At 71.1% G+C, this 56,467-nt stretch carries 52 protein-coding genes (1 of these 52 cut by a window edge); 16 read left to right on the top strand and 36 right to left on the bottom strand.

The window, feature by feature from the left end; all coding sequences use genetic code 11:
- The 7 genes in view from ABIC61_RS03870 to ABIC61_RS03840 are tightly spaced (at most 38 nt apart) and all read left to right on the top strand, a layout consistent with a single transcriptional unit that may run on beyond the window.
- On the top strand, positions 1-57 hold the 3' end of the coding sequence (locus ABIC61_RS03870; protein ID WP_144753159.1) for a hypothetical protein. Its footprint begins 228 nt before the window's first position; only the last 57 of its 285 coding nucleotides appear in the window; its start codon lies off the left edge, out of view; the stop codon is at positions 55-57.
- A 38-nt stretch (positions 58-95) separates the two neighbouring features.
- Positions 96-503, top strand: a complete 408-nt coding sequence (locus tag ABIC61_RS03865) for a hypothetical protein (RefSeq protein ID WP_354028882.1) — start codon at positions 96-98, stop codon at positions 501-503.
- Positions 500-1,336, top strand: a complete 837-nt coding sequence (locus ABIC61_RS03860) for an oxygenase MpaB family protein (RefSeq protein WP_354028881.1) — start codon at positions 500-502, stop codon at positions 1,334-1,336. The genes ABIC61_RS03865 and ABIC61_RS03860 overlap by 4 nt, the downstream gene beginning before the upstream one ends.
- Before the next feature lie 24 nt (positions 1,337-1,360).
- Positions 1,361-2,191: a phosphoribosyltransferase family protein gene (locus tag ABIC61_RS03855; RefSeq protein ID WP_354028880.1), complete on the top strand. Its 831-nt coding sequence runs from the start codon at positions 1,361-1,363 to the stop codon at positions 2,189-2,191.
- Complete coding sequence (locus ABIC61_RS03850; RefSeq protein WP_354028879.1) at positions 2,188-3,762, top strand: nicotinate phosphoribosyltransferase; 1,575 nt, start codon at positions 2,188-2,190, stop codon at positions 3,760-3,762. Before ABIC61_RS03855 ends, ABIC61_RS03850 begins: the two co-directional genes overlap by 4 nt.
- Entirely contained in the window at positions 3,759-4,430 is a 672-nt protein-coding gene (locus ABIC61_RS03845; RefSeq protein WP_354028878.1) for an NUDIX hydrolase, read from the top strand. Before ABIC61_RS03850 ends, ABIC61_RS03845 begins: the two co-directional genes overlap by 4 nt.
- Before the next feature lie 18 nt (positions 4,431-4,448).
- Entirely contained in the window at positions 4,449-5,087 is a 639-nt protein-coding gene (locus tag ABIC61_RS03840) for a pyridoxal 5'-phosphate synthase (protein WP_354028877.1), read from the top strand.
- Positions 5,088-5,109: 22 nt separating this feature from the next.
- Here ABIC61_RS03840 and ABIC61_RS03835 read toward each other — a convergent pair whose 3' ends face one another.
- The 5 genes from ABIC61_RS03835 to ABIC61_RS03815 form a co-directional block, all read right to left on the bottom strand.
- Complete coding sequence (locus tag ABIC61_RS03835; protein ID WP_354028876.1) at positions 5,110-7,467, bottom strand: GNAT family N-acetyltransferase; 2,358 nt, start codon at positions 7,465-7,467, stop codon at positions 5,110-5,112.
- Positions 7,464-8,840: a lysine N(6)-hydroxylase/L-ornithine N(5)-oxygenase family protein gene (locus ABIC61_RS03830; RefSeq protein WP_354028875.1), complete on the bottom strand. Its 1,377-nt coding sequence runs from the start codon at positions 8,838-8,840 to the stop codon at positions 7,464-7,466. The genes ABIC61_RS03835 and ABIC61_RS03830 overlap by 4 nt, the downstream gene beginning before the upstream one ends.
- Positions 8,837-10,312 carry a pyridoxal phosphate-dependent decarboxylase family protein gene (locus tag ABIC61_RS03825; protein WP_354028874.1) on the bottom strand — a complete coding sequence of 492 codons (1,476 nt, stop codon included), beginning with the start codon at positions 10,310-10,312 and terminating at the stop codon, positions 8,837-8,839. The genes ABIC61_RS03830 and ABIC61_RS03825 overlap by 4 nt, the downstream gene beginning before the upstream one ends.
- Before the next feature lie 147 nt (positions 10,313-10,459).
- Complete coding sequence (locus ABIC61_RS03820) at positions 10,460-12,907, bottom strand: ATP-dependent helicase (protein WP_354028873.1); 2,448 nt, start codon at positions 12,905-12,907, stop codon at positions 10,460-10,462.
- Positions 12,908-12,919: 12 nt separating this feature from the next.
- Positions 12,920-13,930, bottom strand: coding sequence for a glycerophosphodiester phosphodiesterase family protein (locus ABIC61_RS03815; protein ID WP_354028872.1), 1,011 nt, complete (start codon positions 13,928-13,930; stop codon positions 12,920-12,922).
- A 106-nt stretch (positions 13,931-14,036) separates the two neighbouring features.
- On the opposite strand from ABIC61_RS03815, the gene ABIC61_RS03810 reads away from it, so the two are divergent.
- Together ABIC61_RS03810 and ABIC61_RS03805 are read left to right on the top strand one after the other, a co-directional pair.
- The gene (locus ABIC61_RS03810) at positions 14,037-15,059 is read left to right on the top strand and encodes a DUF817 domain-containing protein (protein WP_354028871.1); all 1,023 of its coding nucleotides are present in this window, start codon (positions 14,037-14,039) and stop codon (positions 15,057-15,059) included.
- 31 nt (positions 15,060-15,090) lie between these two features.
- Positions 15,091-15,963: a Bax inhibitor-1/YccA family protein gene (locus ABIC61_RS03805; protein ID WP_354028870.1), complete on the top strand. Its 873-nt coding sequence runs from the start codon at positions 15,091-15,093 to the stop codon at positions 15,961-15,963.
- A gap of 254 nt (positions 15,964-16,217) precedes the next feature.
- On the opposite strand, the gene guaA is transcribed toward ABIC61_RS03805, so the two are convergent.
- From guaA to hutH, 6 genes are read right to left on the bottom strand one after another with little or no spacing between them, the layout of a single operon-like run.
- Positions 16,218-17,798: a glutamine-hydrolyzing GMP synthase gene (gene guaA / locus ABIC61_RS03800; protein WP_354028869.1), complete on the bottom strand. Its 1,581-nt coding sequence runs from the start codon at positions 17,796-17,798 to the stop codon at positions 16,218-16,220.
- Positions 17,795-18,241 (bottom strand): DUF3817 domain-containing protein, encoded by a 447-nt coding sequence (locus tag ABIC61_RS03795; RefSeq protein ID WP_070417720.1) that lies wholly within the window; start codon positions 18,239-18,241, stop codon positions 17,795-17,797. The genes guaA and ABIC61_RS03795 overlap by 4 nt, the downstream gene beginning before the upstream one ends.
- A gap of 10 nt (positions 18,242-18,251) precedes the next feature.
- Positions 18,252-18,989, bottom strand: a complete 738-nt coding sequence (locus tag ABIC61_RS03790; RefSeq protein WP_354028868.1) for an SURF1 family cytochrome oxidase biogenesis protein — start codon at positions 18,987-18,989, stop codon at positions 18,252-18,254.
- A gap of 47 nt (positions 18,990-19,036) precedes the next feature.
- Positions 19,037-20,470 (bottom strand): cation:proton antiporter, encoded by a 1,434-nt coding sequence (locus tag ABIC61_RS03785; protein ID WP_354028867.1) that lies wholly within the window; start codon positions 20,468-20,470, stop codon positions 19,037-19,039.
- 3 nt (positions 20,471-20,473) lie between these two features.
- A complete protein-coding gene (locus tag ABIC61_RS03780) occupies positions 20,474-21,004 on the bottom strand; it encodes a cation:proton antiporter regulatory subunit (protein ID WP_017885470.1) in 531 nt (176 codons plus the stop codon).
- Positions 21,005-21,061: 57 nt separating this feature from the next.
- The gene (hutH, locus tag ABIC61_RS03775; RefSeq protein ID WP_354028866.1) at positions 21,062-22,609 is read right to left on the bottom strand and encodes a histidine ammonia-lyase; all 1,548 of its coding nucleotides are present in this window, start codon (positions 22,607-22,609) and stop codon (positions 21,062-21,064) included.
- A gap of 94 nt (positions 22,610-22,703) precedes the next feature.
- On the opposite strand from hutH, the gene ABIC61_RS03770 reads away from it, so the two are divergent.
- Positions 22,704-23,219 carry a hypothetical protein gene (locus tag ABIC61_RS03770; protein WP_144753208.1) on the top strand — a complete coding sequence of 172 codons (516 nt, stop codon included), beginning with the start codon at positions 22,704-22,706 and terminating at the stop codon, positions 23,217-23,219.
- A gap of 87 nt (positions 23,220-23,306) precedes the next feature.
- Here ABIC61_RS03770 and ABIC61_RS03765 read toward each other — a convergent pair whose 3' ends face one another.
- From ABIC61_RS03765 to ABIC61_RS03735, 7 genes are all read right to left on the bottom strand, one after another.
- Positions 23,307-25,163, bottom strand: coding sequence for a glycerol-3-phosphate dehydrogenase/oxidase (locus tag ABIC61_RS03765; RefSeq protein WP_144754246.1), 1,857 nt, complete (start codon positions 25,161-25,163; stop codon positions 23,307-23,309).
- Positions 25,164-25,257: 94 nt separating this feature from the next.
- The gene (locus tag ABIC61_RS03760; protein WP_144753211.1) at positions 25,258-26,379 is read right to left on the bottom strand and encodes a GuaB3 family IMP dehydrogenase-related protein; all 1,122 of its coding nucleotides are present in this window, start codon (positions 26,377-26,379) and stop codon (positions 25,258-25,260) included.
- Between the two features lie 67 nt (positions 26,380-26,446).
- The gene (locus ABIC61_RS03755) at positions 26,447-26,638 is read right to left on the bottom strand and encodes a hypothetical protein (RefSeq protein ID WP_354028865.1); all 192 of its coding nucleotides are present in this window, start codon (positions 26,636-26,638) and stop codon (positions 26,447-26,449) included.
- Positions 26,639-26,788: 150 nt separating this feature from the next.
- Positions 26,789-27,616: an ABC transporter ATP-binding protein gene (locus ABIC61_RS03750; RefSeq protein WP_354028864.1), complete on the bottom strand. Its 828-nt coding sequence runs from the start codon at positions 27,614-27,616 to the stop codon at positions 26,789-26,791.
- Positions 27,613-28,500 (bottom strand): ABC transporter ATP-binding protein, encoded by an 888-nt coding sequence (locus ABIC61_RS03745; RefSeq protein WP_144753220.1) that lies wholly within the window; start codon positions 28,498-28,500, stop codon positions 27,613-27,615. Before ABIC61_RS03745 ends, ABIC61_RS03750 begins: the two co-directional genes overlap by 4 nt.
- Positions 28,493-29,479, bottom strand: coding sequence for a branched-chain amino acid ABC transporter permease (locus ABIC61_RS03740; protein ID WP_144753222.1), 987 nt, complete (start codon positions 29,477-29,479; stop codon positions 28,493-28,495). The genes ABIC61_RS03745 and ABIC61_RS03740 overlap by 8 nt, the downstream gene beginning before the upstream one ends.
- Before the next feature lie 11 nt (positions 29,480-29,490).
- A complete protein-coding gene (locus tag ABIC61_RS03735; protein WP_354028863.1) occupies positions 29,491-30,768 on the bottom strand; it encodes a branched-chain amino acid ABC transporter permease in 1,278 nt (425 codons plus the stop codon).
- 407 nt (positions 30,769-31,175) lie between these two features.
- Here ABIC61_RS03735 and guaB point away from each other — a divergent pair, with 407 nt between their 5' ends.
- Together guaB and ABIC61_RS03725 are read left to right on the top strand one after the other, a co-directional pair.
- Entirely contained in the window at positions 31,176-32,678 is a 1,503-nt protein-coding gene (gene guaB / locus ABIC61_RS03730) for an IMP dehydrogenase (protein ID WP_144753225.1), read from the top strand.
- Between the two features lie 211 nt (positions 32,679-32,889).
- Positions 32,890-34,221 carry an ABC transporter substrate-binding protein gene (locus ABIC61_RS03725; protein WP_144753228.1) on the top strand — a complete coding sequence of 444 codons (1,332 nt, stop codon included), beginning with the start codon at positions 32,890-32,892 and terminating at the stop codon, positions 34,219-34,221.
- 106 nt (positions 34,222-34,327) lie between these two features.
- Here ABIC61_RS03725 and rarD read toward each other — a convergent pair whose 3' ends face one another.
- Positions 34,328-35,290, bottom strand: a complete 963-nt coding sequence (gene rarD, locus ABIC61_RS03720) for an EamA family transporter RarD (protein ID WP_354028862.1) — start codon at positions 35,288-35,290, stop codon at positions 34,328-34,330.
- Positions 35,291-35,511: 221 nt separating this feature from the next.
- A complete protein-coding gene (groES, locus tag ABIC61_RS03715; RefSeq protein WP_071292506.1) occupies positions 35,512-35,808 on the bottom strand; it encodes a co-chaperone GroES in 297 nt (98 codons plus the stop codon).
- A gap of 163 nt (positions 35,809-35,971) precedes the next feature.
- On the opposite strand from groES, the gene ABIC61_RS03710 reads away from it, so the two are divergent.
- Positions 35,972-37,195 (top strand): class I SAM-dependent methyltransferase, encoded by a 1,224-nt coding sequence (locus ABIC61_RS03710; protein ID WP_354028861.1) that lies wholly within the window; start codon positions 35,972-35,974, stop codon positions 37,193-37,195.
- Between the two features lie 123 nt (positions 37,196-37,318).
- Here the strand turns inward: ABIC61_RS03710 and ABIC61_RS03705 are convergent, their stop codons facing one another.
- From ABIC61_RS03705 to ABIC61_RS03670, 8 genes are all read right to left on the bottom strand, one after another.
- Positions 37,319-38,041, bottom strand: coding sequence for a DUF4190 domain-containing protein (locus ABIC61_RS03705; protein WP_354028860.1), 723 nt, complete (start codon positions 38,039-38,041; stop codon positions 37,319-37,321).
- Positions 38,042-38,152: 111 nt separating this feature from the next.
- Entirely contained in the window at positions 38,153-39,208 is a 1,056-nt protein-coding gene (gene tsaD, locus ABIC61_RS03700) for a tRNA (adenosine(37)-N6)-threonylcarbamoyltransferase complex transferase subunit TsaD (protein ID WP_354028859.1), read from the bottom strand.
- A complete protein-coding gene (rimI, locus tag ABIC61_RS03695) occupies positions 39,195-39,755 on the bottom strand; it encodes a ribosomal protein S18-alanine N-acetyltransferase (RefSeq protein WP_354028858.1) in 561 nt (186 codons plus the stop codon). The genes tsaD and rimI overlap by 14 nt, the downstream gene beginning before the upstream one ends.
- Positions 39,752-40,387 carry a tRNA (adenosine(37)-N6)-threonylcarbamoyltransferase complex dimerization subunit type 1 TsaB gene (gene tsaB, locus ABIC61_RS03690; RefSeq protein WP_354028857.1) on the bottom strand — a complete coding sequence of 212 codons (636 nt, stop codon included), beginning with the start codon at positions 40,385-40,387 and terminating at the stop codon, positions 39,752-39,754. Before tsaB ends, rimI begins: the two co-directional genes overlap by 4 nt.
- A gap of 76 nt (positions 40,388-40,463) precedes the next feature.
- Positions 40,464-41,156 carry a hypothetical protein gene (locus ABIC61_RS03685; protein ID WP_354028856.1) on the bottom strand — a complete coding sequence of 231 codons (693 nt, stop codon included), beginning with the start codon at positions 41,154-41,156 and terminating at the stop codon, positions 40,464-40,466.
- Positions 41,153-41,746, bottom strand: coding sequence for an RNA polymerase sigma factor (locus tag ABIC61_RS03680; protein ID WP_260852631.1), 594 nt, complete (start codon positions 41,744-41,746; stop codon positions 41,153-41,155). The genes ABIC61_RS03685 and ABIC61_RS03680 overlap by 4 nt, the downstream gene beginning before the upstream one ends.
- A gap of 80 nt (positions 41,747-41,826) precedes the next feature.
- Positions 41,827-44,472, bottom strand: a complete 2,646-nt coding sequence (locus ABIC61_RS03675) for a polynucleotide kinase-phosphatase (RefSeq protein ID WP_354028855.1) — start codon at positions 44,470-44,472, stop codon at positions 41,827-41,829.
- Positions 44,469-45,902 carry a 3' terminal RNA ribose 2'-O-methyltransferase Hen1 gene (locus tag ABIC61_RS03670; RefSeq protein WP_354028854.1) on the bottom strand — a complete coding sequence of 478 codons (1,434 nt, stop codon included), beginning with the start codon at positions 45,900-45,902 and terminating at the stop codon, positions 44,469-44,471. The genes ABIC61_RS03675 and ABIC61_RS03670 overlap by 4 nt, the downstream gene beginning before the upstream one ends.
- Before the next feature lie 142 nt (positions 45,903-46,044).
- Between ABIC61_RS03670 and ABIC61_RS03665 the strand changes: the two genes are divergently transcribed.
- Positions 46,045-46,782 carry an SDR family NAD(P)-dependent oxidoreductase gene (locus tag ABIC61_RS03665; RefSeq protein ID WP_354028853.1) on the top strand — a complete coding sequence of 246 codons (738 nt, stop codon included), beginning with the start codon at positions 46,045-46,047 and terminating at the stop codon, positions 46,780-46,782.
- A 3-nt stretch (positions 46,783-46,785) separates the two neighbouring features.
- Here the strand turns inward: ABIC61_RS03665 and tsaE are convergent, their stop codons facing one another.
- From tsaE to glmS, 5 genes are all read right to left on the bottom strand, one after another.
- Positions 46,786-47,295, bottom strand: coding sequence for a tRNA (adenosine(37)-N6)-threonylcarbamoyltransferase complex ATPase subunit type 1 TsaE (gene tsaE, locus ABIC61_RS03660; RefSeq protein ID WP_354028852.1), 510 nt, complete (start codon positions 47,293-47,295; stop codon positions 46,786-46,788).
- The gene (alr, locus tag ABIC61_RS03655) at positions 47,292-48,452 is read right to left on the bottom strand and encodes an alanine racemase (RefSeq protein WP_354028851.1); all 1,161 of its coding nucleotides are present in this window, start codon (positions 48,450-48,452) and stop codon (positions 47,292-47,294) included. The genes tsaE and alr (ABIC61_RS03655) overlap by 4 nt, the downstream gene beginning before the upstream one ends.
- A complete protein-coding gene (gene alr / locus ABIC61_RS03650) occupies positions 48,449-49,552 on the bottom strand; it encodes an alanine racemase (RefSeq protein WP_354028850.1) in 1,104 nt (367 codons plus the stop codon). Before alr (ABIC61_RS03650) ends, alr (ABIC61_RS03655) begins: the two co-directional genes overlap by 4 nt.
- A gap of 144 nt (positions 49,553-49,696) precedes the next feature.
- A complete protein-coding gene (locus tag ABIC61_RS03645) occupies positions 49,697-50,077 on the bottom strand; it encodes a holo-ACP synthase (protein WP_354028849.1) in 381 nt (126 codons plus the stop codon).
- A 7-nt stretch (positions 50,078-50,084) separates the two neighbouring features.
- Complete coding sequence (glmS, locus tag ABIC61_RS03640) at positions 50,085-51,932, bottom strand: glutamine--fructose-6-phosphate transaminase (isomerizing) (RefSeq protein ID WP_354028848.1); 1,848 nt, start codon at positions 51,930-51,932, stop codon at positions 50,085-50,087.
- A gap of 70 nt (positions 51,933-52,002) precedes the next feature.
- On the opposite strand from glmS, the gene ABIC61_RS03635 reads away from it, so the two are divergent.
- Positions 52,003-52,488 carry a glutathione peroxidase gene (locus ABIC61_RS03635; protein ID WP_354028847.1) on the top strand — a complete coding sequence of 162 codons (486 nt, stop codon included), beginning with the start codon at positions 52,003-52,005 and terminating at the stop codon, positions 52,486-52,488.
- 105 nt (positions 52,489-52,593) lie between these two features.
- The gene (gene coaA, locus ABIC61_RS03630) at positions 52,594-53,538 is read left to right on the top strand and encodes a type I pantothenate kinase (RefSeq protein ID WP_354028846.1); all 945 of its coding nucleotides are present in this window, start codon (positions 52,594-52,596) and stop codon (positions 53,536-53,538) included.
- 116 nt (positions 53,539-53,654) lie between these two features.
- Here coaA and glmM read toward each other — a convergent pair whose 3' ends face one another.
- Genes glmM through rplM form a run of 3 tightly spaced genes read right to left on the bottom strand, consistent with a single transcriptional unit; the run spans position 53,655 to position 56,021 of the window.
- On the bottom strand, positions 53,655-55,028 hold the full coding sequence (glmM, locus tag ABIC61_RS03625) for a phosphoglucosamine mutase (protein ID WP_144753280.1): 1,374 nt from the start codon (positions 55,026-55,028) through the stop codon (positions 53,655-53,657).
- Between the two features lie 22 nt (positions 55,029-55,050).
- On the bottom strand, positions 55,051-55,536 hold the full coding sequence (gene rpsI / locus ABIC61_RS03620) for a 30S ribosomal protein S9 (RefSeq protein ID WP_144753283.1): 486 nt from the start codon (positions 55,534-55,536) through the stop codon (positions 55,051-55,053).
- A 38-nt stretch (positions 55,537-55,574) separates the two neighbouring features.
- Entirely contained in the window at positions 55,575-56,021 is a 447-nt protein-coding gene (gene rplM / locus ABIC61_RS03615) for a 50S ribosomal protein L13 (RefSeq protein WP_022906970.1), read from the bottom strand.
- Positions 56,022-56,467 lie beyond the last annotated feature (446 nt).

Genomic DNA, 56,467 nt, shown 5'->3' with positions numbered 1-56,467 from the left:
CACGAGGACGAGGACCGCCCGGACCTCGGGAACGACCTCGGTACCAAGCCGCTCTGACCGAGGGCGCACCGAGCACGGCCCGGTACGATCGGGCCGTGCTCCGTCGTGTCCAGGACAGCGTCCGCCGCCTGCCCGCGCTCGCACGGCTGTCGGCGATCGCCGCGCTCCTGCTCATCGCGGCAGCCGCGCAGACCGGCGTCCGTTCCGGAGTCACCGCGTGCGGCCCCGGGACGTACGGGCCGCCGTGCGGCACGAACGTGGCCTGGCTCCCGCTGGTCGTCGCCGGCGTCCTGCTCGCCGTGGTCGCCGGGTCCCCCGGCCATCTCTGGCCGCTGCCGGCGATGTGGTTGGTCGTGTCGACGATCGCAGCCGCGACGGGACCCGTGGGCAGCACGGCGTTCCTGGTCCTCGCCCTGGTGGGTGGGACGATCGCGCTCGCCGTCGCGATCGTGGTCGACGTCGCCCCGCGCGTCCGCGCCGCGCGACGCAGGACCGATCGGTGAGTCGCCGCCGGACTGGAGGCGCGGTGCCGGACGCGCACCGCGCCTCCAGTCCGCCATCCGGTCGCGTCGCGGACCGCGACCTGCGTCGGTTCCTCGCCGACAGCACGCCGGTGGCGGCCGGCGGCCGCGCCATCCTGCTGCAGATCGCCGACCCCGTCGTCGCGGCGGGGGTCCGGAAGCACTCGGACTTCGCGCGCCGGCCGCAGCAGCGGCTCGCCCACACCCTGATGTTCGTCTACGCGGTCGTGATCGGCACCGACGAGGAGGCTGCCACCGCGGCGTCGTTCGTGCACCAGGCGCACCGACCGGTCGCCGGCGCCGACGAGGTCGACCGGCAGCTCTGGGTCGCCGCGACCCTGTACGACTCCGCGATGCGTGCGCACGAGTTGTTCGGCGACCCGGTGGACGACCGGCGCGCCCAGGCGGTCCTCGACGCGTACGCCCCGATCGGCACGGCACTGCGGGTCCCGGCAGACCGGTGGCCGACGACGGTCGCAGGGTTCGAGCAGTACTGGACCGCCGAGCTCGAGCACCTCGAGGTGACCGACGACGCCCGCGCGGTCGTCCGCGACCTGCTGCACCCGCGCTTCGCCCCGTTGTGGGTCCAGGCCGCGATGCCGCTCGTGCGGATCGTCACGGTCGGCATGCTCCCCGAGGCTCTCCGGACGCAGTACGCGTTCGCCTGGGGCCCGCGCGAGCGCTGGCGCTTCCGGCGTGCGGTGCGCCTGGTCCGGCTCGTGCGCGCGGTGGTCCCGAGGTGGCTCCTGCGATTGCCCGGCCCCCTGCTGCTGCGGTCGATGCGAGCAACGGCGAAGCAGTATTTGTCACACTGACAAATACAGTGGTACGGTCAGGTCATGGCAGTCGAACTGAACACCCGGACCACCCGGGGAGACCTCGCGACACCGACGTTCTCCACCATGCGGTTCCCCGCCGGTGAAGCCCACGTCAAGGTCGCGCACGACGCCGACGCGGGGGACCTCATCGAGATCGCGACCCTGCGCGGCACGAGCGGCGACGACCTCCTCATGCTCGGCATGTGGGCGGACGCCGTCCGGCAGCGCGGATCCCGGTCCGTCGCCCTCATCCCCTACCTGCCCGGCGCTCGGCAGGACCGCGGCCTCCCCTTCGGCGCGAAGGTCTACGCGGAGGTGATCAACGGCTTCGGCATCGACCAGGTCATCGCGTTCGACCCGCACTCGCCGGTGATCGTCGACCTCGTCGAGCGCCTGACCGTCGTCACCAGCGAAGCAGTCGTCCGCGACGCCGTGGTCGCCGGGTCCGACTACGTCGGGATCATCGCCCCCGACAAGGGCGCGGTCGCGCGGGCCTCCGCCGTCGCCGACGCCTGCGGGCTCCCGGTGTTCCGCGCCGAGAAGCACCGCAACCCGGACACCGGCAAGCTCGACGGCTTCACCTGCGAGCCGCTGCCGGACACCGGTCGCCTGCTCGTCGTCGACGACATCTGCGACGGCGGCGGCACGTTCATGGGCCTCGCGGCGGCGACGGGCCTGACGAAGGACCGCCTCGGCCTCTGGGTCTCGCACGGCGTCTTCTCCGGCCGGGCCCCGCAGCTCGCCGAGCACTTCGGGGAGATCGTCACGACGGACTCCTACCCCGCGCAGAACGCCATCGAGGGCCTGCGCACGATCGAACTCACCCCCTACCTGACGGAGCAGATCCGATGACGCAGACCGAGACCACCACGACCGGCACCACCGGCATCGAGCCCCGCCTGACCGGCCCGAGCCCGATCGCCCCGCTCCTCGCCGTCGACGGCTACAAGCACTCGCACCGGCAGGTCTACCCCGCCGGCACCACCCGGATCCTCATCAACTGGACGAACCGGTCGAACGCGCACATGCCCGAGTCGACGCACGCCGTGGTCTTCGGGCTGCAGGCGTTCATCCAGCGCCACCTCGTCGAGGCCTGGGCGCCGTTCTTCGCCGCCGACGAGGACCTGGTCGCCGACCTGTTCGAGCAGGCACTGCAGGGCTACTTCGGGCCGAACCACATCGGCACCGAGCACGTCCGGGCACTGCACCGCCTCGGGTACCTCCCGCTCGAGATCAAGGCACTGCCCGAGGGCACCCTCGCCCCGATCGGCGTCGCGACCCTGACCGTCGAGAACACGATCGACGAGTTCTTCTGGCTGCCGAACTACATCGAGACCGCCCTGTCGGCGTCGATCTGGCACCCGTCGACCGTCGCGACGAAGGCCCTGGAGTACCGCGACCTGATGGAGGACTGGGCCGCCCGCACCGGTGCCGACCCGGCGAGCATCGACTTCGCCGCGCACGACTTCTCGTTCCGCGGGCAGTCGAGCATCGAGTCGGCCGCGGCCGGCGGCGCCGGGCACCTGCTCTCGTTCCTCGGCACGGACTCGATGCCGTCGCTTGACTTCATCGACCGCTACTACCCCGGCGACAACGGATGGGTGGGCGCGAGCGTCCCCGCGACCGAGCACAGCGTGATGTGCGTCCGCGGCGCCGACGGCGAGCTCGCGACGTTCGAGCAGATCCTCGACGTGTACCCGACGGGCATCGTCTCGGCGGTCAGCGACGGCTTCGACCTGTTCAAGGTCGTCACCGAGACGCTCCCGGCGCTCAAGGACCGGATCACCGCCCGAGACGGCAAGCTCGTGATCCGCCCCGACTCGGGCGACCCGGTCGACATCGTCACCGGCACCGTCCACGGCGTCGACACCGCGGCACTGACCGACCCGGCACGCAGTCACGAGGAGAAGGGCGTCGTCGAGCTCCTCGACGAGATCTTCGGCCACACCGTGAACGAGCAGGGCTACAAGGTCCTCGACCAGCACATCGGCGTGATCTACGGCGACAGCATCACCCTCGACCGTGCCCGCCGCATCTACGAGCGCCTCGCCGCGAAGGGCTACGCGAGCGACAACATCGTGCTCGGCATCGGCTCGTACACGTACCAGTACATGACCCGCGACAACCTCGGCAGCGCCGTGAAGGCGACGTGGGCGCTGGTGGACGGCGAGCCCGTCGACATCCAGAAGGACCCGAAGACCGGCAGCGGCAAGAAGAGCGCGAAGGGCCGCATCGCCCTGCACCGGGACGCGACCGGCGAGATCCGCCAGACCGACCAGGCCTCGGCGGAGGACGAAGCCACCAGCCTCCTCCAGCCGGTGTGGGTGGACGGGCGCTTCATGGTCCTGCAGTCCTTCGCGGACGTCCGGGCGACACTCCGCCAGGAACGCACCGACCGTGCGGCGCGACGGGCATCGGCGTGACCGACGCCCCCTCGGCGGCCCGCGACCAGCCGCTCATCGCGATCGACGTCGTCCCGATGTCGTTCACGGCGAGCGACGGGCTGCGGGTCGCCACCGCGCGTCGGCCGTACGACCCGTACGCCGGCCTGGAGGCACTGCCCGGCGTGCTCCTGGACGGTGCGGAACTCCTGGCCGACGGTGCCCGACGCGCACTCGGGACCAAGACCGGGATCGACGCGGCGGCGGTCCGGCACCTCGCGCAGATCGGCGCGTTCGACGGACCCGACCGCGACCCGCGCAGCGCGGCGATCAGCGTCGCCTTCGTGGCGGTGGCTGCCCTGCCGACGGGTGGGGGGCCCGCGATCTGGCGGCGCACCGCGGTCGGGCGGCGACCCGACCAGGACGAGCCGCGCCTCCCGTTCGACCACGACGCGATCATCGCGGCCGCCCTCGACCACGTCCGCACCCGGATCTGGCGCGATCTGCCGCTGACGCGTGCGCTCCTCGGCGAGACGTTCACGACCTCGGACGCGGCCCTGCTGCAGGCAGAGCTGACGGGCGTGGCCCCGGACCCGGGCAACACCAACCGGGCGCTCCGGACGAACCCGGCGCTCGTCCGCTCCGACGCCGCCGCCGCGACGGCCACGCGCGGCGGCCGTCCCCCGGCGACCTGGACGTGGACGGACTGAGCGCGGTTGGCTGGGCGCATGCCCTCCGCCCCGCTGTCCGGTGACTCGTCCTTCGCGTTCCCGGAGTTCACCGACCCGCCCGCGTCGCCGCTCACCGTCGCCCGAGCGTGGATCGACGCCGCACAGGACGGCGACGTGTCCGAACCGCTGTCGATGACGCTCGCCACGGCCGGCGCCGACGGACGGGTCTCGGCGCGGACCGTCGACGTCAAGCGACTCGACGACGTCGGGCTCGTGTTCGGGTCCTCGTCCACGAGCCCGAAGGGCCGGCAGCTCGGCGAGAACCCGTTCGGCGCACTGCAGGTGTACTGGCGCGAGACCATGCAGCAGCTCCGGTTCGAGGGCTCCGTCGTGCCGCTGTCCGACGACGAGTCCGACGCGCTGTTCGCCGACCGGTCGCCGAAGTCGCGTGCCGCCACCGCCGTCGCCGACCAGTCCGACCCGTACGGCGACCGGTCGCTGCAGGACCTCATCGACGACGCGAACACCCTGCTGGACGAGCACGGTGACGACGTCCCGCGGCCGGGGTGCTGGCGGGCCTGGCGGCTCGAACCCGACGCGGTGGAGTTCTGGCACGGCAGCCGCGACCGCATGCACCGGCGCCTGCGCTACCGCCTCGGCCCGGACGGCTGGGCCGTCGAGCGCGTGCAACCGTAGGTCGCGATCCGAGGTCGGGTCGCTACCGGGCGATCGGGTTCGGCATCGCCCCCGCGCGGATGAGTGACGACGACTGGTCCGCCAGGTCCACCATCGACAGGGTGTTCCGCAACTGCAGCCGGTTCAGGCACGAGTGCTCGAACGTCGGCACCCGCAGGTCCAGGGGCCGCCGACGGTCCGGGTGGGCGGCGGCGTGCGCGTCGACGCACTCCCCCACGACCTCCCAGAAGCGGCGCTCCGGCAGGACCCCGTCGTCGTCGAGGATCGCCGCGACGAACCGCAGCACCCCGTCGAACACGTCGGTGAACACGGCGAGCGCCGCTTCGTCGTCGTCAACCGGGTGCACGATCCGCGCGATCTCCTCGGGCACCGGCCGGTCGTCGTGGGTCCCGAGCACCGCTGCCTCCTCGCCGATGTCCTTCATCACGGCACGCACCACGACGCCGTCCCGCACGACGAGCACGAGGTTCTCGCCGTGCGGCATGAACACCAGGTCGTGCACGGTCAGGCAGTGCACGACGGGCAGCAGGTAGGCGTCGAGCCAGCGCCGCACCCACCCGTCGGCGGGCAGCCCCGACGCGGCGATCAGCGCCGAGACCACAGCGTTCCCGGCCGCGTCGCGGTGCAGCAGCGATGCCATGGTCATCAGCCGTTCGTCGTCCGTCACCCTCGGCAGCGGACTCTCCCGCCAGAGCGCCGCGAGCATCTTCCGCTGCGGCGAGGACACGTCCACCCGGTGGTACGCATCGCCCGTGTACCCGATCGCGGCGTGCTCCCGCAGCACCTGGAACCCGGCGCCAGCCAGCGTCGGATCACCGGCGACCAGCGACGCCACCCAGTCGTTCACCGCCGGGGTGTTCCGCATGTACGCCGGGGACATCCCGCGCAGGAACCCCATGTTCTGCACGGCGAGCGCCGTCTTCACGTACGAGCGCTCCGGACGTGAGCGGTCGAACGCGGTCCGGATCGACTGCTGCGGCTGGTACTCGTCCGGGCCCTCCCCGAGGTCGACGAGGTCCTGCCGCCCGAGGTCCGGCGCGAACGTCACGGCGATCCGGTGCTGCCACTGCCACGGGTGCACGGGGATCCACACGTAGTCGTCGGGGTCGAGCCCCCGCCGCTGCAGCGTCGACCGGAACGCGGCGAGCGTCACGTCGTCGAGCTCCGCCGTCCAGTGGTCGACCTCGGTGCGGTCCGCGGCGAGCGCCAGGTGCGTGCAGCTGCGCCGCGCGGCGAGCCACCGGTACCGGAACCGGCCGCCCGTCTCGGGTGCGTAGGCGCGGAACTCGTCGAGCCCGAACCCGATCCGGCCGTTCGCGGCGATGAACGCGGGGTGCCCCTCGGTCATCGCCGACTCGACGTCCTGGAACGCGGCGACGACCTGGTCGGGCCCCTCGGTCCGTCCGCGGGCGAGCTGCGCGGCGGACGGGCCGCCCCGCCGGTGCTTCGCCGCGGCGCTCGCCAGGGTCGAGGCGATCTCCTCCAGGTAGGTCCCGAGCAGCTCGTCGGGGATGCCGAGCACATCCCGGAGTTCGAGCACGAGCTCCTGGGCGCTGAGGGGCGCGGCCTCGCCGTCGATCGTCCGCACCACCGAGGCCTCGTCGACCGACCAGTGCTCGAGCGCGTGCCGCCGGGCGCGGAACCGGTAGGTGGACTCCCCCGCGTCCAGTCGCCAGCCGTCCCCGTCCGGCACGGGTGCGACGAGCCGCTCGTGGGCGAACTCCGCGATGGACTTCGCGACGAGGTGCCGCTCGGCCGGCTCGAGGTGCTCGGGCCGCAGGTGCGCCGCGGGTCCGTCGTCGTCGGGAACGCCGATCCGGTCGGTGTCGAGCACCGACAGCAAGGCGCGTTTGCCGTCGACGTCGACCTCGCGGAGCACCCGGAACCCGACCTCGGCGTTCTTCGCGTGCACCGCGGTGTTCCGGACGTCCGGCTCGACGACGACCCGGCGTGCACCGAGGGCGTCACGGCAGTGCTCCACCACCGCCCGCATCACTGCGCCGGTGAGTCCGGGCACGCGTCCGTCGGCGGGCGGCGGGGCGACGAGCAGGTGCATGCCGACGTCGCCCGGCTCGGCGGCCCAGACGTCGGTGAGCAGGACGCTCGCCGGGTCGTAGGTCTCGGCGAGGAACACCGGGACGCCGTCGCGACGGCCGAGCCACGCGGCCTGGTCCGGGTCCGCCTGCACGCCGGCGAGGTACACGCGCACCGCCTCGACGTCGAGGTGCCCCATCTCCCACCACGACGACGCCGGGTGGGCGAGCCACGACTGCACGACGGCGGCGTCGCGGTCCGGGTCCACGGGTTCGACGGACAGGAGGCCCGGTGCGGCGCCCACGGGTCGGCGCGCCGCCGGCGCGCTGGTCGCGTCCACGGTCATGCCGTCACCTCCGCGCGCTCGGTGACGGGACGCGGGGTGGACTGCCGGGTGGCGGGCAGGCCGAACTCCTGGAAGGCGATCCGTTCCTCCAGGCCGTAGACCGACCGACCCGTGACGGACCGGATGATCGACGCGTTCCGCCACGCACCCATGCCGAGGTCCGGGGCGGTGAGTCCGTGCGTGTGCTCCTCGGCGTTCTGCACCCAGATGCGGCCGCCGAGACGGTCGACGTGGTGGTCGCGGGCGACCGCGAACCGCCCCCGCGCGTCCCGCGCGACCAGGTGCTCGACCGGGTCGAGGAACGACGTCGACCGCGGGGCGTACCCGGTGGCGAGGACGAGGCGCTCGACCTCGTGCTCGTACGTCTCGCCGAGCTGCTCGTGCCGGAGCGTCAGCCGGTACGTGCCCCGGTCGGCGAGCCACGCGGCGTCGACCACGCTCGTCTCGGTGCGGAGGCTCGTCGGGACCGGACCACGGGCGCTGATCCGGTAGAGCTGGTCGTACAGCTCGTCCACCAGGTCGGCGCTGATCCCCTTGTACAGGCCACGCTGCTCGCGTCCCAGACGGTCCCGGACACCCTCCGGCAGCGCGTGGAAGTGGTCCGTGTACTCGGGACTCGTCATCTCCAGCGTGAGTTTCGTGTCCTCCATCGGGAAGAACCGCGGCGACCGGGTGATCCAGTCGAGGCGGTAGTCGTGCTGCCGGACGTCCTCGAGCAGGTCGCGGTAGACCTCCGCCGCGGACTGCCCGCTGCCGATCACCGCGACGGACCCGGCGGTGCGCAGGGCCTGGCGGTTCGGCAGGTAGTCGGCGGAGTGGATCGCGGGACCGCCCACGCCGCGGAGGGGCTCCGGCACGACCGGTTCCGTGCCGATGCCCACGACGACGTGGCGTGCGCGGTACGTCTCGGGACCCTGATCGGTCTCGGCGTGCACCGTGAAGAGGTCCGTCGTCACGTCGTGCTCGACGGCCGTGACCCGGCGCCCCCAGCGCAGGGTGTCCAGCCGGTCGGCGGCCCAGCGGCAGTAGGCGTCGTACTCACTGCGGAGGGGGTGGAAGTCCTCGCGGATGTAGAACGGGTACAGGCGCCCGGTCTCCTTGAGCCACGCCAGGAACGAGAACGGCGACGTCGGGTCGGCCATCGTCACGAGGTCGGCCAGGAACGGCACCTGGATCGTGGCGTCGTCGAGCATCATCCCGTGGTGCCAGGCGAAGCCGTCGGCGGCGTCGAGGAACACCGCGTCGAGGTCGTCGACGGGGTCGGTCAGGCAGGCGAGACCGAGGTTGAACGGGCCGATGCCGATGCCGACGAGGTCGTGAACGGTGTCGGTGCGGTGGTCGTGGGCGCGCTGGTCGGTCGAGTGGTGCGTCATCGCGTTGCTCCTTCCGGGGCGGTGGTGGTGGCGCGGACCCGTGCCGCGGTCGCGACGACGTGGTCGAGGGACGCGCGCAGCTGGTCGATCGTCGTCTCGGGGTTGAGCAGCGTGAGCTTGTTGCACGGTCGCCCGTCGATCACGGTCTTCGCGATGAGGACCCGGCCCTCGGCGAGCAGGGCGGCCCGGATCGGGGCGACCAGGGCGTCCGCCTCGTCGTCCGTCACACCGGCCGGCTGCCAGCGGAACAGCACCGTGCTCAGCTGCGTCGGCGCGACGAGCACGAGGTCCGGGTGCTCCTGGACGAGCGCGTGCGTCGCCGCCGCGAGGTCGACCACGGCGTCGAAGGACCGACCGATGGCGTCGGCGCCCGATGCACGGAGCGTCGCCCAGAGTTTGAGGGCGTCGAACCGCCGCGTGGTCTGCAGCGACTTGTCGACCTGGTTCGGCTCGGCGGCGTCCTCCGGGTTGAGGTAGTCCGCGTACCAGGCCGTGCGGCGGAGGTCGGCGGGGTCACCCACGAGCAGGGCGCTCGACGACACCGGCTGGAAGAACGACTTGTGCAGGTCGGCGGTCACGCTCCGAGCACGCTCGATGCCGTCCAGCAGGTGCCGGCGGGTCGGGGACACGAGCAGCCCGCACCCGTACGCGGCGTCGACGTGCAGCCAGACGCCCTCGAGGTCGCACACGTCGGCGATCGCCTCGAGCGGGTCGATCACGCCGCGGTCGGTCGTGCCGGCGGTGGCGACGACGGCCACCGGGGTGCGTCCGGCGGCGCGGGCGGCGGCGACGGCCTCGGCGAGGGCGGCGGGGCGCATCCGGCCGACAGCGTCGGTGGGGACGTCGACGACGGTGTCGAGACCGAGCAGGCGGGCCGACTTGGCGATGCTGAAGTGCGTCTCGGCGGTCGCGAAGACGGTGGGCCGTGGGACGGCGCCCGCGGTCGCGGTCGCTGTGCCCGCGGTCGTCGCGGCTTCTCGTGCCAGCAGGAGGGCCTGCAGGTTGGACTGCGATCCCCCGGAGGTGAAGATCCCGTCGCCGGCGGCGAACCCGATGCGCCCCGCGAGCCACCCGACCACGTGCCGCTCCATCTCGGTGCCGATCCGCGACTGGTCCCAGGTGTCGACCGAGGGGTTCACGGCGGCGAGCACGGCCTCGGCCGCGACGGCGGGCAGGGCGACCGGGCAGTTGAGGTGCGCGAGGTACCCGGGGTCGTGGAACCAGACGGCCTCCCGGACGAACAGGTCGTCGAGTTCCTCGAGCGCCCGGTCGGTGCCGACGGGTTCGGCGTCGAGGTCGATGGCTGTGACCCGGGAACGGAGTTCGTCCGCGGTCGTGTCCGTCGTCGGACGGTCGACGGCCGCCAGGCGACGGGCGAGCCGGTCGACCGTGGCCGTGACGGTCGACCGGTAGCGGTCGGCGTTCGCGGTGGTCAGGGTTTCGGTACGGGCTGTCACGGTGGAGTCAGTCACGTTAGGTAAGGCTAACCTCACCTTCTGTTCGGCGTCACCCGAACGAGGGTGATCTCCCAGGTCCCGGGCGTGGCGCGAACGGGCTCCGGGCACGCCGACGGCATCCCGCCGGGGAACTGCGGGATGAACGGACGCTCAGCCGGTCGGCTAGAGCTTGTCGATCGGGGCGATCTTGATGAGGAGCTTCTTGCGGCCCGCGGTGTCGAACGCGATCTCCGCGATGCGCTTCGCGCCCTGCCCGGTCACCGCCGAGACCGTGCCTTCGCCGAAGTCGACGTGCTTGATGCGGTCACCGGCCACCAGCTCCATGTCGCCGTTGTCGCGGACCTGCCCGGACACCCGATTCGCCCACTCGGTCTTCGGACGGGTCTTCGCCGCCGCGGCTGCCCGGTCGTACGAGCCACCGCCCCAGCCGCCGCCACCGCGGTAGCCGCCTCCGCCACCACCGCCGCTGAACCCGCCCTCGCGCTTGGCGTTGAGCGCGCGCGGCTGCGTGCCGCCCCGGCTGTTCGCCATGCCCGGCGACTGCTTCCACTCGATGAGCCCCTCGGGGATCTCCTGCAGGAAGCGGGAGGGCATCGCCACGTTGACGTCGCCGAACTGCGCGCGGGTCATCGCCAGCGACAGGAACAGCGACTTCTTGGCGCGGGTGATGCCCACGTAGAAGAGCCTCCGCTCCTCGGACGGGCCACCCGGCTCGTTCGCCGACATCCGGTGCGGCAGCAGGTCCTCCTCGACGCCCGTCAGGAACACCGCGTCGTACTCGAGCCCCTTCGCCGTGTGCAGCGTCATGAGCGACACCGTGCCCGAGGAGTCGTCGAGCTCGTCCGCCGCGGCGACGAGCGAGACCTCGGTCAGGAAGTCGGACAGCGTGCCCTCGGGGTTGTTCTTCTGGAACTCCCGCGTCACCGCGACGAGCTCGTCGATGTTGTCGGCGCGTGCGGCGTCCTGGGCGTCCGGCGACTTCCGCAGGTTCTCGAGCAGGCCAGAGCCGTCGAGCAGCTCGGTGAGGGTGTCGACGACCGGCTGGGTCTGCGCCTTCTCCGACACGGAGTCGAGCAGGGCCGCGAACGCGGTGATGGCGTTCCGCACCTTCGGCCCGAACCCGAGTTCGTCCGCGTGGCGCAGGGCGTCCCGCATGGTCGTCTCGTGCTCGTCGGCGTAGCGCTGCAGGGTGGTCTCGGCGACCGCACCGATGCCGCGCTTCGGCACGTTGAGGATCCGGCGGAGCGCCAACGGGTCGGCGGGGTTGGCGACGGTGATCAGGTACGCCATGGCGTCCTTGATCTCCGCACGCTCGTAGAACTTCGTGCCGCCGAGCACCCGGTACGGGATCGCCGCGCGGATGAAGATCTCCTCCAGCGCACGGGTCTGCGAGTTCGTCCGGTAGAACACCGCCATGTCGCGGTAGTCGGTGCCGTCCTCGTGCAGGCGCTGGATCTCGTCGGCGACGAACTGCGCCTCGTCGTGGCCGGTGTAGCCGGTGAACCCGACGATCTTGTCGCCGGCGCCGACGTCGGTGAACAGGTTCTTCGCCTGGCGGTCGAAGTTGTTCGCGATCACGGCGTTCGCGGCGTCGAGGATGTTCTGCGTCGACCGGTAGTTCTGCTCGAGCAGGATCACCTTCGAGTTCGGGAAGTCCCGCTCGAACTCGACGATGTTGCGGATGTCGGCCCCACGGAACGCGTAGATCGACTGGTCGGAGTCGCCGACGACCGTCAGGGACGCCGGGGCGATGGACCCGTCGGCTTCGCGCATGCGGGCGACGTGCTGGCCGGAGTCCTCGAGCTTGTCGACCTGGTCGACGGGGACGGGCCGGGTGAGCTCGCGGATCAGGGAGTACTGCGCGTGGTTGGTGTCCTGGTACTCGTCGACCAGGATGTACCGGAACCGGCGCTGGTAGAGCGCTGCGACGTCCGGGAAGGCACGGAACAGGAACACCGTCTGGCCGATGAGGTCGTCGAAGTCGAAGGCGTTCGCCCGGCGCAGCTCGTTCGTGTACCGGCGGAACACCTCGGTGAACATGACCTCTTGCGGGTCGTTCGCGTTGATGTTCCGGGCGTAGGAGTCGATGTCCTGCAGTTCGTTCTTGAGCTTCGAGATCTTCGACGCCGCCGCACCGACGGTCAGGCCGAGCGAGTCCGCCTCGAGCTCCTTGATGATCCGCTTGAGCAGGGCCTTGGAGTCGGCGGAGTCGTAGATCGTGAAGGACTGCGGGAACCCGAAGCGCTCGGCTTCCCGCCGCAGGATCCGGACGCACGCCGAGTGGAACGTGGAGATCCACATGCCGTCGGACTCCTGCCCGACCAGTGCACGCACGCGCTCGCGCATCTCGGCTGCGGCCTTGTTCGTGAAGGTGATCGCCAGGATCTGCGACGGCCAGGCTTCACGGTTGGCGAGCAGCAGCGCGATGCGCCGGGTGAGCACGCTCGTCTTGCCGGAGCCGGCGCCGGCCACGATCAGCAGGGACTCGCCACGGTACTCGACCGCTTCCTTCTGCTGGGGGTTCAGGCCCGCGGTGAACGGGTCTTCGTACGCGCGGGCACCGGCGCCCGGCTCGGGCGTCGAATCGAAGGGGTCGAGCACGATCGTCATGTCCGGGACAGTCTAGGCGCGACCTCCGACAGCCGAGCGGGCGAGGACCGCCAGGTCGGTGTGGTCCGCGAACACGCCGTCGACTCCGGTGCGGACGACCGACGTGAACCACCGCTCCCAGTCGCCGAACGCCGCGACCTCGCCCCCGCGGCGGAGGGGCGCCGGCAGGAACCGGTTCTCCGGGCGGAGCGTCCACGTGTACACGGCGAGCCCGGCCTCGTGCGCGCGGTCCACGATCGCGCTCCGCACCGGCGTGGGGTCGTCGAGCGCCACGCTGTCCGTGCCCGCCATCACCGTGCCGACCGCGAGGCTGATCCCGTGGAACTCGGTCGCGAGTGACGCGAGTGCGTCGTCGGAGCGCTCCGCGGCGTACGTGGGAGCCAGCGACCCGTGGGACGCGACCTCGTCCGGGGCGCTGCCACGCGCCTCCTGGAGGTACACGAGTCGACCACCCGTCCCACGTGAGCGGAGGTCCCGGAGCACGCCCTTCTCGAAGCACTCGACCGTGAGCCGCTCGTCCCCGCGCCACCCCGTGTCGCCGAGGACGCCGTCGAGCAGCTCGTCCATCGGGAACCCGGCTCGGTGGAAGAAGTCGGCGTGCTTGACCTCCGCGACGAGCCCGACTGGTCGCGGGGCCGCGTCGAGGATGCCGAGCAGGTCCTCGAGGCGCAGGATCGGTTCCTCGCCGTCGTGCTCCGCCGAACCCGGACGGAGCGCGGGCAGGCGCTCCCGGGTGCGGAGCGTCTGCAGCTCGGCCCACGTGAAGTCCTCGGTGAACCAGCCGGTCAGTGTCTGCCCGTCGACGGTCTTCGTCGTCCGCAGGTGCCGGAACTCCGGGTGGTCCGCGACGTCGGTCGTGCCCGAGACCTCGTTCTCGTGCCGGAGCACCAGCACGCCGTCCTTCGTCGGCACGAGGTCCGGTTCGATCGCGTCGGCGCCAAGCTCGATCGCGAGCTCGTACGCGCTCCGCGAGTGCTCGGGACGGTAGCCGGACGCGCCACGGTGGGCGATCACCAGGGTCATGGCCGCACCCTACTGGGCAGCGGTGTCCGCGGCCTGGCGTGTGTCGCACGGCACATCCGGGGACGCACAGCCCGCCGTTCCCAGCTCCGGGACGGACGCTCGCAGCATGACCGTCCGATCCCTCTCGACCGCCGTCGAGCACCGCATCGACCGCGCCGCACGCCGGGTGCTGGACGCCGGACACCAGCCGCACCGACCCGTCCGACTCGCGGTCACCGAGTTCCTGGTGTTCGGCGCGAAGCAGGCCTGGGCGTGCACGTTCGGGGCGCTGCTGCTCGCGACGATGGCGGTCGTGCACCTGACCGTCCCGGTCGATCTCCGGAACGACGTGACCACGATCGCCGCCGTCCTGCTGCAGGTCGGGATGCTCGTGTTCGGGCTCGAGACCTTCCGGGAGCTCCGCGTCGTCCTGCTCTTCCACGTCGTGGGCACCGTCATGGAGGTGTTCAAGACCCACATGGGCTCGTGGACCTACGAGCAGTCCGGTGTCCTGGTGGTGCTCGGCGTCCCGCTGTTCTCGGGGTTCATGTACGGCGCGGTCGGGTCGTACCTGGTGCGCGTGTACCGGTTGTTCGACCTGCGGTTCGACCGGTACCCGAGGCAGTGGGTCCTCGCGATCCTCGCGGCCCTGGTCTACGCGAACTTCTTCGGCCACCACTTCGTCTGGGACGCCCGGTACGTGCTGCTCGCACTCGTGGTGGTCCTGTTCGGCGCCACGACCATGCACGCGCGAGTCCACCGGACGGTGCTGCGGATGCCCGTGCTCGTCGCGATGGGCCTCGTCGCGCTGTTCATCTGGCTCGCCGAGAACGTCGCCACCTGGGCTGGCGCGTGGTCCTACCCCGCGCAGACGGCGGCCTGGCACCCGGTCGCGCCCACGAAGATCGTGGCGTGGCTGCTCCTCATGCTCATCTCGGTCGCGCTGGTCACGTGGGTGTACCCAGCGGTGCGGCCTGGAGGCACGGATCACCGCGGTCCGGCACGTCCCGCCCGGTGGTCGGCTGGTTCTCGACGACTTCGGGGCGCGCGCGCAGCGGACCCTCATAGGCTGCGGGGGTCGAGGCCCTCCGGGGCCGCTTCCGCTCGCCGCGAATCCTCAGCCTTCCGCGACCGAGCGCCCCTAGGCTGAGAGGACTCGAATCTCCAAGGAAGAGGACACCATGGCCTTCAAGCCCGGTTTCGACCAGTCCCCCGCCTTCAACAACCAGGGGCCCAACACCTGGGGTGGGCGTGGCGCTGGTCAGCAGCAGGCCGGCTGGGGACAGACCCCGCAGCAGGCACAGGGCGGCATGACGCCCGAGCAGCTGCAGTACATGTACGACCGCCCGGCGGCCAGCACGGTCGACACGGACCGCATGTCGTACGAGGACACCATCGTCAAGACGCTGCTCGCGTTCGGCGTGCTCCTCGTCGGTGCGGTGGCCGGCTGGAACCTGCCCCCGATCGTCTGGATCGTCGGCGCGATCGTCGGGTTCGTCCTGGCGCTCGTCAACACCTTCAAGAAGAAGCCGTCGCCGGGCCTGGTCCTGACGTACGCGTTCTTCGAGGGGCTGTTCGTCGGCGGTATCTCGAACTACTTCCAGACGGCGTTCCCGCAGGCCGACGGCATCGTCGCGCAGGCGGTCTTCGGCACCCTCGGGGTGTTCGCGGTCACGCTGCTGCTGTTCCTCTCGGGCAAGGTCCGTGCGACGCCGAAGCTGACCCGCTTCTTCCTCATCGCGATGGTCGGGTACATGGCGTTCTCGCTCGTGAACCTCGTCCTGATGTGGACCGGTGTGACGAACACGGCGTTCGGGCTCATGGGTACGACGATCTTCGGCATCCCGCTCGGCGTCGTCATCGGCATCTTCGTGGTCCTGATGGCCGCGTACTCGCTGATCCTCGACTTCGACCAGATCAAGACCGGTGTCCAGCGCGGCGCCCCGAAGATCTACGCGTGGACGGCGGCGTTCGGTCTCATCGTCACCCTCGTGTGGCTGTACCTCGAGATCCTGCGCATCCTCGCCATCATCGCGAGCAGTCAGCGCAACTAGCTCCGACCAGAAGGGCCCCGGCGAACACGCCGGGGCCCTTCGTCGTTCCCGGGCCCGTCCCTAACCACCCACCCCTCCGCCGAGCGGGCCTTTTTCGTCGTGTTCGAGGCGCTCCGGCGGCGTGTTCTGCCCGCTCGATGGCGGGCGGGCGGCGTGTTCTGCCCGCTCGCCGAGCATGTGCGGGGCCGAGTTCGCCGCCGCACGCGAAGGGGCCCGGCACGCAGTGCGTGCCGGGCCCCTTCAGCGCGGGAGGACTACTCCCACTCGATCGTCCCCGGCGGCTTCGACGTGACGTCGAGCACGACCCGGTTCACGTCGGGCACCTCGTTGGTGATGCGGTTCGAGATCTTCGCGAGGGTGTCGTACGGCAGACGAGTCCAGTCGGCGGTCATCGCGTCCTCCGAGGAGACCGGACGCAGCACGATCGGGTGGCCGTAGGTGCGGCCGTCGCCCTGGACGCCCACGGAACGGACGTCGGCGAGCAGGACGACCGGGCACTGCCAGATCTCCTGGTCGAGGCCGGCGGCGGTGAGTTCCTCGCGCGCGATCTTGTCCGCGGCACGGAGCAGCTCGAGGCGGTCCTTCGTGACCTCGCCGACGATGCGGATGCCGAGCCCCGGTCCGGGGAACGGCTGGCGGCCGACGATGACCTCGGGCAGCCCGAGCTCGCGACCGACCGCGCGGACCTCGTCCTTGAACAGGGTACGGAGCGGCTCGACGAGTTCGAACGTCATGTCGTCCGGGAGCCCGCCGACGTTGTGGTGCGACTTGATGTTCGCCGTGCCGGAACCACCGCCGGACTCGACGACGTCGGGGTAGAGCGTGCCCTGCACGAGGAACTTGACCTCGCCGGCAGCGTCGTCGCCGCGGGCCTCGAGCACGAGCGCCTCGGCCGCGGCCTCGAAGGTGCGGATGAACTCGCGCCCGATGATCTTGCGCTTCTGCTCCGGGTCACTGACGCCGGCCAGGGCGTCGAGGAACTGCTGCTCGGCGTCGATCGTGATGAGGCGCACACCGGTGGAGGCGACGTAGTCCTCTTCCACCTGCTTGCGCTCGTCGGCGCGGAGGAGCCCGTGGTCGACGAAGACGCACGTGAGCTGGTCACCGACGGCCTTGTGCACGATCGCCGCGGCGACGGCGGAGTCGACACCACCGGAGAGCCCGGCGATCACGCGGCTGGATCCGACCTGGGCCTGGATCCGGGCGACCTGCTCCTCGATGACGTTCGCCGAGTTCCAGTCACCGGGGAGCCCGGCGGCACGGTGCAGGAAGTTCTCGAGCACGGCCTGGCCGTACACCGAGTGCTTCACCTCGGGGTGCCACTGCACGCCGTAGAGCTTGCGCTCGTCGGACGCGAACGCGGCGACGGGGGTGGAGGCGCTCGACGCGAGGACCTCGAAGCCCTCCGGCGCCTTCGCCACGGAGTCGCCGTGGGACATCCAGGTCACCTGCGACTCCGGCTGCGCGCCGAGGAGCACGCTGTCGGTGCCCGTCACGGTGACGTCGGTCGCGCCGTACTCACGCTGGCCGGTCTGCGCGACCTCGCCGCCGAGGGCGGTCGCCATGGCCTGGAAGCCGTAGCAGATGCCCAGCACGGGGACGCCGAGGTCGAGGATGTCGCCGTCGAGCGACGGTGCGCCCGCTTCGTACACGGACGACGGACCACCGGACAGCACGATGGCCGCCGGGTCCTTCGCACGGACCTCGTCCGCCGTGATCGAGTGCGGGACGATCTCGCTGTAGACGTTCGCCTCACGGACCCGTCGCGCGATGAGCTGCGCGTACTGGGCTCCGAAGTCGACGACGAGGACGGGACGCTGTTCGGTCTCGCTCACCGAGCGGCCTCCTTCTCACGCTGCTGGGCAGCGGTCAGCTCGTGGTAGGTGTCCATGGCGATCTTCTGCATGCGGTGCTCGACCACGAACGACATGAACGGGATGATGCCCCCGAGGGCGATGAGCAGGAAGCGGATCGGCTTCCAGCGCATGATGCTCCACAGACGGAAGTCGGTGAAGAGGTAGAGCACGTACAGCCAGCCGTGGGCGATGAGGATGCCGATCGACAGGTTGAAGGTGCCGGGCTCCTTGCCCGCCGTGCCCTCCGGCACGAAGAACGCGCCGCCGCCGAGCTGCATCTCGAGGTGCAGCGGCGTGTACTTGATGACCATCTCGACCACCAGGGCGAGCAGCAGCACACCGGTGATGTACGCCGAGACGCGGTACCACTTCACCGCGCCCGGGATCTTCGGGATGTCACGGGTACGGACGGTCAGAGCCATATCGGCCATCCTACCGTCGGTCCGCGAGGGCCCCGTCGACGCTGAGAGCGGCCTCACGCCGGTCCTCTTCCTCGCGCTCCCAGGCGTCCTTCACGAAGCGGTACCAGAGGAACACGGCGAAGCCGGCGAAGACGACCCACTCCACGGCGTAGAAGAGGTTCAGCCAGTCGAACTGGACCTCCCGCGTCGGGGCCCGGTCGGCGATGGTGCCGAGGTCGGCGGCCTTCGCGGTGGTGTCGTCGGCGACGACGTACCCGAGGTACATCTCGTCGTCGAAGTGCTTCCACGTGTTCACGAACCGGGCCGGCGCGACCGCCGAGTACTCGCCCTTGTCGTAGGTGTCCTGGTCGGGCGACTCGGCCGGGTAGTAGCGGCCCTCGATCGTCAGGCGCGCGCCGTCCGTCAGACGGTCACCCCCGGCGACGGCGGCCGAGCGCTGGTCGGACCACCCGATGACGACCGGGAGGCTCGCCCCACTTCCGGCATCGACCAGGTGTCCCACGGTCTGGTACGTCCCACCCCCGCTGCGACCGGTCAGGACGGTCGTGTCACCGGCGACGAACGTGCCGGTGACGGTCACCTTCTGCCCGGCCATCGTCTCGGTCGCGGGCTGCATCGGCCGGGTCACGGCGTCGAGGGACTTCCGCGTCTCGGTGGTCGCCGGCAGTGGCTTGCCGTTCGCGATGCTCCGCTCGAGCTGCCACTTGCCCAGCCCGGCGAACACCGCCGCCAGCACGAGCGCCAGCAAGAGCAGCGCGATCCACCTCGGTCGTCGGGCTACGGCCCACATTCGTATCAGTACTCCGGATCGCGCTGACGGACCGGGCGTTCGGGTCGCTCGGCAGGAAGGGGCTCGGACGCCGCCTCCGAGGGCTCATTCTCCCGCTCTTCCCTGCCAGCCGCCTCCACCAGGGCGAACTCCTCCGCGAACTGGCGGTCCCGCTCCGCACGGCGCGCAGCGGCGTCCGCGGCGTCGGACTCGGCCGCGGCCTCCGCTGCCTCGGCCGCGGCGGCAGCCGCGACGGCCCGGCGACCGCCGAGGCGCGTGCGCAGCCGCGCGAGGCGGGCGGGTCGCACCACGAGGCGGCCGATCCGGTCCGAGTTCACGGCGAGGAGGGGTCCGAGGATGGCCATGACGAGGACGTAGAGGCCCGCGAACGCGGTGATCCGTGCCTCCAGGCCGGCGGCAGCCGAGAGCGTCGCGAGGATGAGCGCGAACTCGCCACGGTTCACCAGGATCACGGCGGTGTTGATGCCCTGCTGGACGTTGAAGCCGTTCATCCGGGCGACGAGCTGTCCGGCGACCGCGTTGAGCACCACCGTCATGCCGATCGCGCCGAGGACGGGCCAGAGCACCTCGCCGAAGGTGGACAGGTCGAGCCCGAGGCCGAAGTTCACGAAGAAGAACGCCGCGAACACGTCGCGCATCGGCAGTGCGAGCTGCTCGATGCGGTCCCGGTAGCGGGTCGCCCCGCAGAGCAGACCGATCACGAACGCGCCGATCGCATCGGTCACACCGAGCAGGTCACCGATGCCGCCGAACATCACCGCGAGACCGAAGAACAGCACCGTGAACAGTTCGTCGTCACGCGTCGCGAAGATCTTCGACACCCACTTGCCGGCGAACCGGGCGAGCGTGAACATCACGATCAGGAAGCCGAACGCCAGCGCGAGCTTGCCGACCACCGCCCACGCGTTCGTGTCGCCGGAGAGCACCACCGAGACGATCGCCAGGTAGATGGCGATGAAGACGTCCTCGATGACCGTGACACCGAGGATCATCGGCGTCTCGTCGTTGGCCAGGCGCCGCAACTCGATGAGGAGCTTCGTGACGATCGCGCTCGACGACGTCGCGGTCATGCCGGCGATGATCAGGGCCTCGCGGGTGCCCCAGCCGAGCGAGAACCCGAAGGCGAACCCGACGCCCATGTTGATCGCGACGTACGTGCCACCGGAGACCAGGAGTTTCCCGGCGTTGCCGTAGAACTCCTCCTGGTCGAACTCCAACCCGAGGTTGAACAGCAGCAGGATGAGGCCGAAGGTCGCGATCAGCTCGATCGTGTGCGACTCGACGTTCAGCCCGATCCACGGCGTGTGCGGACTCGCCATGAGCCCGACGATCATGTAGATCGGGATCGCCGGCAGCCCGATCACCTTGCCGAGTCGCCCCAGCACGTAGGCGATGACGAAGAGCACACCGATGGTGAGCAGCTCACCACCCAGGTGCATGCTCTAGCTCTTCCGCGGGGCCTCGGCCGATGCGGCCGCAAGCTCTCCGCTGCGGTAGAAGGAGAAGGCCTTGGCGACCTTCTCGGGGGACCCGGCGACGACGATCGTGTCACCGGGGAAGACGACGAAGTCCGAGGAGGGCGCCGGGTTGGCGCTGTCGCCGCGGACGACGGCCACGACGGTCAGTCCGATGAAGCCGGAGTCGTGCAGGTCGCCGAGGGGCTTGCCGGCGATCGCGTCGTCGTAGTCGACCGAGAACCAGTCGATCGACAGGCCCGGGATCTCGTCGAGCTTGTCGAGGCCCTCGGTGATCCGGGTGCCGCCGAGCAGTTCGGCGAGGGTGTGTGCTTCGTCCTCACTGAGGCGCAGCGACACCTTCTCCGACTTGTCCGCGCCGTCCGAGACGTCCGCGAAGGAGATGAGGTCGGAGTGGCCCGACCGGTGCGTGATGACACCGCACTTGCCACCGTCGTCGGTGTAGAAGCTGTGCAGCACGCCGACTCCGGGGAGTTTGACGCGATGGACGTCGACCATGATGGCTCCCTTTTCGAGTACCCCGATGATAACCACCACGGAGGTCCGGCCATTCCGTCAGGCGAAGTCGGATCCACCACCCCGCGCCGCCGCGAGCAGCGACCGGTCCGCGACGAGCTCCACGGCAGCGGCGATCTCCGGGGCGAGCCAGCGGTCGTCCCCCGGTCCCGCGGCCCGTTCCCGGAGCACGGCGCGCACCGCACCGGTGAGCGCGGCCGTCCCGGCGCCGCGCATGTCGGCCGCCCGCGCCGCCGTCAGGACCTCGATCGCGAGCACGCGGGTGAGCCCGTCGATCGCCCGGCGGAGCTTGCGTGCCGCGCCCCAGCCCATCGACACGTGGTCCTCCTGCATCGCCGAGGTCGGGATGGAGTCCACCGACGCGGGCACGGCAAGACGCTTCAGTTCGGAGACGATCCCGGCCTGGGTGTACTGCGCGATCATGTGCCCGGAGTCGACACCGGGGTCGTTCGCCAGGAAGGGCGGGAGTCCGCCGTTCCGGGTCGCGTCGAGGAACCGGTCGGTGCGGCGTTCGGACATGCTCGCGACGTCCGCCACGGCGATGGCGAGGAAGTCGAGCACGTACCCGACCGGCGCCCCGTGGAAGTTCCCGTTGGACTCCACGCGACCGTCGAGCGTGACCACCGGGTTGTCGACCGCCGACGCCAGCTCGCGGGACGCGACGAGTGCCGCGTGGTCCACGGTGTCCCGCGCGGCACCGTGCACCTGCGGGGCGCACCGCAGCGAGTACGCGTCCTGGACCCGGGTGAAGCCGGAGGAGCGGTGCGCGGCGATCACCGGCGAGCCGTCGAGTGCGGCGCGCATGTTCGCGGCCGAGCGGGCCTGGCCGGGGTGCGGACGGAGCGCCTGCAGGTCGGCGGCGAAGACGGTGTCCGTGCCGGCCAGGCCCTCGACGCTCATCGCAGCCGCGAGGTCCGCGGTGCTGAGCAGGGCCCCGAGGTCGTCGAGCGCCAGGACGAGCATCCCGAGCATGCCGTCGGTGCCGTTGATGAGCGCCAGGCCCTCCTTCTCGCGGAGCACGAGCGGCTCGATGCCCGCCGCGGCGAGCGCCTCGGCGGCCGGCATCGGGACACCCTGGACCCGCACGTCGCCCTCCCCCATCGCGGCGAGGGCGCAGTGCGCCAACGGTGCGAGGTCGCCGGAGCAACCCAGGCTGCCGTACTCGCCGATGACGGGCGTGATCCCGGCGTTGAGGAGGTCGGCGTACGTCTGCGCGACCTCGGGACGGACGCCCGTGCGACCGGTGGCGAGCGTCGACAGTCGGAGGAGCAGGAGCGCGCGGACGACCTCGTCCTCGACGGCGGGGCCGCTCGACGCCGCATGGCTGCGGACGAGGGAGGCCTGCAGCTGCGCGCGACGGTCGAACGGGATCTGCTTCGTGGCCAGGGCGCCGAAGCCCGTCGAGACGCCGTAGTGGGGGACGGTGCCGTCCGCGAGGGCCTCGATGACGGCGCGGCTCTCGGCCATCGCGGCGAGCGCGGTGGGTGCGAGCTCGACGCGTGCGCCGTGCCGGGCGACGGCGACCACGTCGTCGGGAGCGAGGGCTCCGACGTCGACGGTGACGGGCTGGGTGGCGGTGGTCGTCATGGTGCTCCTGCGGAGGTCGTGAGGGGTGCGTGCAGTACCGACTGGACGGTACAGATCATGGCAGCGTTCCGGCTCGCTCCGCTAGGGTCCGCGCATGGGGAACAGCACAGCGAGAACACGCATCGTCGTCGCCGGGGTCGGGGTCACGGCGGTCATCGCCTACGCCGCACTGCTCGCGGTGCAGGAACTCGTGCTCGATCCGCTCGCCGCAGTGCCGGGGACACCGCTCGCGACGATCTACGCGCACCTCGACGGGCAGGGGTTCGACGTGCGCTCCGACATCGTGGGTGTCCTGGTCATCGCGGCCATCGGGGTCGGCCTGGCCGTCGTGGTCACCGTCGTGACGCTGTGGAAGCGCGTCGAAGCGCACTTCGTGGCCGCCTGGTTCCTCGGCATCGTGGCCGCCGGAGCGGTTCCCGCGTTCGCCGCGGGGTTCCAGCTCGGCATGGACGTCGCCGACGGGTACGGCATCGGCGGCGAGGACCACACCATCTGGGCCGGCGTCCTGTACGTCACCAGCGTGATCGCGCTCGTCGCGATCCCGGTCGTCCTCGTGGTGGGTGAGCGACGCCGTGCGCGCCTGGCCACGTCGGGGACGCTGGTCGCCTGACGGGGGCGGGTCGCGCCTCCAGACCGTCGACAGCCTGGAGGCGCGACCCGTGTTCCCGACGCGGGTCGCGTCGGGCTGTGGCTGGGTCTACTCGGGTTCCGTCGTCTTCTCGCCGACCACGGCTTCGTCGGACGCCTTCGCGCCCTCCGCGCCGCTCGAGCGCCCACCGCCGACCACGACGTCGTCCTCGTCGAAGCCGAACGCGATGTCCGGCGCCTCGAGACGGACGCGGTCCGCCGACTCGTCGTCGGGCTGCAGCTGCGACTCCCGCTCGGCGGCGACGCGCTTCAGGTAGTTCGACACCTCGTGCTCGGTGGTCTCCTGGTCCCAGCCGAGCACGTCCGCCATGAGCTTCGCGGCGACGGGGGCGGCGGACTCACCGCGGTCCCAGGCCTCGATCGAGATGCGGGTGCGGCGGGCGAGGACGTCCTCCAGGTGCAGGGCACCCTCGTGCGAGGCCGCGTAGACGACCTCGGCACCGATGTAGTCGTCGGCCCCGGGCAGCGGCTCGGCGAGCGACGGGTCCTCCTTCACGAGCCGGAGGACCTCGGTCGCGAGCGTGCCGTACCGGTTCAGCAGGTGCTCGATGCGGACCTTGTGCACACCGAAGCTCCGCGCCGTGCGGCCACGGCGGTTCCACGCGGCGGGGTACCCCTCGGCGCCGAGGAGGGGGATGTCCTCGGTCGTCGACCCCGGGATCTTCCCGTCCATCGCGGCGACGGCCTCGTCGATGGCGTCCTTGCCCATCACGCGGTACGTCGTCCACTTGCCGCCGGCGACGACCACCAGCCCGGGGACCGTGTGGGCGACGACGTGCTCGCGGCTGAGCTTCGACGTCTGGTCGGACTCCCCGGCGAGCAACGGCCGGAGTCCGGCGTAGACGCCCTCGACGTCCTCGCGGGTGAGCGGGACCGCGAGCACCTTGTTCACGTGCTCGAGGATGTAGTCGATGTCCGCCGCGGTCGCCGCTGGGTGCGCCTTGTCGAGGTACCAGTCGGTGTCCGTCGTCCCGACGAGCCAGTGCCGACCCCACGGGATCACGAACAGCACGCTCTTCTCGGTGCGGAGGATCATGCCCGTGTTCGACTGGAAGCGGTCCCGCGGGATGACGAGGTGCACGCCCTTGGAGGCCCGCACCTTGAACTGTCCGCGGGTGCCGATCATCGCCTGGGTGTCGTCGGTCCAGACACCCGTCGCGTTGACGACCTGCTTCGCGCGGATCTCGAACTTCTCACCGGTCTGGATGTCGTGCGCCTCGGCCCCGACGACGCGCTCCCCGACCTTGATGAAGCCCTCGATGCGGATGCGGCTCGCGGCGTGGGCGCCGTAGGACGCCGCGGTGCGCACGAGCGAGGCGACGTACCGGGCGTCGTCCACCTGGGCGTCGTAGTAGGTCATGCCGCCGACGAAGGCGTCCTTCTTGAGCCCCGGCATGTTCTTGAGGACCTGCCCACGGCTGAGGTGCCGGTGGTGCGGGACGCCGGGCGGACGACCGCCGGACCAGCTGAACACGTCGTACATCGCCATGCCGATGCCGATGTAGAACCGCTCCCACACGCGGTGGTTGAGCGGGTAGAGGAAGCGCACGGGCTTCACCAGGTGCGGGGCGATCCGCTGCAGCAGGAGGCCGCGTTCGATCAGGGCCTCGCGGACGAGCGCGAAGTTGAGCTGCTCGAGGTACCGGATGCCGCCGTGGACGAGCTTCGACGAGCGACTCGACGTCCCCGAACCCCAGTCACGGGCCTCGACGATGCCGACGTTCAGGCCGCGCGTCACGGCGTCGAGCGCACTCCCAGCGCCGACGATGCCACCGCCGACGACCAGGACGTCGAGCTCTCGGGTCTTCATCGTCTCGATCGCGGCCGCGCGTTCGTCCGGGCCGAGCTTCGCCGACGGGTCGAACCCGACCCCCGGGGCCGCGTTCTCGGCCCGGGCCGGCCTCATTGCGCTGCTGCTGGACTTCGCCATCGTCGCCTCCGTGTCGCGGTGTCGCGCTCGGCGCCGTGGCGTCACCCGTGCTGGAGTGCGGGTGCCACCATCACTGCTGGTGGTACGGCGCCACGACCACTTCTACTCGCTGGAACTCCTTGACGTCGGAGTATCCGGTCGTCGCCATCGACCGGCGCAGCGCACCGATGATGTTCGCACGGCCGTCCCACGTCGGGGTCGGGCCGTTCAGGACGTTCTCCAGCGGGGCGATCGTGCCGACCTCGACCCGGCGGCCACGGGGCAGCTCCGGGTGGTGCGCCTCGGCACCCCAGTGGAACCCACCGCCGGGAGCCTCGGTCGCACGGGCCAGGGCGGTGCCGAGCATCACGGCGTCGGCACCCATCGCGATCGCCTTCACGACGTCACCGGCGGTGTCGAGCCCACCGTCGGCGATGACGTGCACGTACCGACCGCCGGACTCGTCCATGTAGTCACGGCGAGCGCCGGCGATGTCCGCGACGGCCGTGGCCATCGGGGCGTGGATGCCGAGCGCGGCACGGGTCGTCGAGGCTGCGCCGCCGCCGAACCCGACGAGCACGCCCGCAGCACCGGTGCGCATGAGGTGCAGCGCCGCCGTGTAGGTGGAGGCACCGCCCACGATGACCGGGACGTCGAGTTCGTAGATGAACTTCTTGAGGTTGAGGGGCTCGGTGTTCTGCGAGACGTGCTCGGCCGAGACCGTGGTGCCGCGGATCACGAACAGGTCGACGCCGGCGTCGACGACGGTCTTCGAGAACTCCTGCGTGCGCTGCGGGCTGAGCGACCCGGCGACCGGGACGCCCGCGGCGCGGATCTCGGCGAGACGCGCGGTGATCAGCTCGGCCTTGACCGGCTCGGAGTAGATCTCCTGCATGCGCTTCGTGACGTTGCCGTCGGTGAGCGTCTTGATCTCGTCGAAGTAGGGCGTCGGGTCCTCGTAGCGGGTCCAGAGCCCCTCGAGGTCCAGCACGCCGAGCATGCCGAGCTTGCCCATCTGGATGACCGTGGCCGGCGAGGCGACGGAGTCCATCGGGGCCGAGAGGATCGGCGACTCGAACGTGAACGCGTCGATCGACCACTGCACGTTCACGTCGCGCGGGTCACGCGTCCGACGCGAGGGGACCACCGCGATGTCGTCGAATGCGTACGCCCGACGTCCGCGCTTGCCTGCACCGATCTCGACTTCACTCACCCGGCAAGCCTAGCGGTCGTGTCCCCCGGGTGACACGAGCGGCCGCCGGGCTCGCACCGTGCGAGCCTCAGCGCGGTGGGCGCGGGCGGGCGCGGCGCTTGCGGAGCGCACGCAGGACGAACCCGAGCAGGAGCGCCAGCACGACCAGGACCCCGAGGAGCGCCGCCGCGACCTTCACGAGCAGCGCCGCCCCGATGAAGAGCGCGGCGAACACGAGCCAGACGAGGGCGTCGAGCACGAGGGGGCCGGGGGTACGCACGTGCCGAACGATACCGACCCGGCGGGGGCGAGCCGCGCCTCCAGGCCGGGTGTGTGAGAGGAGGGCCGTGCGGCGCATCAGCGACTTCGCACGACCCTCCTCGGTGCGGATGCCGCCCCCACAGCGACACCCGCGGTCGACACCGCTCGCTCAGCGAGCGGAGTCGACGTCCTTGGCGAGCGTCCCCAGGTACAGCTCGATGACCTTCGGATCGTCGGCGAGCTCCTTCCCGGTGCCCGAGTACGCGTTCTTCCCCTGGTCGAGCACGTACCCACGATCGCAGATCTGCAGACAGCGTCGCGCGTTCTGCTCCACCATGACGATCGACACACCGGCCTTGTTGATCCGGCGTGTGCGGATGAACGTCTCGTCCTGGCGGACGGGCGACAACCCGGCGGAGGGTTCGTCGAGCAGCAGCACCTTCGGGTCCATCATCAGCGCCCGCGCCATCGCCACGGACTGCCGCTCGCCACCGGACAGCGATCCGGCACGCTGGCCCTTGCGCTGCCCGAGGACGGGGAACAGGTCGTAGATGACCTCGAGGCGCTCGGCGAACTTCCGGGGCCGCAGGTACAGGCCCATCTGCAGGTTCTCCTCGATCGACAGCGAGGGGAAGACGTTGTTCGTCTGCGGCACGAAACCGACGCCGGCCTGCACGAGCTTGTTCGCCTTGAGGTTGGTGATGTCCTCGCCCTGCAGCGTGACGGAGCCCTCGCGGATGGACACGAGGCCGAACAACGCCTTGAGGAGTGTCGACTTGCCGGCGCCGTTCGGGCCGATGATGCCGATGAGCTCGCCCGGGTAGCAGTCGAGGTCGCAGCCGTTCAGGATGTTCACCCCCGGCAGGTACCCGGCGACGAGGTTCTTGGCGCTGAGCACCGGCTCGCGTTCCAGCGTGGCCGTGCCGACTTGCGTCGCGTGCGTCGCTTCCGGACTGGAGGCACTGCTCGCGTTCGTGGGGTCCGTTGCGTCGGTCATCGGGTCGCCTCCTGCTCGTCTTCTTCCGCTACTTCCTCGGCGAGTTCCTCGTAGGTCTCCTCGGTGAGGAGCGAGTCGTCGCCCAGGTCGGTGTCGTGGTGGGCGCCGAGGTACGCGTCGATGACGGCCTTGTCGTCCATCACGGTGTCGGCCGGCCCCTCGGCGACGACCTTGCCCTCGGCCATCACGACCACCCAGTCCGAGATGTGCCGGACCATGTGCATGTCGTGCTCGACGAACAGCACGGTCATGCCGTCGTCGCGGAGGGACTGGATGTGGCCGAGCAGCGATTGCGTCAGCGCGGGGTTCACGCCGGCCATCGGCTCGTCGAGCATGATCATCGTCGGGTCGGACATCAGCGCCCGGGCCATCTCGAGGAGCTTCCGCTGCCCGCCGCTCAGCGAGCCCGCGTAGTCGTCCGCCTTGGTGTCGAGCTTGAACCGGGCGAGGAGTTCCTCGGCCTTCGCCGTGATCGCGCGCTCCCGCGGCCGCCAGACCGCGGGGATCAGAGCGGCGAAGAAGTTCTCGCCCGGCTGGTCCCGCGCCCCGAGGAGCATGTTCTGCATCACCGTGAGCCGACTCAGCGCCTTGGTGAGCTGGAACGTGCGGACCATGCCGCGGTTGGCGATGTGCGTCGCGCTCGTCTTCTGCAGGGTCGCCCCGTCGAAGCGGGTGACGGCGCCGGGGCTCGGCTTGTCGAACCCGGTGAGCAGGTTGAAGAACGTCGTCTTGCCGGCGCCGTTCGGACCGATGAGGGCGGTGATCGACCCGCGCTGGACCTCGAGGTGGTCGACGTCCACCGCGGTCATGCCGCCGAAGCGCCGGGTGACCGTGTCGACGGTGAGGATGGGGTCGGTCTTGCTGTGGGCGTACGACTCAGACACTGAACGTCAGCTCCTTCTTGTTGCCGAGGAGACCCTGTGGACGGAACACGATCAACAGCATCAGCGCGACGCCGACGAGCACGTAGGAGAACTGCTCCGCCTGTTGCGCGTTCATGATCGAGTCGGGGATGAAGTCGCCCGCCAGGGTGCGGATGAAGAGCCGGACCACGAAGAACAGCACGGCGCCGAGCACCGGACCGAACACCGTCGCAGCACCGCCGAGGATGAGCGCGGTCCAGATGAAGAACGTCATCGAGCGACCCATCGCGTCCGGCTGCACCGAACTCGGCAGGACGTAGATGATGCCGGCCAGGGCACCGAGCGCGCCGCCGAAGACGAGCGCCTGCATCTTGTACGAGTAGACGTTCTTCCCGAGGGAGCGGACGGCGTCCTCGTCCTCGCGGATCGCCTTCAGGACCCGGCCCCAGGGGCTGCGCATGAGCAGGAAGAGCACGAGGGTGAACAGGGCGACGAGGCCCCATGCCGCGATGCGGATCCACCAGCCGTTGACGCCGTTGTTCGAGTACGTGAACCACAGGATCGTGGTGGTGCCGTCGGGCAGCGGGCTGAGGGCGTTGAACGGGTCGCGGTAGCTCGACCCGGTGATGCCGTTCGAGCCGCCGGTCGTCGTGGTGAGCAGGCTCGAACGTCCCACCATGCGGATGATCTCGGCGCCGGAGATCGTCACGATCGCCAGGTAGTCGCCGCGGAGCCGCAGGGTCGGGATGCCGAGGATGATCGCGAACACGATGGCCACGAGCAGGGCGACCAGGACCGCCATCACGAACGGCAGGCCGTTGGTGATCGAGATGGCGAAGCCGTACGCACCGAGGAGCAGGAACGCGGCCTGTCCCATGTTGATGAGACCGGTGAGTCCGAAGTGGACGTTCAGGCCGATCGCGGCGAGCGCGAACGCCGCCGTCGTGGGGGCGAGTGCCTCCTGTGTGAGCGAGGACAGCAGGTTGAGGATGTAGTCCATGGCGGCGCTCCTTAGCCGATCCGCTCGGCACGGCCGAAGATGCCCTGCGGCCGGAACAGCAGGATGAGGATGAGGATGACGAGGGCGGTGGCGTACTTGAAGTCACCCGGGAGCACCAGGTTCGTCAGCTCCACGACGATGCCGATGATCATCGACCCGACGAGCGCACCGTAGGCGGTTCCCAGACCGCCGAGGGTGACCGAGGCGAACATGAGCAGGAGCAGCTGGAGACCGGTCTGCCAGTTGACGCCGTTGAGCACGAGGCCGAGCATCACGCCCGACAGCCCCGCGAGGCCGGCGGCGAGCGTCCACACGAACCGGATCACCCGGTCGACGTCGATCCCGGACGCACTGGCCAGTGCCGGGTTGTCCGACACCGCCCGGGTCGCCCGGCCGAACCGGGTCTTCGCCAGGAACAGGCCGGTGGCGACGAGCACCACGAGCGCGATCGCCATCGCCACGTACGACTGCACCGTCAGCGTGACCCCGGCGAACCGGATGGTCTCCGGGTTGCCCTGCTGGATGCGGACCGTCGAGGCGCCGAAGAAGTACTGGAACGCGTACTGCGCGGCGATCGAGAGCCCGATCGTCACGATCATGAGCTGGGTGAGGCTGATCCGCCTCCGCCGCAGGGGCCGCCAGATCGCGGCGTCCTGCAGGTACCCGGTCGCCGCGCACAGCAGCGTGACGACGATGCCGGTGAGCCAGATGTTCCACCCGAGCTGGTTCGCGAACAGGTAGGCGAGGAGGCCGCCGAGGGTCACCTGCTCACCGTGCGAGAAGCTCGACAGCCCCGTGGTGCCGTAGATGAGCGAGAGCCCCACCGACGCCAGGGCGATGAGGAGCCCGAGCCGGATGCCGGACGCGAACTGCTGCCACGCCCGCTGCGGGGTGACGCTCGTGGCGTCGTCGTTCGTGACCACGCCCTGCTGGTCGGAGAGCTGGAAGATCTGCCCGACGTTCGCGTTCAGGCTCGCGGTGACCGTGCGCTTCGCGTCCGCCGCGTTCGTCAGGTACTGCCCCTTCGGCAGCGTGTCCTGGTCGACGGCGACGGTGTAGCTGCCCGCCGTCGTCACGCTCACGGACCACCGGCCGGTGTCCGAGGTGGTCGCGGTCTGCGCGAACCCGCCCGGCCCGGTGACGTCGACCGCGACGCCCTCGACCGACTTCCGATCGGAGTCGGTGATCGTGCCCTGGATGCAGCCGTTGGTCGGGCTGACCGTGCAGGGCTGGTTGCTGGCCGGGGCCTCGGTACTGGTCGCGCTGCTGGTGCTGGTCGGACTGCTCATGCTGGTCGGGCTCGTCGCCCCCTGCGCCGAGGGCGACACTGCCCAGTCGACCGCGAAGGTGGCGAGGAAAGCGAGGAAGAGTACTGCGGCGAGGACCAGGCGGCTGCGGCCTGGTGCCCCGCGGCGGAGCCCGCGCCGCAGCGCTGACCCCGGCGGAGTGATGGAACCCACGGATGAGCCTCTCGTTCGGATAGTCGAGGACCCTAGGGATTTTTTGTGTCCCCCGTGTTTCCATCACGTTCCCTGGAGAAATCGTGCCGCAACCGTGATCCTGCACAGGAAGCGCGGAGCCCTGGTCCGGGCCGGAATGGCGGGGTGGACGCGCGCGTTACCATGGTCTATCCGGAACCCGCCGCTGCGTTCCCGGTGTTCGCGCAACCACTTCACCTCGCCCACGAAGGGGACCCATGGACCAGCCGGATCCGTTCGGATTCATCGGACTCACGTACGACGACGTCATGCTCCTGCCGGGGCACACCGACGTCATCCCGAGCGAGGCGTCCACCACGTCCCGGCTCACCAAGCGGATCTCCGTCAACGTCCCGCTGCTCTCGGCGGCGATGGACACCGTGACCGAGGCCCGGATGGCGATCGCCATGGCCCGTCAGGGCGGCATCGGCATCCTGCACCGCAACATGTCGATCGCCGACCAGGCCGCCTACGTCGACAAGGTCAAGCGCTCCGAGTCGGGCATGATCACCAACCCCGTCACGACGCGGCCCGACGCCACCGTCGCCGAGGTGGACGCCCTCTGCGGGCAGTTCCGCGTCTCCGGACTGCCGGTCGTCGAGCAGGACGGCACGCTCGTCGGCATCATCACGAACCGGGACATGCGCTTCGTCGCCCCGTTCGAGCTGGGCACGACCCTCGTCCGCGACGTCATGACGAAGGCGCCGTTGATCACCGCGAACGAGGGCATCGACCCCGAGGAAGCCGTCGCGATCTTCGCGCAGCACAAGATCGAGAAGCTCCCGCTGGTGGACGCCGACGGCAAGCTCCGTGGGCTCATCACCGTGAAGGACTTCGACAAGAGCGAGAAGTACCCGGACGCCACGAAGGACGACGAGGGCCGCCTTCGCGTGGGCGCGGCCATCGGGTTCTTCGGCGACGCCTGGCAGCGTGCCGAGGCCCTGCTCGAGGCGGGCGTCGACGTGCTCGTGGTCGACACCGCGAACGGCGAGAGCGAAGGCGTGCTCGACATGGTCCGTCGCCTCAAGGCCGACCCGCGCTTCGCGGGCGTGGACGTCATCGGCGGCAACGTCGCGACGCGTCAGGGTGCGCAGGCGCTCATCGACGCCGGTGTCGACGCGGTCAAGGTCGGCGTGGGCCCTGGTTCGATCTGCACCACGCGCGTGGTCGCCGGTGTGGGCGTCCCGCAGGTCACCGCCGTGTACGAGGCGTTCCTCGCGGCGCGCGAGTCCGGCGTGCCCGTGATCGCCGACGGCGGTCTGCAGTACTCGGGCGACATCGCCAAGGCCCTGGTCGCCGGAGCGGACACCGTGATGCTCGGCTCGCTGCTGGCCGGCACGGACGAGTCCCCGGGCGAGCTGGTGTTCGTCGGCGGCAAGCAGTACAAGGCCTACCGCGGGATGGGCTCCCTCGGCGCCCTGCAGACGCGCGGCGAGAAGACCTCGTACTCGAAGGACCGCTACTTCCAGGCCGACGTCCCCTCGGACGAGAAGCTCATCCCCGAGGGCATCGAGGGCCAGGTGCCCTACCGCGGCTCCGTCGCGAACGCCGTGTACCAGCTCGTCGGCGGCCTCCGCCAGTCGATGTTCTACGTCGGCGGCCGCACCGTGCCGGAACTCAAGGCACGCGGCAAGTTCGTCCGGATCACAGCGGCCGGGCTCAAGGAGTCGCACCCGCACGACATCAAGATGGTCGTCGAGGCGCCGAACTACCGCGGCTGACCAGTCCAACCCGAACGCCCCGCTCCGATCCGGAGCGGGGCGTTTGTGCGTCCGCTCAGATTCATCACGGGTCTGTAACGAAACACTCAGGGGTGGATGATCGACACACGGGCGAAACACATCCGCTCTAGCTTTCTCGACATCCCACGTGGAGGACGCCGCGCTCGACCCGATGCGCCGGGGCCTTCCGCGAAGAGAAAGGGCACCACGGATGATCAGAACCACCCGTGCCACCACGGCACTGGCAGTGGCCGGAGCGGCGGCGCTCCTGCTCGCCGCCTGTTCCACCAGCGGCAGCGCGTCCCCGTCCAACTCCGCGTCCAGCGGCGCGAAGAAGGACCCCGCCGCGAGCTGCAAGGCCCCAGACACCCCCGGCACCGACGCGCTGAAGATCGGCACCATCCTGCCGCTCACCGGTTCGCTGGCGTACCTCAACCCGCCCGCCGAGTCCGGTGTGGGACTCGCGGTGCAGGACATCAACGCCGCCGGCGGCGTCCTCGACAAGGACGTCACGATCGACCCCGCCACCGACTCCGGCGACAGCAACGACATGACCGTGTCGAGCTCCGCGGCCACGAAGCTCGTGAACGCGAAGGTCCCGGTCGCGATCGGCGCCGAGTCCTCCAGCGTCACGCTCAACGTCATCGACCAGCTGACGAGCAACTGCATCGTGGAGATCTCCCCCGCGAACACCGCGGCGGACCTCTCGGGCTACTCGTCGTACTACTACCGGACCGCTCCGCCGGACTCGGTGCAGGGTTCGGCGCTCGGCCAGCTCGTCACGGGCGACGGCAACGCCAAGGTCGCGTTCCTGGTCTTCAACGACACCTACGGCACCGGCCTCCGCAACACCGTGCAGAAGGCCGTCGAGGACTCGGGCGGATCCGTGGTCTACGGCGGCAAGGGCAAGGGCCAGGAGTTCCCGCCCGGCCAGACGACGTTCTCGTCCGAGGTCACCGCGGCGCTCGCCACGAAGCCCGACGCCATCGTCGTCCTCGCGTTCGACGAGACGAAGTCGATCATCCCGGAGCTGAAGTCCCAGGACGCCGACATGTCGAAGATCTACATGTCCGACGGCAACACGGCGGACTACTCGAAGGACTTCGACAAGGGCACGCTGACCGGCGCACAGGGCACGATCCCCGGCGCTTCGCCGAAGGACGAGTTCAAGGCGCAGCTCGCGGCGTACTACAAGAAGTCGTCGGGCAAGGACCTCGCCGACTACTCGTACGCGGCGGAGTCCTACGACGCCACCGTCCTCGCCGCCCTCGCCGCGGTGAAGGGCAAGGGTACGGACTCCGGCACCATCCAGGCCAACATGGCCGCGGTGTCCGGAGCCGACGGCGGCACCGAGTGCTCGACGTTCAAGGACTGCAAGGACCTGCTCGACAAGGGTGAGGACATCCACTACACGGGTCCGTCGGGCATCGGTCCGTTCGACGACAACAACGACCCGTCGAGCGCCTACATCGGCATCTACAAGTTCGACGGCGACAACAAGCCCGTCTACCAGAGCGCCATCCAGGGCTCGGTCAAGAAGTAACACCACTGCGAAAGCGACAGTCCCCCGCGGAACTCCCGCGGGGGACTGTCGCTTTGGCGGGTCCAGAACCGACAGAGGCACGGCCTGGAGGCGCGGTGCGGGGCCGTCAGGCCGCGCCGGCCGCCGTGGGTGCCAGCGCCCGGCGCCTCGATGCCCGAGCGGCAGCGAAGGAATCGACGGTCAGGATGACCAGGGCCAGCCAGACGATCCCGAAGCCGAACCAGCGGGCGCCGGACATCGGCTCGTGCTGCACCACGACACCGACGAGCAGCTGCATGATCGGCGCGAGGTACTGCGTCAGCCCGAGCGTGGACAGGCTCACCCGACGGGCAGAGGACGCGAACAGCAGGAGCGGCACCGCCGTCGCCGGCCCGGTCAGCACCGTCACGACGACGTGCACCCAGCCCTCGCTCGTGAACGTCACCCCGCCGCCGAGGCCCGTCGCCCCGAGCACCACGAGCGCGACGACCGCGATCGGCAGCAGCCACACGGTCTCGATCGTCAGCCCGGACAGTGCGTCCACCGTGCCGCCGACGCGCTTCTTCACGAGCCCGTACAGGCCGAACGAGAACGCCAGCGCGAGCGAGATCCACGGCATGCGGCCGTAGCCCACCGCGATGACGACGACCGCCACGACGCTGATCCCGACGGCCGTCCACTGCAGCGGGCGGAGGCGTTCGCGGAGCACGACCACGCCGAGCGCGATCGTGACGAGCGGGTTGATGAAGTAGCCGAGCGCGGCCTCGACCGTGTGGCCGGTGGTCGTCGCCGCGACGTACACGGTCCAGTTCACCAGGATGAGCACCGCAGCCAGGGCCATCACGAGCATCACCCGGCGCTGGGCCATCAGGGACCGGGTCCGGAGCCACGACCGGGTGACTGCGATCGCCACGGCGCAGAAGACCAGGCCGAAGACGACCCGCCAGGCGACGATCTCGAACGCGCCTGCCGGGGCCATCGCCGCGAAGAGCAGGGGCATGAGCCCCCAGAGGCCGTACGCGACGATCGCCTGCACGACGCCGACGGATGCCTCGCTGCGGACCGGGCGCGCCGGGGTCGGTTCACTCACGGAACCATCCTAGGAACGGGCACCGACGCTGCGGGGCCGCACCGCGCCTCTCCCCATCGGCACGGCCGCCACGCCGCTGGCGCGTCGCGTCGGAACCGGCGACGTGGGCCCAGGCCGACGGAACGCGACCACGTACCGGACGTGCAGACGCACGAACGCCCCGCCGGCCGGAGCCGAACGGGGCGTTCGCAGCAGAGAACGCTGTCTCAGTGCTCGTTACTTCAGTGCTCGATGACCGCGAGGACGTCGCGGGCCGAGAGGACGAGGAGGTCCTCGCCCGAGTACTTGACCTCGGTGCCGCCGTACTTCGAGTAGATGACCTTGTCACCCACGGCGACGTCGAGCGGGACGCGGTTGCCGTTGTCGTCGATACGACCCGGACCCACGGCGACGACCTCGCCCTCCTGGGGCTTCTCCTTCGCGGTGTCCGGGATGACCAGACCGGAAGCAGTGGTCTGCTCCGCCTCGACCTGGCGGATGACGATGCGATCCTCGAGCGGCTTGATGCTGACGGCCACGGTGACCTCTTCTTTCTCGGTACAGACTCGGTACAGATGAAAACCGTGTTGGCACTACGCACAGGAGAGTGCCAACCGCCCCAACTCTAGGGCGTCGTTGGCACTCGGTCAATCCGAGTGCCAACGTCCGACCGGGCTCACGGCGACCTGGGAGGATCGTCGGGTGGAAGCCGCCGATCTCGCCCAGTTGCTGACCCCCGAGGGGATGGCCCTGCTCGACCGTACCCCGGCCGTGTCCGACGGTGGTGAGATCGTCCGGGTCGTCTCCCGACTGCGCTCCGAGGGCCACGACCCCGGGCTCGTGGCGGCGGTCCTGACGCAGGCCAAGCTGCGCCAGAAGGCCCGCGGGAAGTTCGGGGACTTCGCCGCGCGGATGCTCTTCACCGAGGCCGGCCTCGAACAGGCGACCCGCCTGCAGGTCGCCGCGCAGCACGCCGGGCGCTTCGCCGCCGCCGGGCTGACGCGGGTCGCGGACCTCGGGTGCGGCATCGGCGGGGACGCGATGGCGATGGCCGCGCTCGACCTCGAGGTCACCGCGGTCGACCGCGACGAGGTGACCGCGGCCGTGGCGACGCACAACCTCGCGCTCTGGCCGAGTGCGCGTGTGGAACTCGGCGACGCGGCCGGGTTCGACCTGTCGCGGGTCGACGGCGTCTGGATGGACCCGGCGCGGCGCACCTCCGGGCACACGAACACGAAGCGACTGGCCGACCCGGACGACTGGTCCCCGTCGCTCGACACCGTGTTCGCAGCGGCCACGACGACCCCGACCGGCGTGAAGCTCGGGCCGGGCGTCGACCGCGAACTCATCCCCGACACCGCCGAGGCGCAGTGGACGTCGGTCGACCGCGAGGTCGTCGAGCTCGCCCTCTGGTTCGGCCCGCTCGCCCGGCCGGGCATCCGTCGCGCAGCCACCGTCATCGGGTCGCACGGCATCGCGGAGCTCGTGGGCGCGTTCGACGCCGATGACGAGCCCGTCGGACCCCTCGGCGCGTACCTCTACGAACCCGACGGCGCGGTCATCCGAGCACGGCTCATCGGCGACTTCGCCCGGTCGATCGACGGCCGCATGCTCTCCGACGGCATCGCGTACGTCACCTCGGACCGGGCGGTCGCGACACCGTTCGCCCAGGGGTTCCGGGTCATCGACACGCTGCCGCTCGACGTCAAGCAGCTCGCCGCACGACTGGCCTCGGACGACATCGGCACCGTCGAGATCAAGAAGCGCGGCGTCGACGTGGACCCGGCGCAGTTCCGGAAGCGGCTGCGGTTGCGCGGACGCGGTCGCGGTCGCGTCACGCTCGTGCTCACCCGCCTGGAGGGACGACACACCGCGATCCTGTGCGAGCGGCTCACCGACGGGGCCGGGCCGGGCGCGGGGCGCTGACCGGGTCCGGTGGTCGGGGCCGGGCGCTGACCGGGTCCGGTGGTCAGGGCCGGGCGCTGACCGGGTCCGGACACGACGATGGCCGGGTGGCGATGCCACCCGGCCACACCGGATCGGTCCGGGTCAGCCGATGAAGGCGCCCGAGTCGTAGCCGTAGTCGTAGTTGCTCGACGACCCCGCGGCCACACCGATGATGATGAACAGCCCGACGATCAGGATGAACAGGCCGGTGAGCACCCAGCCGCCGATCACCCCGGCGAGCGCCAGACCTCGTCCGCCCTCACCCGTCTGCTTGATCTTGCCGAGGGCGATGTGTCCCATGATCGCGCCGGCCGGGCTCGTGAGGATCACGAGCGGCCAGATGATGATGCCGCCGAAGGCGAAGACGATCGACAGGATCGCGAGCACGTTCGTCTTCGGACGCTGCGCGTAGGGCTGGTAGCCGCCGGGCGCGTAGGCCGGGGCGGCGTACGGGTTCGATCCCTGCGGAGCGCCGTACGGGTTCTGGTTCGGCTGCTGCGGAGCGGCGTACGGGTTCTGTGGGGCCGCGTAGGGGTTCTGCGGCGCCGCGTACGGGTTCTGCGGGGCGCCGTAGCCTGGCTGCCCCTGCTGTCCCGGCTGGCCCTGCTGACCCGGCGCTGCGTACGGGTTGCTCGGCGCGGCGTACGGGTTCTGCGGTGCGTCCGCAGAGCCCTCGGGAGCAGAAGCCCCGTACTGCTGCGGCTGGCCGAACTCGGGCTGCGCGGCACTCGACGGCGCGCCCTGCTCGGGAGCCGGCTGGTTCGCGGAGGCCCCACCGTCCGGCGTCGATTCGCCCGGCTTCGGCCACTGGTTCTGATCGGACACCGTCCACCCCTCTCGGCACCTCGGTCGTCGGTGCCCTGTGAATCCTCCCACACACGCCGGGGCAGATCCCGAACCCGCGCGCTGCCCGACGCGGCCAGACGCGCTGCCGCCTCAGACCTGGACGGTCGTCACCGGCAACGTCGAGTCCGCCGCGATCCCGAGGTCGCTCGGTCCGTGGCCCTCGGCGACGAGCCGGGCACCGACCGCCGCGATCATCGCCCCGTTGTCGGTGCAGAGGTCGAACGGCGGGATCCGGAGCGCGACCCCGGCCGCCGCGCAGCGTTCCTCGGCCACGGCACGCAGCCGGGCGTTCGCCACCACGCCACCGCCGAGCAGCAGCCGGTCGACCCCGGTGTCCGCGCAGGCGTTCAGGGCCTTCGTCAGGAGCACGTCGACCACGGCCTCCCGGAAGCTCGCGGCGACGTCGGCCACGGGGACCTCGCGCCCCTCGTCGCGGCAGCGCTCGACCCACCGCGCCACGGCGGTCTTCAGCCCGGAGAACGAGAAGTCGTAGCGGTGCGCGGCCATGTCCTTCGGCAGGGTGAGCCCGCGGGGGAACCGGATCGCGGTCGGGTCGCCGTCCGCCGCCGCCCGGTCGATCTGCGGACCGCCCGGGTACGGCAGCCCGAGCAACCGTGCGACCTTGTCGAACGCCTCGCCCGCCGCGTCGTCGATGGTCTCGCCGAGGAGCTCGACGTCGCCCACCAGGTCGCGCACGAGCAGCAGGGACGTGTGGCCACCCGACACGAGGAGCGCCACCGTCGGCAGCTCGATCTCGGAGCCGTCGGACCGCAGGACGTCGGCACCGACGTGCCCGACCAGGTGGTTCACCCCGTACAGCGGCTTGCCCGTCGCCACGGCGAGCGCCTTCGCGGCACCGACTCCGACCATGAGCGCACCGGCGAGGCCCGGGCCGGCGGTGACCGCGACGGCGTCGAGTTCGTCGAGGGTGACACCGGCCTGCTCGAGCGCGGCGGACAGCGTCGGGGTCATCGCCTCGAGGTGCGCCCGCGCGGCGACCTCGGGCACGACCCCGCCGTAGCGCGCGTGCTCGTCCATGCTCGACGCGATGACGTTCGCGAGCAGGGTGGTCCCCCGCACGATGCCGACGCCCGTCTCGTCGCAGCTCGTCTCGATGCCGAGCACGAGGGGTTCAGCTGCGGTCATCGAGGGTCTCCTGTCCGATCGGTCCCGGGCCGCTGGGTGCCGGGCCGCTGGGTGCCGGGCCGCTGGGTGCCGGGGTCAGCGATGCCCGCATCACCCACGCGTCGACCCCGTCCGGCTGGTAGTACCGCGGGCGCACGGCGATCCGCTCGAACCCGAACGCGGTGTACATCGCCTGGGCGACGGGGTTGTCCGCACGGACCTCGAGGAAGACCTCCTGCACGCCGCGCCGTCGGGCCTCGTCGAGGAGCTCGGTGAAGAGCACCCGGCCGATGCCCTTCCCGCGCTGCTCGGCCGCGACCGCGATGGTCTGGACGTCGGCGACGGGGTTGCCCGCGAGCGAGGAGAGCCCCGCGTAGCCGACGATCGTCGGCGCACCGCCCTCGGTGGTCTCGACCACGACGTAGTACCCGTGTGGCGAGTACAGCTCGCCGGACATCTGCGACGCCGACCAGGCATCCGTCGGGAACGACGTGTGCTCCAACCACATCACGTCGTCGAGGTCCTGCGGGTGGGCGCGCCGCAGGCGCAGCCCGTCGGGCAGGGTCACTGCTTCACCCGCTTCGGCGCACCCGGCACGGTCACGTCGGGGTCGCGGAGGTAGAGGGGCGTGTCCTGGGCGAAGGGCGTGCCGGAGGCGAGCCGGTCCGCGGCGAGCGCGCCGAGCCTCCAGGCCGGGATGGACGCGACGGTCACGCGGTCCCAGCCCACGGCGTCCGGCCTGGAGGCACGGATTGCCTCGTCGAGGTCGTCCGGCTTCGCGAGTCCCGGACCCGCGACGCGCGTGCCGGTCTGGTCGTACACGCTCCAGTAGACCTCGCGCCGGCGGGCGTCCGTCAGGACGACGAACGCGCCGTCCCGGCCGGATGCACGCTGGTCGGCGGCGACGGCGTCGTGGCTGACGAGGGGGAGGAACGGGACGCCGCGTGCCGCGGCGAAGGTGCGGGCGGCGGCGATGCCGACGCGGAGGCCGGTGAAGGGGCCCGGACCCATGCCGGCGACGACGCCGGAGACGTCCGCTCCGGTGATGCCGGCCTCGTCGAGGACCTCGGCGAGGAACGGGCCGATCACCTCGGCGTGACGGCGGCTGTCCTCGGTGCTCCGCGTCGCGCGCGCCTGGCCGGTGGTCGGGTCGACGACGGCCACGGAGGTCCCGGCGGAGGTGTCGATGGCGAGCAGCACCCGTCCATCGTAGGCGTGTCGTCGCCCTCCTCGCCCCGGGCGGGAGCGCCCCCCACGACCGCTCCCGCCCGAGGGCTCATCCCGCCGATCCGGTCACGGTGAAGCGGCGCTCCGGCGACGAGCCGGAGCCCGTGCCGACGGTGGATCCGTCCGCGCTGACGAACGCGGCGCTGGCGGCGAGGCGGAACGTCAGCGTCTGCGGCGGCACGATCGACGTGGTGGTGCTCCAGCGCCCGTCCGCACCGACGACGATCTGCGGCTGCCCCGGCTGACCGAGTTCCTCGGGCACGGTGCAGGCCGGCGGCGCGAGCGTGCAGTACTCCGTCAGGTACACGTGCGATCCGGGCGTCCCGGTGCCGGAGATCGTGATCGCGCCGCCGGGACTGGTCGTGCCGTCGGTCGGTGTCACGATGAGCGGCACGGCGGCCACCGGCAGCGGGCTCGGCGACGGTGCGACCGCGGGCGGGGTCGAGCGGGGAGCCGTCGGTTCCTCGGTGGGGACGATCGGCGACCCCACCGGACCGGACGACGCCGGCGCCGGGGCGCTGCTCGGGGCATCGGGACCAGCGGCGCTCGAGCCGAACAACTCGGGGTGCGCGGCGGCGAGCGCGTACCCGCCACCACCCAGTGCGAGCAGCCCGGCCACCACGATCGCGACGACGATGCGGAGCCGACGGAGGGAGCCCCCGGTGCGGGATGCTGTGACCTCGTCGCGGAGGACCGCGCGGATCGCGGCGTCTCGCTGCGGGTCGAACCGGACGTCGTTCATCGTGCTTCCTCCTTCGACGTGAGGCCGGCGAGTGGATCGGTGCTGCCGGAGGGTCCGCTGAGCTGTTCGGCGAGCCGGCGCTTCGCCCGGGAGAGTCGGGACTTCACGGTGCCGACGGGTACGCCGAGCGCGGCAGCGGCGGCCTCCATCGGCAGCTCGCCGACGACGCAGAGGACCAGGACGTCGCGGTCCGGCGTACGGAGCGAGGCGAGCGCCCGACGCACCGCCGACCGTTCTGGGCCGGAGTCGACGTCGTCGAAGGCTTCCTCGGCCTCGGCGCGGACCGGGGCGAGCGACGCGATGCGGTCCATCGCCGCACGGTGACGACGGGCCGCCCGTGCCACGTTCCGGACGACGTTGTTCGTGGTCACCAGCAGCCAGGGCAGCACCGACCCGTCGACGACCCGGACGTCCGCGCGGCGGCGCCAGGCTTCGAGGAACACCAGCGCGGTGACGTCCTCCGCTTCGATCCGGGAGCGCAACAGGCGTGCGGCCTGTCCGAACACCCGGTCGCGGTGTCGTTCGTACACCTGCTCGTACGCGCGCGGGTCACCGTTCCGCGCTGCGTGCCACAGTCCTTCGTCGTCCACCGTCTGCTTCCCCGTTCCGGTCCCTTTCCCAGTTGGTGTCCGGTCGGGGCAGATCGGTTCCATCGGGGTGCTCGCGAGTGTCAGAGGCGCGGATCCACCGGCTCCGACTCCATCGCCAGCACACCGAACACCGGCTGGTGCACGCGCCACAGCGGCTCGCCCGCCACGAAGCGCTCGAGCGACTCCAGGCCGAGGGCGTACTCGCGCAGCGCCATCGACCGCTTGTGTCCGAGGTCGCGGTCCCGCAGCCGCGCCAGGTTCCCGGGCTCGGTGTACTCCGGCCCGTAGATGATCCGCAGGTACTCCCGCCCGCGGACCTTCACGCCCGGCTGCACGAGCCCCTTCGGCCCGCGGGTCAGGTTCCCCTCGGGCTTCACGACCGCGCCTTCGCCGCCGGCGCCCGTGAGCTCCTGCCACCAGTCCGTCCCTGCTGCCCGGCTCGCCTCGTCGTCGACGTCGACGAGCACCGACCGCGTTGCCCGGACGACGTCGGGCGCGGTCGCCGCGAGCCGGTCGGCCACGTCCAGGTGCCACCCTTGCGGACGGTCGGCGAACGTGCGACCCTCCGCAGCGAGCACCTGGAACGGGGCGAACCGCACGTCGTCGATGCCCGTGGCCGGGGTCGCGTAGCGCCGGTACGAGGCGACGTACGCCTCGGCGTCGTCCGACCGCCGCCGGGTCCGGTCGAGCAACGCGGACACGTCGACGCCGGCGTCGCGGGCGGACTCCAGCGCCGCGATCGCGCTCGGGAACGCCCCGGCCGCGGCAGCGCCGACCTCGGCGTACCAGTCACGGATCATGCCCTCGGCCTTCACCGCCCACGGCAGCACCTCGCCGTCGAGCAGGACCCAGTCGCTGCCGAGCTCGGCCCACAGTCCGGCGCGCTCGAACGCGTCGGACAGCCGTCCGGTGAACGTGGCGGAGGTCGCCTCGTCGAAGAACGAGCGCCCGGTGCGGGTGTACGCGATGCCGTGCCAGCCGGCCGGCGCGTCGAACCGTGCCGGGTCCCTGGCGAGGAGCACCGAGGCCCGGGAGCCCATGTGCTTCTCCTCCATCCGGACCTGTGGCACGCCCTGACCGCGGTAGTACGCGAACGCCTCGGCAGGGTGCTCCAGGTGATCGGGGAGCGCGCTCGTCGCCACCGGGCTCATCGTCGGCGGGAGGTACGGCAGCCAGCGCGGGTCGATCGCGAAGCGGCTCATCACCTCGAGCGCGCCCGCCGCGTTCTCGGCGCGGATCCCGATCCGGCCGTGGTGCCGGGTCTCCACGATCTGCTTGCCGGTCACGTCCTCGATGGGGAGGACGCCGGGGACGCGACGTGGTGACGGACCGGCACCGCGCCTCCCGTCCGTCTGCTGGACCGGACTGGAGGCGCGACCCGCCTGCGCCACGTCGCCGTCCGTCGACGACGTGGCCGGGCCGCGCAGCGGCTCGAGCGGCTTGGCCGGCTCGTAGTGCACGCGCTCGGCGACCACCTGCACGACCTCGCGTTCCGGGTACCGGAGTGCGGAGAGCTTCCCGCCGAACACGCACCCGGTGTCGAGGCACATCGTGCCGTTGATCCACTCGGTGTCGACGGTCGGCGTGTGCCCGTAGAGGACCATCGCCGACCCCCGGTAGGAGTCCGCCCACGGCAACCGGACCGGCAGGCCGTACTCGTCGCTCTCGCCGGTGGTGTCGCCGTACAGCGCGAACGACCGCACCCGTCCGGACGCCCGGCCCTGGTACTGCTCCGTCATGCCGGCGTGCGCGACGACGAGGGCACCGTCGTCGAGCACCAGGTGCCCGACGAGCGAGCGGCAGAACTCCCGGACCTCGGTGCGGAACTCCTCGGGCTCGGCGGCCAGTTGGGCGAGGGTCTCGGCGAGACCGTGCGACGTCTGCACCTTGCGGCCGTCCAGGGCGCGGACGAGCTTGTCCTCGTGGTTGCCCGGGACGGCGAGCGCGTGCCCGTTCCGCACCATGCCCATCACGAGCCGGAGGACGCCGGGGGTGTCCGGTCCGCGGTCGACCAGGTCGCCGAGGAACAGCGCCCGACGGCCGTCGGGGTGCACGGCGTCGACCGGACGAGCGAGTTCGTCGCGGACCAGGGACCAGCCGAGCCGGCCGAGCAGCGACTCGAGCTCGGACCGGCAGCCGTGCACGTCGCCGACGACGTCGAACGGGCCGTGCTCACCCTTTCGGTCGTTGAGGAGGGGCTGCCGGACGATCGTCGCCGCGCCGATCTCGTCCTCGCCACGGAGGACGTGCACACGACGGAAGCCCTCCTTGCCGAGGCCCTTCAGCCCGCGTCGGAGCTGGCCCTGCTGCCGACGGACCACCGCGGCCCCGAAGTCCCGTCCGGGCCGGGCGGCGTTGCGCGCGACGCACACCGACTCCGGGACGTCGAGCACGATCGCGACCGGCAGGACGTCGTGGTCCCGGGCCAGCCGGACGAAGTCCCGACGTGCCTCGGGCTGGACGTTGGTCGCGTCCACCACGGTGAGGAGTCCCTTCCGGAGCCGGAGTGCTGCGACGTGCTTCAGCGCGTCGAACGCCGCCGCGGTCGCCGACTGGTCGTCCTCGTCGTTCGAGACGAGCCCGCGGAACACGTCGCTCGACAGCGTCTCGTAGGGACCGAAGTGCTGCGCGGCGAACGTCGACTTGCCGGAGCCGCTCGTGCCGACGAGGAGCACGAGGGACATCTCCGGGATGGTCAGGTCGGTGCTGCTGGTGCGGTCGTTCATGCGGCGTCCTCCGAGCCGCGCAGGCGGCGGAACAGTGCGAGCTGGGTGGGCGGACCGACCTCGGGGTCGTCGTCGCCGACGAGGCGGAACTCGGTCGTGTACCCGTGCCGGTCGCCGACCGCGGTGGCCCAGGCCCGGAACTCGTCGCGGGTCCACTCGAACCGGTGGTCCGAGTGCCGGAACCGCCCGGCGGCGAGCCGTTCGAACCGGACGTTGTGCTCCGCGTTCGGGGTCGTCACCACCACCGCCGCCGGGCGAGCCGCGGCGAAGACCGACGTCTCGAGGGCCGGCAGCCGCTCGGGGTCCACGTGCTCGACGACCTCCATGAGCACGATCGCGTCCAGCCCGGCGATGCGGTCGTCGGAGTAGGTCACCGAGGACTGCAGCAGCCGGACCCGTGCCCGCTGCTCGTCGCTCGCCTCGTCGAGGTGCAGGCGGCGCTCGGCCCGCTCGAGCTCACGCGGTGCGACGTCGGTGCCGATGACCGTCGTGAACGTGCGGTCGGCCACCAGGTGCCGGAGGAGCGCGCCCTCGCCGCAGCCGACGTCCGCCACGGTGCTGGCACCCGTGTCGGCGAGCGCGGTGAGGACGGCGGCGGCGCGGCGACGGTGGAGCGGGGTCTCGGCGGCTGCCTCCGTCCTGTCCGAGGTCGCAGCTGCGCCGTCCGCGGTCGCAGCGCTCGTCTCGTCGAGCCCGAGCAGGCGGCTCGTCGCGTCCTCGACCAGGGAGCGCTGGTGCGCCAGCGACCGCGTGGTGATGAGGTCCCGGAGCGGGTGCTCGGCCAGCCACCCCTCGCCCCGGCGGAGGAGCTTGCCGACCTCGTCGTCCCCGACCCAGTAGTGCTTCGCGTCGTCGAGCACCGGCAACAGCACCGTGAGCTGCCGGAGCGCATCGGCCAGTCGGACACTCCCCCGGAGGCGCAGCCCCACGGTCCGGGCGTCGCCCCACTCCGGGCGGGTGTCGTCGAGCGGGCGGCGGGTCTCCTCGACCGCCCATCCGAGCGGAGCGAACAGTCGGGTGGCCAGGCCGACACCGTGCGCATCCGGTTCGCTCGGCACGCTCGTCAGGGCGACGTCGAGGTCCATCGGTGCGGCGGCACGCTCCGCCCGCGACTCGCTCTTGCCGGCCATCGCGCTCCGGAACACCTGCCCGATCGCGAGCGCGAGCATCGACGTCGACACGTACGGCCGGTCGTTCACGTAGCGGGACAGCGCCTGCGCGTCCGCGCCGTACCGCTTGCTCCGGGCGAGGGCGACGGCGTCGATCTCCAGCAGGAGCGCGGCGGTGCAGACCTCGGCGGTGTCCGCGGGGTAGAAGACGTGCGCGGTCCCGACGCTGAGGTCGAAGGACTGCGCCCGGCCGGGGTGCTTGTGCAGCAGGTGGGAGAGGTCAGGGGCGGCCTCGCCCCGGGTCGAGAGCGTCACGAGCACGTGGACCTCCGTCGGTCGTCCTCCGGCGCTGTCCACCGGCCGGCGGTCGACCGGAGGACGATCCTATGCCGTGTCAGCGGGACGTCAGTGCCGAGTGAGGGGCTCGCGGGACGATCGAGGCATCCGAACAGGAGGACGTCCCATGACACAGAAGACCGCACTCGTCACCGGCGCCGGACGGGAGCTCGGGCTCGGCTTCGCGACCGCGAGGCTGCTCGCGGAGCAGGACCACCACGTCGTCGTCACGGCGCGCGACCGCGCACAGGCCGAGGCCCGCGCCGCCGAGATCCGGGCGGACGGAGGCTCGGCGTCCGCCGCACTCCTCGACCTCACGGACACGGCGTCGTTCTCCGACCTCGCCGCCACGGTCGCAGCCGAGCACGGACGGCTCGACGTGCTCGTGAACAACGCGAGCACCATGCCCGACATGGACGTCCGTTCACTGCTCGACGCGGACGTCGACGCCGTCCGGCTCGGGCTGGAGATCGACGTCGTCGCCCCGCTGGCGCTCGTGCAGGCGTTCCGACCGCTCCTCGTGGCCTCGCCGGCCGGCCGCGTCGTCAACGTGTCCAGTGCGGTGTGGTGCCTCGTCGAAGCCGCCGGACCGACCGTCTTCCCGCCGGCGCACGCGTTCGCGAAGCACACCCTGAACGTGCTCTCCAGGACCCTCGCCGGCGCCTTCACGGGCACGGACGTCCTCGTCAACGCGGTCGACCCGGCGCAGGTCGCCTCGCATCCGGAGTTCGGGGTCGACCCCGAGGACGTCCCGGCGATCGAGAGCGCGAAGTGGGTGGCGTGGGCAGCGACCCTCCCCGCCGATGGGCCGACCGGGCTGCTCTTCCGCGAGGGCGAAGCGGTGGGCCGGGACTGGCGGATGTGACCGTCAGAGGACCGCGTCGGACCACCGCGGTCCGGTGGCGGTGACGATCACCCGACGGGGCTCGTCGGGGACGTCGTCCGGGTCGGCGTCGTCCTCCGGAGCATCCGGGTCGGCACCGGTCGCGCGGACGATCTCGACGTCGAGCACGCTGTCGGAGATGCCGTCGACGAAGCCGCGGCCCCACTCCACCACGACGATCGAGGCGTCCCAGTCGAGGTCGAGGTCGTCGAGCTCCACGGGGTCGGACAGTCGGTACGCGTCGACGTGCACGAGGTCGGGGCCGGACGTGGTCGGGTGGGTGCGAGCGAGCACGAACGTCGGGCTGGACACCTGTCCCCGAGCGCCCAGCGCGGCGCCAAGGCCCCGGGTGAGCGTGGTCTTGCCGGCGCCGAGCGGACCGGTCAGCACGACGAGGTCCCCGGCACGCAGGACCGCGGCGAGCCGGGCACCGAGAGCGCCCATCTCGTCGGTCTTCGCGACGGCGGTGTCGAGCAGGAGGCGGGCGTCGGTCACCGCTCGCCCCGGAGGTACTCCGCGACGTGCCCCTCGACGCTGTGGCCCTGGTACTCCCGCGGGACACGGGCGCCGATGCGGCAGACGATCTCCTCGCCGATGGTGCCGAGCGCCTCGCCCCACTCCAGGACGGTCATCTCGTCGTGCTCCCCCGTGCCGAACAGTACGACGGCGTCACCGGTCCGGACGTCGTCGTCGCCGACGTCCACCAGGAACTGGTCCATCGCCACACGACCCGCGATCGGGTACCGCTTGCCGGCGATGGCGACCTCGATCCGGCCCTGGGCGAGCCGCGGCACCCCGTCGGCGTACCCGACCGGCACGAGCGCCAGGGTCGTCTCGGTGGTCGTCCGGTACGTGTAGTCGTACGAGACGCCGGTGTCGACGGGCACCCGCTTGGTCTTCGCGACGGAGGCGGTGAGGGTCATGACGGGCTCGAGGCCCAGGTCGGCGGCGGAGACCCCGTCGGCACCGGGGATGCCGAACAGGTTCGCGCCCATGCGGACCATGTCCTTGCGGAACTCCTTGCGCTCGAGCCCGGCGAGCGACGCCGCGACGTGCTCCGTCGGGATGTCGAGCCCGAGGTCGTCGGCCTGCTCGACGGCGGCGTCGAAGAGCGCCACGGCGTCGGTGTCGTCCTGGTCCGACGACTCCGCCAGGTGCGTGTAGGCGGCGACGACCTCGATGCGGCCAGCGCGCTGTGCGTCCAGCGCGAGCGACACGAGCGCCGGCCAGGTCTCCGGGGTCGCCCCGTCGCGGTGCAGCCCGGAGTCGAACCCGAGGTGCACGCGCGCGGGTCGCTGGTCGACGGCGTCGATGACGCGCTGCAGCTCCGGCACGTTCGAGACCCCGAGGTCGACCGCCGAGTCGATCGCGTCGCGGAAGTCTAGGGCGGGGTCGTGCTGCCACGTGAAGAGGTGCACGTCCTCGCTGACACCGATCGACCGCAGCCGCAGGGCCGCGGGGACCGTCAGCACACCGATCCACCGGATGCCGGCGTCGACCGCGGCGAGCGCGATCGGTTCGAGGCCGTGCCCGTACGCGTCGGCCTTCATGATCGCCATGAGCTCGACGGGGTCCATCCACTCGCGGACCAGGTCGAGGTTGGCGCGGTAGGCGTCGAGGTCGATCTCGGCCCGGCGCAGCGGCGCGTTCACGTCGTCCTCCGTTCCACGCTGCGGCCGACCCGGGCGACCACCTCGTAGTTGATCGTGCCGACGGCCGCCGCCCAGTCCTCGACCGCGGGGTCGCCGTTCGCCGGGTCGCCCCAGAGCACGGCCTCGTCGCCGACCTGCACGTCGGCGTCACCGATGTCGACGTGCATCGCGTTCATGGCCACACGCCCGACGACCGGGAACGTCCGGTCACCGATGCGGACCGAGACGCGGTTGCCGAAGTCGCGGTCGAAGCCGTCCGCGTAGCCGAGGCCGATGACCGCGAGCCGCGTGTCCGTCTCGGCACGCCAGGTGTAGCCGTAGCTGACGCCCTCGCCGGCCCGGACCGGCACCGTCCGGAGCACCGCTGCCGTCACCCGCATCGCCGGGCGGAGACCGAGGTCGGCCGAGGTGCGGTCGGCGAAGGGGCTGAGGCCGTACAGCGCGAGACCGACCCGGGCGACGTCACGGCGGGTCTCCGGGACGGCGAGACCCGCGGCGCTGGCGGCGAGGTGCACCATGTCGGGCACGATGCCGTTCGCGGCGAGGCCGTCGAGCGCCCGCTGGAGTGCGGCGTCCTGGTCGAGGTCGTCCGCGCGGGAGGCGTTCGCCAGGTGCGACATGAGTCCCTCGACACGGGTGCGGTTCCCGCTGCGGGCCAGACGCCCGGCGGTCGCGAAGAGCTCCGCCCACTCGGACTCGACCGCGCCGTTGCGGCTCAGGCCCGTGTCGACGCAGATGTGCACCGCCGGGACCTCCGAGTCGGCAGCCGCGGCGAGCTGCGACACGCTCGACACCGCCGGGGTGATGCCGTACCGGGCCGCGCGACGGAAGTCCTCGTCGGGGGCGTGCAGCCACGCGAGGATCCGGACGCCCTCGTCGATGCCCGCCTGGCGCAGCGCGACCGCCTCGTCGATGTCCGCGACGCCGAGCCACTCCGCGCCGGCGTCCACGAAGGCCTGCGCTGCCTCTGCTGCGCCGTGCCCGTACCCGTTGGCCTTGACGACCGCGATGACGCCGGACGGGGCCACCTGTTCGGCGACCCGACCGTAGTTGGCGATCAGTGCCGCCCGGTCGACCGTGATGCCGGTGAACGCACTCACGACGCGACCCCCTTGGCGATCAGCGACAGAACCGTCGCCGGCCGGTCGACCGTGATGCCGGTGAACGCACTCACGACGCGACCCCCTTGGCGATCAGCGACAGAACCGTCGCCGGTCGGTCGACCGTGATGCCGGTGAACGCACTCACGTCTGTTCCCCTGTTCCTTCCAGGACCACGAACGCCGTCGCGATCCCTCCGTCGTGCGAGAGCGAGAGGTGCACCGACCCGACACCCCGCGATTCCGCCACACGCTGCGCCCCCTGGCGCAGCGTGAGCGACGGGTTCCGCTGGTCGTCGGAGACGACCTCGAGGTCCTGCCAGCTCAGCCCCGCACTCGACCCGAAGGCCTTGATCAGCGCTTCCTTCGCCGCGAACCGGGCGGCGAGGGACGCGATCGGTCGGGGCTCCCCGTCGCGGAGGAGCTCCGACGGGGTGAACAACCGCGCGCGCATCGCCGGCGTCCGGTCGAGCACCCGCTCGAACCGCTCCAGGTCGACCACGTCGACCCCGATGCCGATGATCATCGTGCGACTACTCGACGGTGACCGACTTCGCGAGGTTGCGCGGCTGGTCCACGTCGAGGCCCTTGGCCGCGGCGAGTTCCATGCCGAACATGTGCAGCGGCGCGACCGCGAGCAGCGGCTCGAACAGCGGCGTCGCGAGCGGGATGCGCAGGACCTCGTCGGCGAAGGGCAGCACGGCGGCGTCGCCCTCTTCGGCGATCGCGATCACCCGGGCACCGCGGGCGCGGATCTCCTGGATGTTCGAGACGACCTTCGGGTGCAGCGACCGCGGGTCACGCGGGGACGGCACGATCACGAAGACGATCTGCCCGGGCTCGATGAGCGCGATCGGACCGTGCTTGAGCTCACCGGCGGCGAAGCCCTCGGCGTGGATGTACGCGAGCTCCTTGAGCTTCAGCGCGCCCTCGAGCGCGATCGGGTACCCGACGTGCCGACCGAGGAACAGGACGCTGCGGGTGTCGGCCATCCAGCGAGCGAGGTCCTTGATGCCGGACGCGTCGTCGATGGTCTGCTGCAGCTTCGGCGCGAGCCCCTCGAGCTCGGCGACCTGCTCCGCGATCTGCTCGGCCGTCAGCGTGCCCCGGAGGGTGGCCAGGTGCAGCCCGAGCAGGTACAACGCGACACCCTGGGCGATGAAGGCCTTCGTCGACGCGACGGCGACCTCGGGCCCGGCGTGCGTGTAGATCACCGCGTCGGACTCGCGCGGGATCGTCGCGCCCTGGGTGTTGCAGATCGAGAGGACCTGGGCGCCCTGCTCACGCGCGTACTTGACGGCCATGAGCGTGTCCATGGTCTCGCCGGACTGGCTGATCGAGACGACGAGCGTGCGGTCGTTCAGCACGGGGTCGCGGTAGCGGAACTCGTGGGCGAGCTCGACCTCGACCGGGATGCGGGCCCACTGCTCGATGGCGTACTTGCCGAGGATGCCGGCGTACGCGGCGGTGCCGCAGGCGATCACGATGACGCGGTCGACCGTCGCCAGGCGCTCGGCGATCGGGTCGAGGTCGGTCAGCGTCACGGCGCCGTCGTGCACGCGACCGAGGATCGTCTTCGCGACGGCCTCGGGCTCCTCGCTGATCTCCTTCGCCATGAAGGAGCTCCAGCCGCCCTTGTCGGCGGCGGAGGCGTCCCAGTTCACCTCGAACTCGGACGGCGTCGCAGGGGTGCCGTCGAAGTGGATGACGTCGACACGGTCGGGGCGGATCGTGGCGATCTCGTCCTGCCCGATGGCGAGGGCACGCTGCGTGAACGCGACGAACGCGGCGACGTCCGAGCCCATGAAGTTCTCGCCGTCGCCGAGGCCGACCACCAGCGGGGAGTTGCGACGGGCGCCGACGACGACGCCGGGCTGGTCGGCGTGCACGACGAGGAGCGTGAACGCACCCTCGAGCCGCTGCACGGCCTGCTGCATGGCGCCGGTCAGGTCACCGGTCTCGCGGAAGGACCGCGCGACGAGGTGCGCGGCGACCTCGGAGTCGGTCTCGCTGAGGAACTCGACGCCCTCGGCCTGCAGCTCGGCGCGGAGCTCGGAGAAGTTCTCGATGATGCCGTTGTGGATGAGGGCGAGCTTGCCGCCGTCCGCCAGGTGCGGGTGCGCGTTGCCGTCGGTCGGCCCGCCGTGGGTCGCCCAGCGGGTGTGTCCGATGCCCGTGCCGCCGTCGGCGATCGGGTGCGACTCGAGCTCGTCGACGAGGGCCTGGAGCTTGCCGGCCTTCTTCGCCGAGGCCAGCTCGTGCGAGCCGTCGACGACGGCGATGCCCGCCGAGTCGTAGCCGCGGTACTCGAGCCGACGGAGACCACCGAGGAGCACGTCCTGGCTGCTGTTGCTGCCGACGTAGCCGACGATTCCACACATGGCACCGATCCTACGGTCTGCCTGGACACCGACCCTGCGAAGCAGCAGGGCTGGGGATAACGTTTGGGACATGGGACGGTTCGATGACATCGCGATCACGACACTGCACGGCGAGGACACCACCTTCGGGGCCTACGCGGACAAGGCGGTGCTCGTGGTGAACGTCGCCTCGCGGTGCGGCCTCGCCCCGCAGTACGAGCAGCTCGAGGCGCTCCAGAAGGAGTACGGCCCGCGCGGCTTCACCGTGCTCGGGTTCCCGAGCAACCAGTTCCTGCAGGAGCTCGGCAGCTCCGAGGCCATCGACGAGTACTGCTCCACCACGTGGGGCGTCACCTTCCCGATGTCCGAGAAGGTCAAGGTGAACGGCAAGAGCGCCCACCCGCTCTACCAGGCCCTCAAGGAGACCCCGGACGCCGAGGGCAAGGCCGGCCGCGTCACGTGGAACTTCGAGAAGTTCCTGGTCGCGCCGGACGGCACGGTCACGCGCTTCCGGCCGACCACGAAGCCGGACGCACCGCAGGTGATCGCCGCGATCGAGGCGGCCCTGCCCGCCTGACGCGCCGCGTCCTGCGGACGCACCCCGAGCACTGGACGGGAGGCCCGGATCACGTGGGCCGGTCGGCTCACGTGATCTGCGCCTCCCGTCTGTACGCTCGTTCCCATGCCGATCCCGGAGACCACCGTCGCGCACCCGACCCCCTTCGTGGAGATCCCGCGGCACGAGTGGTCGCAGCTCGCTCCGAAGGAGCACCTGTCCCTCACCGAGACCGAGGTCGTGCAGCTGCGCGGGCTCGGCGACCGGTTGGACATGCAGGAGGTGCAGGAGGTCTACCTCCCGCTGTCGCGCCTGCTGACGCTGTACGCCGCCGGGGCCCGGAACCTGCACGCGTCGACCTCGGCGTTCCTCGGTGACCGAGCCGGACGCACGCCGTTCGTGATCGGAGTCGCCGGGTCCGTCGCCGTCGGGAAGTCGACCGTCGCGCGACTGCTCCGCGAGCTCACGAAGCGCTGGCCGGACACCCCGCGCGTGGAACTCGTCACCACCGACGGGTTCCTGTACCCGAACGCCGAGCTCGAGCGCCGCGGGATCATGGACCGGAAGGGCTTCCCGGAGTCCTACGACCGCCGGTCCCTGCTGCGGTTCGTGAGCCAGGTGAAGAGCGGCGCGACCGAGGTCCGGGCGCCGTACTACTCGCACCTGGTCTACGACATCGTGCCGGACGCCGAGATCGTCGTGCGACAGCCGGACATCCTCATCGTCGAGGGCCTCAACGTGCTCGCGCCACCGGTGCACGGGCGACTCGCGCTGTCCGACCTGTTCGACTTCACGATCTACGTCGACGCCAAGACCAAGGACATCGAGGCCTGGTACGTCGACCGGTTCCTGGCCCTGCAGGAAGAGGCGTTCTCGAGCCCGGACTCGTTCTTCCACCGGTTCGCGAGCCTGTCGCGTTCGGACGCGATCGACACGGCGACCCAGGTGTGGCGCGCGATCAACGAACCGAACCTGCTCGAGAACGTGCTGCCGACGCGCTCCCGGGCGACCCTCGTGTTGAAGAAGGCGGCGGACCACAAGGTGTCGTCGGTGCTGCTCCGCAAGATCTGAACGGGGCGGGCCGCCGAGGCATTGCGCCCCGGAATGAACATCGCGCCCCGTTGCAACGGGGCGCAATGTTCGTAGCGGGGCGCGTAGCGCGCGTCGGTGCGGCGGACGCCGACGCCCTACGCGGCGTCGAGCGCCAGACGCTCCTGCACCACGGCGGCGAGCTCGTCGGCGATGCGCTGGGCGTCCTCCTGCGAGGCGGCCTCGACCATCACACGGACGACGGGCTCGGTCCCGGACGGACGCAGCAGCACCCGGCCGGTGTCACCGAGCGCAGCGGAGGCGGCGGCGACCGCGTCCTGCACGCCCTGGTCGGCCAGCCCGTGCCGATCGACGCCGCGCACGTTGAGGAGCACCTGCGGGAACACCGTCATGCACGAGGCGAGCTCCTGCAGCGACTTGCCCGTGCGCGCCATCTCGGCGACGAGGTGCAGCCCCGTGAGGATGCCGTCGCCCGTGGTCGCGTACTCGTTGAAGATCACGTGGCCGGACTGCTCACCGCCGAGGGAGAACCCGCCCTCGTTCATCTTCTCGAGGACGTAGCGGTCACCCACCGCGGTCTGCTCCACCGCGATGCCGGCGTCCGCCATCGCCCGGATCAGTCCGAGGTTCGACATCACCGTCGCGACGAGTGTGTCCGACACGAGGTGTCCGCGCTCCTTGAGCGACAGCGCCAGGATCGCCATGATCTGGTCGCCGTCGATCGCGTTGCCGGCGGCGTCGACCGCGAGGCAGCGGTCCGCGTCGCCGTCGTGCGCGATGCCGACGTCCGCACCGTGCGACAGCACCGCACGGGCCAGGTTGTCGATGTGGGTGGACCCGACACCGTCGTTGATGTTCATGCCGTCCGGGTCGGCCCCGATCAGCGTGACCTTCGCCCCGGCGTTCACGAACACCTCGGGCGAGACCCCGGCGGCAGCACCGTTCGCGCAGTCGAGCACGACGTGCAGACCGTCGAGCCGGTGCGGCAGCGTACCGAGCAGGTGGACGACGTAACGGTCCTCGGCGTCGGCGAAGCGGGTGATGCGACCGACCTCGGCGCCCGTGGGGGTCGGTGCGGAGTGGTCGTGCATGGCCGCTTCGATGCGGTCCTCGACCTCGTCGGGGAGCTTGCGGCCGCCCGCTGCGAAGAACTTGATCCCGTTGTCCGGCGCGGGGTTGTGCGACGCGGAGATCATCACGCCGAAGTCGGCGTCGATGTCCGCGACGAGGAACGCCGCTGCGGGAGTGGGGATGACCCCGGCGTCGAGCACGTCGACGCCGGCGGAGGCGAGCCCGGCCGCGACAGCGGCACCGAGGAACTCACCGGAGACGCGCGGGTCGCGCGCCAGGACCGCGCGGGGGCGCGGTCGACCGGACGCCCGACGGGCGTCCGCATGGTGTCCGTGTGTGAGGACGGCCGCGCTCGCCTGGGCAAGACCCAGTGCGAGCGCGGCCGTCAGCTCGCCGTTGGCGAGACCACGAACCCCGTCGGTACCGAACAGACGCGGCATTGCGATCTTCAGCCGGTGACGACTAGCGCTTCGAGAACTGCGAAGCCTTGCGGGCCTTCTTGAGACCGGCCTTCTTGCGCTCGATGACGCGCGCGTCGCGGGTGAGGAACCCGGCCTTCTTGAGGGTCGCGCGGTTGTTCTCGCGGTCGATCTCGTTCAGCGTGCGGGCGATGGCGAGGCGGAGTGCGCCGGCCTGACCCGAGGGGCCGCCACCGGTGATGCGGGCGACGACGTCGTACGAGCCGAGGAGCTCGAGGACCTTGAACGGGTCGTTGATGAGCTGCTGGTGCAGCTTGTTCGGGAAGTAGTCCTCGAGCGTGCGGCCGTTCACCGTGAACGAGCCGGAGCCCGGCACGAGACGGACGCGCGCGATGGCCTCCTTGCGGCGCCCGACGGCACCGCCGGAGACGTTGAGGATCTGACGGGGAGCAGCCTCGGCAGCGGCGGGTGCGCTCTCCGTGGTGAAGCTCTCCGGGGTCTGGTCGAGGGAGTCAGCGATCTGAGCCATGAGTTTTACCTAGTCCTTGGAAGTCGTCGTGGCCGGAACTACTGTGCGACCTGGTCGAAGGTGTACGCCTTGGGCTGCTGCGCCGAGTGCGGGTGCTCCGCGCCGGCGTAGACCTTCAGCTTCTTGAGCTGCTCACGACCGAGGGTGTTCTTCGGGAGCATGCCGCGGATCGCCTTCTCGACGGCGCGGGTCGGGTGCTTCTCGAGCATCTCCGGGTAGGAGGTCGCCGTGAGGCCGCCCGGGTAACCCGAGTGGCGGTAGTAGACCTTCTTCGCGAGCTTCGAACCGGTCAGGGCGACCTTGTCCGCGTTCACGATGATGACGTAGTCACCCATGTCCATGTGCTGGGCGAAGGTGGCCTTGTGCTTGCCGCGCAGAAGCGCCGCGGCGTGGGTGGCGAGGCGGCCGAGGACGACGTCGGTCGCGTCGATGACGATCCAGTCGTGCTGGACGTCTGCCGGCTTCGGGGAGAACGTACGAGTCACAGTGGTGCTGCTTTCGTGTCGAGGTGAGGAGTCCGTGAATCCCGCTCCGGTGGGTGTTCACGTGGGAGAACCCGTGTGAACGGCCCGGTGGAGGGCTCATCTGACTGTCCGGCGCACAGAGCGCGCAGACCAAGGTGAGAGCCTACCCGACGCAGGTCCGGTTGTCGAACGGGGCCGCGTGGGGGCTGTTCCGCGCGTAGGAGGCCGTTCCGCTCGTGGGAGGCTGTTCCGCGCATGGGAGGCAGGACGTTCCTGCCTCCCATGCGCGATTCTGCTTTCCAGGTCACGCGCGATGGGTCGGAACGCACGCAGTGACGGACTGGAGGCGGGGGGGGCGCGGGGCCCCCCCCCCCCCCCCGGCGGGGGGGGGGGGGCCCGGCCCCGCTTTGGGAGCAGGGAAATTGGGTGAAGCACCACCAAACCCACCAAAAACTGTCACAAGCAGA

Origin of the sequence: Curtobacterium sp. 1544 (genome assembly GCF_040544915.1) — a bacterium.
Classification (GTDB): domain Bacteria; phylum Actinomycetota; class Actinomycetes; order Actinomycetales; family Microbacteriaceae; genus Curtobacterium; species Curtobacterium pusillum_C.
The sequence above is the reverse complement of the archived record's forward strand: the minus strand, read 5'-3'. Positions and strand labels throughout refer to the sequence as shown.

What these genes read in the sequence shown, in the direction of transcription:
- ABIC61_RS03855 (WP_354028880.1), top strand. Translation starts at nt 1,361, where the DNA reads ATGGCAGTCGAACTGAACACCCGGACCACCCGGGGAGACCTCGCGACA.
- ABIC61_RS03850 (WP_354028879.1), top strand. Translation starts at nt 2,188, where the DNA reads ATGACGCAGACCGAGACCACCACGACCGGCACCACCGGCATCGAGCCC.
- ABIC61_RS03840 (WP_354028877.1), top strand. Translation starts at nt 4,449, where the DNA reads ATGCCCTCCGCCCCGCTGTCCGGTGACTCGTCCTTCGCGTTCCCGGAG.
- ABIC61_RS03835 (WP_354028876.1), bottom strand. Translation starts at nt 7,467, where the DNA reads ATGACCGTGGACGCGACCAGCGCGCCGGCGGCGCGCCGACCCGTGGGC.
- ABIC61_RS03830 (WP_354028875.1), bottom strand. Translation starts at nt 8,840, where the DNA reads ATGACGCACCACTCGACCGACCAGCGCGCCCACGACCACCGCACCGAC.
- ABIC61_RS03820 (WP_354028873.1), bottom strand. Translation starts at nt 12,907, where the DNA reads ATGACGATCGTGCTCGACCCCTTCGATTCGACGCCCGAGCCGGGCGCC.
- ABIC61_RS03815 (WP_354028872.1), bottom strand. Translation starts at nt 13,930, where the DNA reads ATGACCCTGGTGATCGCCCACCGTGGCGCGTCCGGCTACCGTCCCGAG.
- ABIC61_RS03810 (WP_354028871.1), top strand. Translation starts at nt 14,037, where the DNA reads ATGACCGTCCGATCCCTCTCGACCGCCGTCGAGCACCGCATCGACCGC.
- ABIC61_RS03805 (WP_354028870.1), top strand. Translation starts at nt 15,091, where the DNA reads ATGGCCTTCAAGCCCGGTTTCGACCAGTCCCCCGCCTTCAACAACCAG.
- ABIC61_RS03795 (WP_070417720.1), bottom strand. Translation starts at nt 18,241, where the DNA reads ATGGCTCTGACCGTCCGTACCCGTGACATCCCGAAGATCCCGGGCGCG.
- ABIC61_RS03785 (WP_354028867.1), bottom strand. Translation starts at nt 20,470, where the DNA reads ATGCACCTGGGTGGTGAGCTGCTCACCATCGGTGTGCTCTTCGTCATC.
- ABIC61_RS03780 (WP_017885470.1), bottom strand. Translation starts at nt 21,004, where the DNA reads ATGGTCGACGTCCATCGCGTCAAACTCCCCGGAGTCGGCGTGCTGCAC.
- hutH (WP_354028866.1), bottom strand. Translation starts at nt 22,609, where the DNA reads ATGACGACCACCGCCACCCAGCCCGTCACCGTCGACGTCGGAGCCCTC.
- ABIC61_RS03770 (WP_144753208.1), top strand. Translation starts at nt 22,704, where the DNA reads ATGGGGAACAGCACAGCGAGAACACGCATCGTCGTCGCCGGGGTCGGG.
- ABIC61_RS03765 (WP_144754246.1), bottom strand. Translation starts at nt 25,163, where the DNA reads ATGAGGCCGGCCCGGGCCGAGAACGCGGCCCCGGGGGTCGGGTTCGAC.
- ABIC61_RS03750 (WP_354028864.1), bottom strand. Translation starts at nt 27,616, where the DNA reads ATGACCGACGCAACGGACCCCACGAACGCGAGCAGTGCCTCCAGTCCG.
- ABIC61_RS03740 (WP_144753222.1), bottom strand. Translation starts at nt 29,479, where the DNA reads ATGGACTACATCCTCAACCTGCTGTCCTCGCTCACACAGGAGGCACTC.
- ABIC61_RS03735 (WP_354028863.1), bottom strand. Translation starts at nt 30,768, where the DNA reads ATGAGCAGTCCGACCAGCACCAGCAGCGCGACCAGTACCGAGGCCCCG.
- guaB (WP_144753225.1), top strand. Translation starts at nt 31,176, where the DNA reads ATGGACCAGCCGGATCCGTTCGGATTCATCGGACTCACGTACGACGAC.
- ABIC61_RS03725 (WP_144753228.1), top strand. Translation starts at nt 32,890, where the DNA reads ATGATCAGAACCACCCGTGCCACCACGGCACTGGCAGTGGCCGGAGCG.
- tsaD (WP_354028859.1), bottom strand. Translation starts at nt 39,208, where the DNA reads ATGACCGCAGCTGAACCCCTCGTGCTCGGCATCGAGACGAGCTGCGAC.
- ABIC61_RS03685 (WP_354028856.1), bottom strand. Translation starts at nt 41,156, where the DNA reads ATGAACGACGTCCGGTTCGACCCGCAGCGAGACGCCGCGATCCGCGCG.
- ABIC61_RS03675 (WP_354028855.1), bottom strand. Translation starts at nt 44,472, where the DNA reads ATGAACGACCGCACCAGCAGCACCGACCTGACCATCCCGGAGATGTCC.
- ABIC61_RS03665 (WP_354028853.1), top strand. Translation starts at nt 46,045, where the DNA reads ATGACACAGAAGACCGCACTCGTCACCGGCGCCGGACGGGAGCTCGGG.
- ABIC61_RS03645 (WP_354028849.1), bottom strand. Translation starts at nt 50,077, where the DNA reads ATGATCATCGGCATCGGGGTCGACGTGGTCGACCTGGAGCGGTTCGAG.
- glmS (WP_354028848.1), bottom strand. Translation starts at nt 51,932, where the DNA reads ATGTGTGGAATCGTCGGCTACGTCGGCAGCAACAGCAGCCAGGACGTG.
- ABIC61_RS03635 (WP_354028847.1), top strand. Translation starts at nt 52,003, where the DNA reads ATGGGACGGTTCGATGACATCGCGATCACGACACTGCACGGCGAGGAC.
- coaA (WP_354028846.1), top strand. Translation starts at nt 52,594, where the DNA reads ATGCCGATCCCGGAGACCACCGTCGCGCACCCGACCCCCTTCGTGGAG.
- glmM (WP_144753280.1), bottom strand. Translation starts at nt 55,028, where the DNA reads ATGCCGCGTCTGTTCGGTACCGACGGGGTTCGTGGTCTCGCCAACGGC.
- rpsI (WP_144753283.1), bottom strand. Translation starts at nt 55,536, where the DNA reads ATGGCTCAGATCGCTGACTCCCTCGACCAGACCCCGGAGAGCTTCACC.